This is a genomic window from Aeromonas salmonicida subsp. salmonicida (assembly GCF_001643305.1).
Classification (GTDB): Bacteria; Pseudomonadota; Gammaproteobacteria; order Enterobacterales; family Aeromonadaceae; genus Aeromonas; species Aeromonas salmonicida.
This window is the reverse complement of sequence record NZ_LSGW01000011.1, coordinates 1-42,788: the sequence shown is the minus strand read 5'-3', so window position 1 is coordinate 42,788 and position 42,788 is coordinate 1. Positions and strand designations below refer to the sequence as shown.

Below are 42,788 nucleotides of genomic sequence, written 5' to 3'. Positions count from 1 at the left end.
ACGAAATCAACGCCTTGCTCACAACCGAAGATGAGGTCGCGCTTGTCTTTCTCGGCCAGGGCCGGCAGCTTGATGGAGACACCCGGCAGGTTGATGCCTTTGTTCTCGCCCAGATCACCGCTGTTCAGCACTTTACAGATGACTTCACGCTCGGTGATTTCGATCACATCCATGCCGATCAGGCCGTCATCCACCAGGATGCGATTGCCGACGCGCAGGTCGTTGGCGAAACCGGCATAGGTCACGGCCACTTTGTCTTTGTTGCCAATGACGGTCTGGTCGGTGGTGAAGGTGAAGGTCTGGCCAGCGACCAGGGCAACGTCGTTGCCGCCTTCCAGCTTGATGGTACGGATTTCCGGACCCTTGGTGTCGAGCAGTATGGCTGCGTGCTTGCCGGTTTCGGCCATGACAGCGCGCAGGTTGTTGATACGACCACCGTGCTCGGCGTAATCGCCGTGGGAGAAGTTCAGGCGCATGACGTTCATGCCGGCATCCAGCATTTTAGCCAGCATTTCTTTGGATTCGGTCTTGGGACCTATGGTGCAGACGATTTTGGTCTTTTTCATGTCAGTCTTCATGGTTAAGGAGTTTCCGCCGTGCAATATACACCAGTTTTTGGATACTTTTTATGATCCAGAAACAACGTTTTGACCAGATAACGTTTTCTTTTCAGGGATAACGTTTTCCTCCCGGTTACTTTTTAGGGCATAAATTAACTGGTTTTCGCAGATCTGGCATAAATGTTGCCATATGTGTCTCGGCGCCGGTTAGCCTCGTCAGATGTTGTAAAATGACGATCCTTCCCTGTCATCAAGCCGTCATCAGTCTCGACAAGAATAGACCCGGTTACTGAACATGAGAGCCGCAATATGGCGCCCTATCTGCTGATACTCTCCCTCGCCCTGCTCGGGATGCAGGCACTGCCCGCCAGCTGCTGGCCGGATGATCCTGCGCCTCTGGAGGGGGCCGTCAGCGCCCTTGAGCTTGCCGAATTGCACCAGATGCTGGCGGCCAGTGAACCCCTTCTCTCCCGCCCAGCCTGGCAAGAGCTGCGTCAGGCCAGTCTGCTTGGCTGGCATCCACAATCCCGCTGAAAACCGTGTGATGAGCAAGAAAGGGAGGCCGAGCCTCCCTTTCTTGTCTGATTGCTGCTTGTTCAACCGGGTGTCACTCAGTTGATCTTGCCCATCTCGATGGCGAAGCTGGTGGCCAGCTGGGCAAACTTGAGGGCATGGCCGGCCGAGGTATCGGAGTTTTGCAGGGTATCCTGCGCCGTGTGGATCTTGGGGTTGTAGTCGTTGAAGCGTGACTCGAACGGAATGGCGGCGGGATAGCCCTGATTGTGCCAGGAGGCATGATCCGAGCAACCGTAGCCGCAGCTGTCATAGCCATAGCTTATTTGCGGCAGGTAGGCGTCAAGCAACTGGGTGAGATAGCCGGTCAGTCCCTGGTCCGTGTAGTCGGTCATGAAGACGATATCCTCAACCGAGCCCTGATAGTTGGTCATGTCCAGCTGCAGTGCGGCCAGTACCCTGGTGTTGGCCGCCTTGTAGCGGGTCGCTATGTCCTTGGATCCGCGCAAGCCCACCTCTTCTGCCGCATAACCGATAAATTGCAGGGTGCGCTCCGGCTGGCGGCCCTGCTCGGCGATGACCCTCAGTACTTCAGTCAGGGTGGCGATGCCGGAGGCATCATCGTCGGCGCCCGGGGCCAGGGTGCGGCTGTTGGGAGCCGAGCCTGCGGTGGAGTCGAGGTGGCCGCCGAGCACCACGACTTCGTCAGGATAGCGGCTGCCCTTGAGGGTCAGCACCACGGATTGCTGCGGATAGCCGCTGTGTTTGACCCGGCTGACGCTGGCCCAGGGCAGGGCACTGCCGAGGCTCTGCCACTGGCTGGCGACCCAGTCGGCGGATTGCACCCCGGTTGTGGTGGTGTAGTAGCGGTTGCGCCAGCTGGAGAGCTTGCTGATGGTGCCCACTATGTTGCCCTGATCCAGATAGGGCAGCAGCCGGTTGACACTGGCACCCTGAGTCAGCGGCGGCGGGCTGAACAGGTTCTGGCTGAGGGGTTGGGCCATGCTCTGCAGCGCATCTGCCAGCGTGCTGTGAACCACATAGCCGCCACAGCGTTGGTGGCCTTCATGCATCAGGTGGGAGAGGGTACCCAGCTCGCTCGCCTCTATCTGGGCTAGCTGGATGGGGGCGCCGCTGGCGCTGAACAGGGGGGCCAGCTTGGCCTTGACCTGCTTGAGTTCGACGCCGCTATCGGCACCGACCGTGATCCAGACGGGTTCAGCGGCCTGCACGGCGAGGGGCAAGAGGGGAAGCAAGAGGGCGGTCATAAAGGGTTTCATGTCGGATCCTTCCGGGTATTGTCACAGGTGACTAGCATGGGGTGGGTGTCATAAGACGACCCCCCCAGTCTAGCCAAGGGGGCATTCACCGGATCTGCCCATCTGGTATGCGGACTCCCCCGTCCGGTGGGGGCCGCTGCACAATCTGCTGTTTACCACCGGGCTTGTCCCGAGCTGGCCGGAGCTTTGTGCTGACAAGGAGGCAGCAGGGAGTGTGGTTGCAAGGTGGTACCCAATGTGCCCCGGCTGGGGGGCTGACGAAGGGAGCCAAACTGTGCCATGGCGCTGAGGTGCGTTCGGGATTGCCGATATGACTCATCAGCCATCGTCAGCACGATTCAGTCACGGGTGGACTGGGGGATAAACGAAAGGGGCCATGGGCCCCTCTCTTGTCTGGTGGTGACGGGCTTATGCAGGGGTGCCAGTGGTTTCCGCCAGCATACCGAGCGCTATCTCCCGCTCCCCCATGATCACCTTGTCTGCCCCCTGCCGGGTGAGGAAGTGAACCTCGTCATCGCTGTGGGCACGGGCTATGACCCGGATGGCCGGATTGATCAGTCTGGCCTGGGCGATGGCCTCGCCGGCCTCAAAGCTGTTGGGGATGGCCACCAGCAGCCAGCTGGCATCGGCGATGGCGGCGCGACACAGCACCTCATCGTTTGCCACGTTGCCATTGATATGGGGGATCCCGGCCTGGTGCAGGCTCTCCAGCCGGTGCGGATCCTGCTCTATCACCACCAGCGGCCGCTCGGCGGCTTGCAGCCCTTCCACCAGCAGGCGACCGACCCGGCCAAAGCCTACCAGTACAGTGTGCTCCTTCATCTCGACGGCCGGGCACTTGCACTCGGCCAGTGCCTGGGTGTTGTCGGCATCCGGGTGCTTCTCCAGGTAGCGCTCGACGGCGTTGAACACCAGCGGATTGAGCATGATGGAGAGGCTGGCGCCTACCAGGATCAGATCCCGGGCCGCTTCCGGCACCAGCTTGAGCACGATGGCGAGCCCTATCAGGATGAAGGAGAACTCGCCGATCTGGGCCAGGCTGGCGGAGATGGTGAGCGCGGTGCGCTGGCTGTAGCGAAACAGCCGCACTATGGCGTAGGCTGCCACCGACTTGCCGAACATGATGATGAACAGGGTGGCCAGCACCGCCAGCGGATCCGTCAGCAGCACAGCCGGGTTGAACAGCATGCCCACCGAGACGAAGAAGAGCACGGCGAAGGCATCCTGCAGCGGCAAGGTGTTGTTGGCGGCGCGATGGCTCAGCTCGGAGCTGTTCATGACGATGCCGGCGAAGAAGGCGCCGAGGGCAAAGGAGACGCCGAACAGCTTGACCGCACCGAAGGCGATGCCGAGGGAGCCGGTCAGTACCGCCAGGGTGAACAGCTCGCGGGAGCCAGTGCTGGCGGTGTGGGCCAGCAGCCAGGGAATGAAGCGACTGCCCACCACCATCATCAGCGCCACGAACAGGGCAACCTTGCCGAGGGTCCAGCCCAGATCCAGCGCTATGCTCTGCCAGCTCATGCTCTGATCGCCGTGCTGGATATTGGCGAGTATGGGCAGCATCACCAGCGCCAGCACCATCACCAGATCCTCGACGATGAGCCAGCCGATGGCGATGCGCCCCTGCAGGGTCTCCAGGTTCTGGCGGCTCTCCAGCGCCCGCAGCAGTACCACTGTACTGGCGGTGGAGAGGGCGAGGCCGAACATCAGGCCGGCGGTGAGATCCCATCCCAGCAGGGAGGAGAGCCCCATGCCAAGCAAGGTGGCGACCGCTATCTGGACTATGGCCCCGGGATGGCGATCTTCTTCACCGACATCAGGTCGCTGAAGGAGAAGTGCAGGCCGACCCCGAACATCAGCAATATGACCCCCAGCTCCGCCAGCTCCGCCAGCTCGGGCACCAGCGCCATGTCGGCCACATAACCCGGTGTGAAGGGGCCCGAGATCACCCCGGCCGCCAGATATCCCACCATGGGGGAGATCTTGAGACGATGGGCAAGCATGCCGAGTACGTAGGCGAGCACGAAGCCGCCCACCAGAGTCGTGATAAGGGGAAGGGAGTGGTCCATGTCGTCACCTCGCTAATGGCAGTCAGGGGGCTACCAGATCACCGCTGGGGATGAAGAGGGCAGCTGTCAATGAGCAGGGGGCGAAAGAGACAGATGTTGGCCGCAGCGAACACTGGATATTGGTGACAACAGTTGTCTTTTCTGTTGAAAAATAATACAAATTTTGCTTAAAAGTAATATTTATCCACATTTTGACGCTTGTTTGCGATTAAAAGTGCATAAGTGCCGACATGTAGGGGGAGAAGAGACAGCTTTATCCATTTCGTTGGCAGGAATAATTCATCGTTGATGATTTTCCCTGTATAGGTGGGTGCCAGGACGCCACAAGCACCAAGGCGACCCTGAGGTCGCCTTGGTGAAGATACGCTGGCACTCATTCGCCCTTGGCAATGCCTTCTCGCCTCGGATCGGCGGCGCCGAACCAGCCGCCGGCATTGCGCTCGACCCCTTGCAGACCCGATGTCTGCTCGCTCAGTACCACTTCGTGGCCTCTCGCTTTCAATCCCTCGACCACGCTCTCCGGTGTGCGCCCAAGCTCCAGCTCGGTGGGGCCGTTGCGGCTGCCGAAGTTGGGCAGATTGATGGCCTGCTGCAGGTTCAGCCCCCAATCCTGGGTGCCGAGCAGCGTCTTGCCCACGTAGTTGATGATGGCGGAGCCCCCCGGCGAGCCCAGCGTGATGGTCAGCTCGCCGCTTGGCTTGTCAAACACCAGCAGGGGGGACATGGAGGAGCGTGGCCGTTTGCCAGGCTCGACCCGGTTCGCCACCGGCAGACCGGCGGCATCCACAGAGGTGAAGGAAAAATCGGTGAGCTGGTTGTTGAGCAGGTAGCCGTTGACCATCAGCCGCGAACCGAAACCATCCTCGATGGAACTGGTCATGGAGACCGCCATGCCCGCCTTGTCGACGATGGAGACATGGCTGGTGGAGGGGAGCTCGGGGGTCGCATCCTTGCCGCGAGCCAGTGCCAGCGGCGGCATACCGGGCTGGGCGATCCCCATGGAGCGCTCGCCGACAAGCTTGCTCCGCTCGGCCAGATAGCCCTTGTCCAGCAGCCCCTTGACCGGCACGCTGACAAAATCGCTGTCTGCCACATACTGGTTGCGATCGGCGAAGGCGAGCCGCGCCGCCTCGCTGTAGAGATGGATGGCATCGCTTGACGCGGCAAGCTGACCTTCTGGCGTCGTCACAGGTTTGAGGGCCGCCATGTCGCGGCTCTCCAGCATGCCGAATATCTGTCCCAGGGCTATGGTGCCGGAGGAGGGGGTCGGGAAGCCGCAGATCTGGCTCTGGCGGTAGTCAAAGCAGAGGCCGTCGCGCAGTTTGGCGCGATAGCTGGCCAGATCGGCCGCCGCCAGCACACCGGGATTGGTGGGATGCTGGCGCACCTTGGCTACCATGGCCTGGGCCAGCGGCCCCTGATAGAAGGCATCCGCCCCCTGTGTGGCCAGGGTGCGCAACACCTTGGCCAGTGCCGGGTTGGTGAGCGTGCTGCCGGCAGGCCTTGGTGTGCCGTCGGGCAGATAGAAGTAGGCGCGGGCATCCGGGTCTTTGGCGAGATAGGGGTCTTTTGCCAGCAGGGTGGCGAGGCGCGGGCTGATGACAAACCCCTGCTCCGCGAGGGTGATGGCGGGCTCGAACAGCGCAGCCCAGGGCAGCTTGCCATAGCGCTGATGGGCCAGCGCCAGCGCCCGCACTGTGCCAGGCGCGCCGACCGAGCGACCGCCCACCACGCCGTCATAGAAGGCCATGGGCTTGCCATCCTTCATGAACAGCTGATCCGTGGCGGCGGCAGGGGCCGTCTCGCGACCATCTACAGCCGCAACCTTGCTGCCATCCCATACCAGCAGCAGGGAGCCGCCACCGATACCGGAGGATTGCGGCTCCACCAGGGTCAGTACCAGTTGCACGGCGATGGCGGCATCCACGGCGCTGCCGCCCGCCCGGATGATCTGGTAGCCCGCATCCACTGCCAGCGGATTGGCCGCAGCCACCATGAAGCCATGGCCCTGCCAGCCCTGTTTATCTGTCCAGCCGCTGGCGGCTTCCGGGGCGATCAGGGTCTGGGGGGGCGGGGCATAGTGAAAGCCCTTGTCACTGGCGCAACCGGCCAGGAGGGCGAAGGCAACGGCCAGCCCTGCGGGTTTGAGCAACATGACACTCTCCTTGTCTGTTTTATGAGCGCGAAGGACGACTATGTCACGATTGGAACTGGTTGCTCAAGTTGTTGAACCAGATCAATACCTTACTCATTTATCAATAAAGGTCATGCGCCGCAGACACAAAAAAACCGCCACTCGGGCGGTTTGTGCAATGCAAGCAGGCGTTGATCAGATGGACTGCTCTTCGCCACCCAGGGCGGCAAACAGTGCCGGGATGAACTGGGCCAGCTCGGCGGTCACCAGGGCGAAGTCCGCATCCAGACGGGCGGCGGGATCTTCGCTGGTCACGTCGTCGTTCTGCTCGCGCAGCTCTTCGCTGAACTTGAGACGCTTGATGGAGAGGTCGTCCCCCAGCACGAAGCTCAGGGTCTCGCCCCAGTTCAGAGCCAGCTTGGTCACCAGCTTGTCGTTGGCCAGGTGGTTCTTTATCTCGTCGGTCATCAGATCCTGCTGCTTGCAGCGGATGATGCCGCCGTGCTCCATGGCACTGCGCAGCTCGGCTTCATCTTCCAGTGCGAAGGTGGCGGGCAGGTTACCCTCGCTCAGCCACTCTGTCATGGTGATTTCGGGCGGGTTCTTGAGGGCCACCGGCACCACCGGCAGGGTGCCTATGCTTTTGCGCAGCAGTGCCAGCAGATCGTCCGCCTTCTTGGCGGAGCCTGCATCCACCACCATCAGATTGTCGGCCGGGTTGATCCAGGCGAAGGTCTGGCTGGTGCGGCTGAAGGCGCGGGGCAGCAGGGTGTGTAGTATCTCCTCCTTCAGCGCTTCCTTCTCTTTCTTCTTGAGGGCGCGGCCCTGCTCGAATTCGATCGCTTCTACCTTCTCCGCCAGCATCTCCTTGATGACGGTACCCGGCAGCATCTTCTCTTCCTTGCGGGCACAGATGAGGATGTGGCCTGAGGCGGAGTGGGTCAGGGTCGAACCGAATTTGCCAAGGGGCTTGACCCAACCGAACCGGGACATGTCCTGACTGCCGCAAGGGGTGAAGGCACAGGCCTCGAGCTGGGTTTCCAGCTGATCCACTGTCAGGTCAAAGGGGCGGGTAAAGCGATAAATCTGCAGGTTTTTAAACCACATGGCGTCCTCGGTCTCATAGATTGTCCGGCGGGCATTGTACTAGAGAGGCGCTTTGTGATCAGCCAATCATTCTCGTAAAAAAAGGACGATCGAGTTCACAGGGAGTCATGTTCGTCCCCAACCCTGTCATCAAAGTCCCCTAGACTGCGGGTGTTCAGATTGTTAACAAGGATGCAAATATGTTGAGGCCGAGTCGGTCCGAGGACATGGAAGAGATCGTCGAAATCTGGTTGCTGGCCTCCCTGCAGGCCCACGATTTCGTCGATGCCTCCTGCTGGTGGCAGGCCCAGGAGGATCTGCGCACCCGCTATCTCGACCACGCCCGCATCTGGGTGTTCGAGGAGCGCGGCGAGCTGCTCGGCTTCATGGCGCTGGTGGAGGATTACCTGGCTGCCCTGTTCGTGCGCCCAGACCGGCAGGGGCGCGGCGTCGGCCATGCCCTGCTGCAGGAGGCCAAGGCGCAGGGGGCCAGATTGCATGCGCGGGTGTTCGTGGAAAATGCGCAGGCGGTGCGTTTCTACCGCCGCCACGGTTTCGTGATCCAGGGGGAGGAGTCGGATCCCCTCACCGGTCATCCCCAGTACAAGATGTGTTGCGAGCCCGCCTGAATCTGACGCCACCGACCTGTTTTGCTTGAAAAGAGAGGTTGGCATCCTCATCTTGTCTCCATCGGGTGCCGTTGGCACCTCTCCTGGATCCGAGTCGATTTCTCATGAAAATCCTGCATACCGCCGACTGGCACCTTGGTCATCAACTCCATGGCCATGAACGCCGCTTCGAACACGACAGCTTCCTCGACTGGTTGACCGATACCATCAAGCAGCGGCAGATCGATGCTCTGCTGGTGGCGGGCGATCTGTTTGATACCGCCAATCCCCCCGCCAGCGCCTGGCAGCAGATCTACCGTTTTCTGGCCAGGCTGCGGGCCGAGATGCCCCACCTCAACATGGTGCTGATCGGCGGCAACCACGACTCTCCCTCCAAGCTGGATGCCCCTCACGAACTGCTGCGGGCCTTTGATCTGCATCTGGTGGGCAGCATCAGCCGTGACAGTGAGGGCAAGCTTGAGACCGACCGCCTGCTGGTGCCGCTGCAAGACAGGGAGGGCAAGATAGCCGCCTGGTGCGCCGCCGTTCCCTTCCTGCGCAGCAGCGACCTGAGGGTTGAACAGCTTGAAGAGGGTCAGGATCGGCTGATTGAAGGGGTACGGCGGGTCTATGAAGAGGTATTGACGCAAGGTCGTGCACGCTGCGAACCCGATCAGGCACTGATCGCCATGGGCCACGCCTATCTGGCGGCAGGCCAGCTCTCCGAGCTCTCAGAGCGGCGGGTACTCGGCGGCAACCAGCATGCCCTGCCTGCCAATATTTTTGCCAGCGCCGACTACACGGCGCTCGGTCACCTCCATCTGGCCCAGAGCCCGGCCGAGGGTGTTCACTACAGCGGCTCGCCACTGCCGCTCTCGCTGGCCGAGGCCAACTACAACCATCAGGTGCTGGAAGTGACGTTTGAGGGGGGCAAATTGATGGGGCTGGAGCGGATCCCTGTGCCCCGCGCGGTGGAGATGATCCGCCTGCCCGAGAGCGAACTGGAAGGGGCGCTCAAGGCCATAGAGGCCTTGTCCCTGCCGGCGCTGCCCAGCGAGGCACAGCCCTTCCTCGAAGTACGACTGCTGCTGCCCAGACCCGAGGCCCGCATCCGCGAGCGCATCTTGGCGGCGCTAGCGGGCAAGCCGGTACGCCTGGCCCGTATCAGTACCCGCTATCTGGGCTCTGGCCAGGGGCTGGCCGATGGCCAGAACCAGCGCAGGCTGGATGAGCTTTCCCCCACTGAGGTGTTTCGCCTCTGCTATCAGCGCCAGTTTGACGGTGAACCCGAGGCCGAACTGGTCGCCTCGTTTGAAGAGATATTGCAACAGGTGAAGGAGTCCGGCGCATGAAGATCCTGTCCCTCAGCGGTGAGAACCTGGCCAGCCTGACCGGGGCCTTCACCATCGACTTTACCAAGGGGGCGCTCGGCGCCGCAGGGCTGTTTGCCATCACGGGCAACACGGGTGCCGGCAAGAGCACCTTGCTCGATGCCATCTGTCTGGCGCTGTACGACGAGATGCCGCGCTTTATCGCCAACCGCAAGCACGTGGCCGAGGTGGGCCGAGCGGATGACGAGGAGAAGCTCAAGGCCAACGACGTGCGGGGCATCCTCAGTCGCGGCCACGCCAGCGGCTGTGCCGAGGTACGGTTTCGCGGCTGCGATGGCCGCATCTGGCTGGCCCGCTGGGCGGTGCGCCGGGCGCGCAACCGTTCCGAGGGGCGTTTTCAGGCCCAGGAGCGCAGCCTGACCGACGTGGCGTCGGGTCAGGTCTTCTCCGGCAGCAAGCGGGAGCTGCAGGATCGCATCGATGAACTGGTGGGGCTCTCCTGGGAGCAGTTTCGCCGCGCCGTGATCCTGCCCCAGGGGGAGTTCGCCGCGTTTCTCAAATCGAGCGCCGACGAGCGCTCCGCCCTGCTCGAACGGATGACGGGCACCGAGCTCTATTCCGCCATCTCCATCCAGACCCATGAACGGGCGCGGGAGGAGCAGCAAAAATTGGCCGCCATCGGGCAACGCCTCGGCGACGTTGCGCTGATGGACGAGGCCACTCGCGAGCAGTGGGTAGCCCAGCAGCTGGGCCTTTCCACCGGCCTCAAGCACGAGCAGCAGCAGCGCCAGCTGTTGCAGGACTTGCGGGACCTCAACAGCCGCATCGCCGCCCAGTTGCTGGCTTGCGAGGAGGGGCAGACGGCACTGGCCGCCGCCGAGGCGGCTCACGCCCAGGCGGCTCCCGAGCGGGAGGAGTTTGGCCGCGCCGAGCAGGCCCAGGTGGCCCGCGCCGATCACGATGAACTTGCTCGTCTCACCCTGGAAGTGCAGCAGCAGGAGCAGCTCATTGGCCAGCTGGGTCCCGAGCTCGAACAGGTCGAGCAGACCCAGCAGCAGGCCGCGCTGCGAGAGCAGCAACTGCTGGCCGACAAGATAGCCGCCGAGCGCGAATGGGGGGCGCTGCAACCCGAACTCAAGCGGGCGCAGGAGCTCGATACCCGCATCAGGGAGAAGAGCAGCCAGTTGCAGGAAGTTCAGCAGCAGGGGGCGCAGGCCCGCGCGCTGCAAGTCGCCCTGCAACAGGAGTGGCAACAGCAGGCGAGCCGGGTGCAGGCGCTCGAGGTGCGGCGTCAGCAATGGGCGCTCTGGCTCGAGGAGCGCAAGGCGCTGGCACCCCTGGCACGCCAGTGGCAACCCCTGCTGGCAGCCATGCAGGATTGGGCCGAGGGACGGGATCAGCTGCAACATCTGCTGCAAAGCCGTGAGCACAAGAGCCATGCCCTGCGGGATCTCAACAGCCGGCTGGAGCAGGGACAGCAGGAGCGGGACTACTGGCAGCAGGAGCGCGCCCGGCTGCAACAGCAGCACGACCAGTTGCAGGCGCAGGAGTGGGATGGTCAGGTCGCCAAGGCGCAGGAGCAGCGTCAGACCCAGACCGAGCAGTTGGCACGGGTGCGCCAATTGCTGGAGCTGGCGGAGGCAGGCCGTAATCACAGCGAGCAACAGGAGCGCTTGTTGCAAGAGATGGCACTGCTGGAGCAGCACCTCACCCGATTGGCCATCCAGCACGAGGAGCTGGTGCCTGCGCTGGAGCGACTCGGGCTTCAGCGTGACGAGGCGCGTCATGCGCTGGATCAGGCCCGTGCCGTCGCCAGCTTCGAGCAGTATCGTCACGTGCTCAGCGACGGCACTCCCTGCCCGCTGTGTGGCGCAGAGGAGCATCCCTATCGCCAGAGCCAGCCGCAGGTGGCCGGCATACTGGCGCAACTGGCCGAGCGAGTCCGTCAGCTGGAGCTGGAGTGGGAGCGACTCAATCATCAACATATTCAGGGAGAGAGCGAGCGTGTCGATCTGACTCGTCAGCTGGTTGCCCGCCAGCAACACCAACCCGAGCTGGAGGCGAGAGCCGAACAGCTGACCCAGCGCTGGTTGCAGTGGGGTGGTGAGACCTTGTTGGGCCACGGGCTGCCCTTGCGGCAAAGCCCCGCAGAGTGGGCGGATCTGCTGGCGCATCTCTTGGCACAGGGGGAGGCGCTGGAGCTGGGTCTGGTGGCCGGACAGCGACAGCTGCAACAGGCCCAGCAAGGCCAGCAGATGCTGATGGGGCTGCGCAATCAGCTGACTCAGCTCACAACCCGTCATCAGCAGTTTGAACAGCAGTGGCAGGAGGCCGAGCGGAAGAAGATAGAGTGGGAGGCCGAGCTCAAAGCGCTGGCCGAGCAGGAAGTCACACTGCGCCAGCGCCTGGTTCAGGGTGAAACCCGGCTCGATGAACAGATGGGGGCCGAACCCTGGCGTCAATGGCTCGGCAGCCGGCAGTGGCTCGAATGGCAGCAGACCTGCGAGGCCTATCTGCACGGACAGCGCGAGTGGGAGCAGCTGGGCAGCGAACTTGCCAGCCTGACCCCGGCGCTCAGTGCGCAGGAGGCAAGGGTTCAGAGCCAGAATGAACAGCTGTACAAGCTGGAGCGCGACTACAAGGAGGCCGAGCAACAGCGCCAGGGACTGCTGGCCAGCCGCGAGGCGTGTCTTGGGGGACGTGCCATCGCCGAGGTCGAGGGCGAATGGCAGCAGCGACTTTCACGGGGAGCCAATCAACTCGAAGAGGCGGTGGGCGCACTGCGGGCCGCAAGGGAGCGACAGACAGAGCTCAAGACACGGTTGACCCATCTTGAGCAGGACAAACAGGTGAGCAGTCGCCGCCGCCGCGAGGTACTGGGGCGCTGGGCTGCCCATGCCACCAGGCTCGGGATTGCCGAATATGATCTGCGCCGATTGCTGGCCATCCATCCGGAGGAGCTCAAGGCCCGCCGCACAGCCCTGCAGGGGCTGGATGATGCCCTGGCCGAGGCGCGTACCAGGCTGGCCGAACGCCAACGGGCGCTGGCGCTGGAGGAGGTGAAACGGGAGCGTTATCGCGAGCATCACGGCGAACTGACGGCGCTCTCCACCGAGGCCCTTGCCGAGCGCCTTGGCGCTTGCGAGGCCCATTGCCGCGAGCTGGAGGAGCAGCTGTTCCAGTGCAAGAGTACGCTGGCCCAGGCCGAGGCGGCGGCCCTCAAGGCTGGCTCCTTGCAAGAGGCGCTGAGTTGCCAGCAGGCGGTGACGGATCACTGGCAGCAGTTGTCCGAGCTTATCGGTTCCGCCAGCGGCGCCAAGCTGCGCACCTTCGCCCAGAGCCTCACCCTGGAGCGTCTGCTGCTAGAGGCCAATGCCCAGCTCGGCGAGTTGTCGCCGCGCTACCGGTTGGAGCGGGTACCCGGCACGGATCTGGCGCTGCAGGTGGTGGATCTGGACATGGGGGACGAGGTGCGCTCTGTGGACTCCCTCTCCGGCGGCGAGAGCTTCCTGGTGTCGCTGGCGCTGGCGCTGGCCCTCTCCAGCCTATCGTCGCGCCAGACCCAGGTCGAGTCGCTGTTTATCGACGAGGGCTTCGGCACCCTGGATCCGGACAGCCTGGATCTCGCGCTCTCCAGCCTGGACTCGCTGCAGGCGGCCGGCCGCCAGATAGGCGTCATCTCCCATGTGCAGACCCTGGTGGAGCGGATCGGTGTGCAAATTCGGGTCGAGGCCCTCGGTGGTGGTGAGAGTCGGGTGGTGTTGCCCTGAATCCTGATTTACTTCATTGAGGGTCGGCAGCCCCGCCAGATGGTGGGGCTTTTTTGTTTCAGAGTTTTCGCAATATGGTCGCTTGAGCTAGGTCCATACCCGCATATTGCGGGAAAGACATAACCAGGGGTCGTGACCCCGGTCTTGAATCCATGCACCCGCAAGAGGGAATGGTCAATGACGGTTGTACCTGAAAGGATCCTGCGTCGCATCGCGATGCGAAAACGAAGTGACGCGCTTTATTTCATCTGGTTCTGTTGGGGCCTGGCGTTGCTGCTCTATGTGCTGGGATCTGCATATTACAAGTTACCCATAGTGCCGCTGTTAGTGATGGCGCTGATGTTGATGGTGGAGAAAGTCAGAATGTTTGGACGAAAGCGCAATGAGTCGGTGTCTGTGGTATCCGATGTGGCAATGACAGTGATTGCACAGGGAGCCAGATTCGCAGGTGAGCTGCAGGTAGAAGGTAATCTGGACGTACACGGACAATTCATAGGGACGCTGCTGGTTAGCGGGGGGACTGTTCGTATCATGGAGGGTGGCAAGGTTGAGGGAGAGGTGACCGCTGCCCATGTCACCATCAATGGCACTTTGGAGGGCACCTGCACATCGACAGAGGTCGAGATCCTCGAAAATGGCAAGATGAAGGGAATTTTCAAAGGTGGCAACCTGTCCATTCGAAAGGGAGGCCAGTTCATTGGGCAATCCCAATCTCAGGAAGAGAGCAAAGCTGTCTCTGGTGAGAACAAGGGGAACGTGAAAAAGCTGCAACCTGAAAGCAAATCCAAGGCCATAAACGTACCAGAGATGGTGGCAAAAGAGGCGTGAACAAAGGGGGCCAGTATGCCCCCACTGTTTAGCTGCGGCGCTCGGGCCACATATTGGTCAAGGTGTTGTCCTTGAGCACATGATGGTGATAGATGGCTGCCGCCGCATGCAGGGCGATCAGGGCATAGCCTATGTTGGCCAGTGTTTCGTGCAGATCCTTGATCGTCCCCTTCAGACCATCATCCGGTGCAAGCAGGGCGGGCAGCTCACATCCGAAGAAGGGGATGGGCTTGCCGCCTGCGCTGAGGAGCAACCAACCCAGCAGCGGAGCAAGGATGAGAAAGCCGTACAGTGCCAGATGGGCGAGGTGACCCAGTGTTCGCATCAGGGGTGACAGGGTGGGCACTATGCGGGGTAACGGGCTGCTAAAGCGCACCAGCAGCCGTACAACGACCTGCGCCAGGATCAACAAGCCCACCATGAAGTGCCACTCCTTCATCAGGTCACGGCCGGCCGAGCCCTTGGGGAAAATATCCCTGAACTCCATCAATGCGTAGACGGCCATCATCAATAGCAGGGTCAACCAGTGCAGCCCGATACTCAGGCTGCCATAACGCTGTTCGGTATTTTTCAACATGCTCGTGTCCTTCTCGGGGCGCTCATTGCATTACTTTTTATCTCGTTGGGTGGGCTTGGGATGGCCGGACCTTGGTGTATCCCTTTCCATGTTACGAGACTTGTCAGGGCAAACATTGATCCAGATAACTTTTTAACACTGAATGCTTATCCCGCTGGCTGTGGATGTACCTTTCATCACGGAGCTATGCTTCTGATAACCCTGCCCGCTATGGCAGTGATGACGAGGGTTTGATCCATGAAACATGTCGGCTTGGGTAAGGGTCTCCTGTTCATGTTGTGCGCCCTGGTGGCAGGGGGGATGGGGAGCAGCAATGGCCGCCTCTCTGCGGCCGAGTCTGAACATCCAACGCGCTTTTCTGCCTATCTGGGCCTGTTGCCGGGGCTCATCGATTCCGATGGTAGCGGCCCCTTTGTCAATCTGGTCAAGGCTATCGCCGATCTGGACGACGGGGTCGAGGTGAGCGTGATGGTCTATCCCATGTCGCGGGCAACCCGCAGCGTGGTGGTGGGGGAAGCGGACTTCAATCTGCCCGCGTTGCGCAATCCCTATATCGATGAATCCATGCTCCCCTATCGTTTCAGTTCTGTGACCTTTGGCAAAGTGACCCATGTGCTTTACAGCAACAGCACAGCTCCGATTACGCCTGCCATGGTACTCGGTTATGAGTACACCAAGCGGGATCTGCTCATCGAGGGGGTGAGCGACTTCTGGCCCTTCTCGGTCAAGCGTTCCCTCTCAATCGAGCAGTCCCTTGGCAAACTGAGCAGGGGCCGTATCGACGCCTTTCTCTGGGCGCAGGAGGAGGCCGATTTTGCATTGAGGAAGATGGGGCTGACCAATATCCACCGCGTCTATTTCGGCGAGTTCGACGATGTGTTTATTATCCCGAAAGGAGAGAAGGGGGATAGGGTGGACCGTTTCCTGACACAGTCCATCGGCAAGCTCAAGGCCTCCGGTCAGCTGGACAAGATCTACTCTGCCATCCATGGCCCCTATCAGGAGTGGCAACCGGGAGAGAACACTGCGACCAAGGTGGTCCGAGAGGCTCAATAAGCGGATTTACCCAGCCTGCGGACTCACTTACTGTTGAGCGAAATATTGGTAAGGGAAATACCTTGAACATATCCGAGTCAGCGATATTGAGCGAACTGCAGCAGATACTGTTTCGATCCTTTGATGTGATCCCGATACCGATCCTCATTTCAGAGGCGGTCTGTGGTGATACTCTTGGCACAATACCAACAACCCTGTCGAACATTCCCATCCGGCATCACAGGTTCGTGAATCAGGCCTTCTCTGCGCAGCTGGGTTACACCCTGGCCGAGTTGCCGGATATGACAGCCTGGTTTGCGACTGTCTATCACGATGAGCAGACCAGAACTCAAGCCATCCAGGACTGGAATCAGGTTGTCATGACCTGTCTGGCCAACGGCTCTGCCGTGGCGGAGATGTCTACCCGGATTTACTGTAAGAATGGCCAGCATCGCTGGTTTACCATCACAGCCCAATTGACGGCCGATGCCATGCCCGGCTGGCACATAGTGACGTTTCGCGACATTCACGATCTGCACTGCATGATAGAGGAGGTCAGTCGCCTCTCCTGTACCGACCCACTGACAGAACTCAGCAACCGGCGCGGAGCCGAGCAGCAACTGCAGGCGCACTGGCTGCAGGGGCGACCCTTGTCAGTGATCCTGTGCGATGTTGATCACTTCAAGCAGGTCAACGATCGATATGGTCATCCCGCCGGGGACGCGGCCTTGTGTGGGGTTGCCCGCATCATGGAGGAGCAGTTGCAGGAAAAGGAGTGTCTGGCGCGCTGGGGAGGGGAGGAGTTCCTGCTGATCCTGCCGGGAGCTGATGCCGCGCGAGTAGTCTCTCGGGCCGAGCAACTGCGACAGCTGTTGTCTGCCAGTCAGATAAATTGGCACCATCACCATTTCTCACTGACGATGAGTTTTGGCTGCGCCACGCTGACGACGGGACAAAGCCTCGACAACCTGTTGCTGGTGGCGGACAGGGCGCTGTATCAGGCGAAGGCGCAGGGGCGAAACCGGGTATTGTTTGGCAAGGAGTAGTCGGTATTCACTGCCATTTTTTCATAAAAAAACCGAAGCACATGGCTTCGGTTTTTCGTTGCAGCAACTGGCTTGAACCAGCCGTGCATTATTTTTTGATGCGGATCACCGGGGTCTCGCCCACAGTCACGGCACCCGTCATCTTGATCAGCTCTTTGATCTCATCCATGTTGGAGATGACAACCGGCGTCAGGGTAGACTTGGCTTTCGCTTCCAGAATGGCCAGATCGAACTCGATGATGGTGTCGCCGCGCTTGACCTTTTGACCTTCCTGAGCGATGCGGGTGAAGCCTTCGCCTTTCAGTTCAACGGTATCGATACCGAAGTGAACGAACAGCTCGATACCAGAGTCGGATTCCAGCGAGAACGCGTGGTTGGTCTCGAAGATCTTGCCGATGGTACCATCGCACGGTGCAACCATCTTGTTGCCAGCCGGCTTGATGGCGATACCGTCGCCGACGATCTTCTCGGCGAAGACAACGTCAGGCACATCTTCGATCGGTACGATTTCACCTGACAGCGGGGCAAAAATTTCGATGCCGCCTGTATCAGAGCTATCGTCGGAAACCAGTTTCTTCAGTTTATCAAACAGACCCATAGTAAAAGCTCCTAGAGATGATTGTCGCTGTTTGCAGCCGATCTTAGCAGACTGCCTTCTGCTTAATAAAGTTATCTACACAGGCTTCGATTTCGGCGGCGGTTGCATAGCTCAGAGCCTGGTCAGCCATTGCCTTCACATCTTCGAAGTTGGTGTTGCGGATAAGCTTCTTGATACGCGGTACAGAGATGGAGCTCATGGAGAACTCATCCAGACCCATACCCAGCAGCAGCAGTGTGGCGCGTTCGTCACCAGCCAGCTCACCACACATACCGGTCCACTTGCCATTGTCATGGGAAGCGTCGATAACCATCTTGATCAGGGTCAGGACGGAGGGTGACAGCGGGTTGTACATGGCGGAGATCATCTCGTTACCACGGTCGACTGCCAGAGTGTACTGGGTCAGGTCGTTGGTACCGATACTGAAGAAATCCACTTCTTTAGCCAGATGATGAGCCATCACGGCAGCAGCTGGAGTCTCGATCATGATACCCACTTCGATGGATTCATCAAAGGCTTTGCCTTCGGTGCGCAGTTCGGCTTTCAGCTTCTCTACGGTGGCCTTGAGGCTGCGGAACTCTTCGACGGAGATGATCATCGGGAACATGATGCGCAGTTTGCCGAAGGCTGACGCACGCAGTATGGCTCGCAGCTGGGCGTGCATGATGTCTTCGCGATCGAAGAAAATACGCACGGCACGCCAGCCCAGGAAGGGGTTCATCTCTTTCGGGAAATTCATGTAAGGCAGTTCTTTGTCGCCGCCAATGTCCATGGTACGGACGATGATCGGCTGATCCGGCATGGCCTCTGCCACTTCTTTGTAGGCCTTGAACTGCTCGTCTTCGGTCGGCAGCGCATCGCGATCCATGAACAGGAACTCGGTACGGTACAGACCCACGCCTTCGGCGCCATTGCGGATGGCACCTTCGGTATCCTTGACGGTACCTATGTTGGCGCAGACTTCGACCTGGTGACCATCCAGGGTGATGGCAGGCAGATCTTTCAGCTTGGCCAGCTCATCTTTTTCAGCCTGGAACTGGGCCTGGAATTGCTTGGCTTCGTTCAGCTGTTCAGCGGTCGGGTTGATGATGATCTGGTTGTTGATCGCATCCAGTATCAGCATCTCGCCATTGTTGACGCGCTCGGTGATGTCGTTGGTGCCCACTATGGCCGGCAGCTCAAGGGAGCGCGCCATGATGGAGGTGTGAGAGGTACGGCCACCGATATCGGTAACGAAACCCAACACATATTTCAGGTTGATCTGGGCAGTTTCGGACGGAGTCAGGTCTTTGGCGACCAGGATGACCTCTTCGTCTATGGTGCTCAGATTGACAACGGCGATGCCCAGCACGTTCTTCACCAGACGGGTTCCGATGTCACGGAAGTCGGTGGCGCGCTCGCGCAGGTAGGGATCGTCCAGATCGGCCATCATCTTGGCGTATTGCTCGATGACCTCGTAGACGGCCTTATCAGCGGTGGCCTTGTTGTCTTTGATGAAGGATCTGATATCCCCTTCCAGCTCCTCATCTTCGAGCAGCATGATGTGGCCTTCGAAGATGGCCTCTTTTTCCTCACCGAAGGTGCGACCAGCCATGGCTTTGATGGCTTCCAGCTGTGCAGCTGACTTGGTGCGGGCTTCGAGGAAGCGGTTGATCTCGGCGTCAATCTGGTCAGCAGAAATCTTGCCCTGATTGATAACGATTTCATCTTCTTTAAGAAGAAGCGCCTTACCGAATGCGATACCGGGGGATGCAAGAATGCCAGATATCATAATCCTTCCTATTAAAACGACTGTGGGGGAGGAATAAAGCTGGATTACTCCAGCTCGTCCATCAGGGCAACCAGCTTCTCAACGGCTTTCTGAGCGTCCGGGCCGTCGGCCTGGATGGTCACGTTGGTGCCTTTGGTCAGGCCCAGGGTCTGCAGCTTGAACAGGCTCTTGGCGCTGGCGGATTTGCCACCGGAGACCACAGTGATCTCGCTTTGGAATTCTTTGGCTTCTTTCACGAACTGAGCTGCCGGACGGGTGTGCAGGCCGTTTTCAGCAGTGATAACAACAGACTTCTCGTACATGGTTTCACCCCATATTATTGATATTTTTTGGAGAGATGGATGCTTTTGACGCTTCCTTGTCTCACCGTGTCAGTATGGATATGTTGTAAAGTAACGAAATCAGACCTGCAATGGTTTAATCCAGGTCAATTTTCTGTGCAGTATTCGGTGTTTGCCGCTACTCTTTTCCGTTATCGCGCTACAAGCCGCAGAAATACTGGCTTGAAATTATTTTATAACGAAAAATAACACTTTGTTACTTTGTGATACCTAGTCGGCAAACACCTCGTGACGCCGCACAGGATATGAAATTTATCACAGGATGTCTGCTTTTTTTGTCACTCGTTTGTTTGTTATTTTACCCCAAAAAATAAGGGGCCGAGTGGCGCTGCCAAGTGCTCAGTCTAGCTCATAAAGAAACGGCGCTCCTGGGAGCGCCGTTGTTTTGAAATTATCCGATCACTTACTGTTGCAACTCCTGCTCGCTGAACACGCCGGCAAACAGCGCGCTGGAGAGATAACGCTCGGCAGCGCTCGGCAGTATGACGACGATTGTCTTGTCGGCAAACTCGGGCAGCTCGGCCAGACGGGCGGCGGCCACGACGGCGGCTCCAGAGCTGATACCGGCCAGAATGCCTTCCTCTTCCATCAGACGGCGCGCCATCTCGATGGCATCATCGCTGCTCACCTGTTCGACGCGGTCCAGCAGGGTCAGGTCCAGGTTGCCCGGGATGAAGCCGGCACCAATGCCTTGGATCTTGTGGGGACCCGGTTTGATTTCGAGACCGGCCAGACGCTGGCTGATCACCGGTGATTCGCTTGGCTCGACGGCCACCGAGATCACGGCCTTGCCTTTGGTCTGCTTCAGGTAGCGGGAGACGCCGGTAATGGTGCCACCTGTACCTACACCTGCCACGAATACATCCACCTGACCGTCGGTGGCATCCCAGATCTCGGGGCCAGTGGTCTTCTCGTGAATTTCCGGGTTGGCGGGGTTTTCAAACTGTTGCAGCAAAACGTATCTGCCCGGCTCGGATTCGAGGATCTCGTTGGCCTTGGCGATAGCGCCTTTCATGCCAAGAGGGCCTTCGGTCAGCACCAGATTGGCACCGAGCGCCTTGAGCAGCTTGCGGCGCTCCAGGCTCATGGTGGCCGGCATGGTCAGGGTGATGGGATAGCCACGGGCGGCGGCCACAAATGCCAGAGCAATACCTGTGTTACCACTGGTGGGCTCGATGATCTCCTTGCCCTGGGTCAGTACGCCGCGCTTCTCGGCATCCCAGATCAGGTTGGCACCGATACGGCACTTGACGCTGAAGCTCGGGTTGCGGCTTTCAATCTTGGCCAGTACGCGGCCCTTGGTAACACGGTTGAGTCGAACCAGCGGGGTGTGACCTATGGTCTGGCTGTTGTCCTCAAAAATTTTGCTCATGGTGCTATCCCTGTTTGTTACGGCGATGAAACAAGATTACCCTGTGGTTTCTGAATGAGAAGTGACGATTTGTTATAACAATATGTTATTACAAGATATAGAGCTTATTCTTTCTTACTGAGGCCTCGATCTCAAAAAGGTCTCTTATCGTCAAAGGAATGGACGTTATGGGATTTGCAGGAAGCGATCGCTATCTCGCCTCAGAGGCGCTGAAGATGGCGGTCAATGCGGCCATAGTGCTGGAAAAACCGTTACTTATCAAAGGTGAACCTGGCACTGGCAAAACAGAGCTGGCCGAGGCCGTGGCCAGTTCGCTCGGCACTCACCTCATTGCCTGGCACATTAAATCCACCACCAAAGCCCAGCAGGGGCTCTACGAATATGATGCAGTGGCCCGGCTGCGTGATTCCCAGCTGGGGGATCCGCGAGTGGGGGATATCAGTCATTACATTCGCCAGGGCAAGCTGTGGCAGGCGTTTACCGCTGATGAGCGGCCCGTGCTGCTTATCGACGAGATAGACAAGGCGGACATCGAATTCCCCAACGACCTGCTGCTGGAGCTGGATCGGATGGAGTTTGACGTCTACGAGACCGGCGAGCGAGTCAAGGCCCGCCGGCGCCCCGTTGTCATCATTACCTCCAACAACGAAAAAGAGCTGCCGGATGCCTTCTTGCGTCGCTGCTTTTTTCACTACATTCGCTTTCCCGACAAGGCCGAGATGCAGGCCATCGTCAACCTGCACTATCCGAACCTGAAAGCGGCGTTGCTGGATGAGGCCATGACGCTCTTCTTCGAACTGCGGGAAGTGGAAGGGCTGCGCAAGAAGCCCTCTACCTCCGAGCTGCTGGACTGGATCCGGTTGCTGCTGGCCGATGATATCTCTCCCGAGGCGATGCGCACCCGCGAACCGGGCAAGCTGGTCCCGGCGCTATACGGCGCCCTGCTGAAGACGGAGCAGGACTTGCACCTGTTCGAGAAGCTGGCCTTCCTGGCCCGTCGCGGCAACTGACACCATGCTGATCGACTTTTTCAGCCAGCTGCGTCGCCACAAGATCCCCTGCAGTTTGCGCGAATTGCTGGACTTGCACGCCGCGCTGGCAGCCCGGCTGGTCAGTGTCGACATGGACGACTTCTATCAGCTCTCCCGCTGCCTGCTGGTCAAGGACGAGGCTCATTTTGATCGCTTCGATCGCGCCTTTGCCGAGTATTACGACGGTCTGCAGGCCAGCCACTTGCTGCCCGACGCCTTACCTGATGAGTGGCTACGCAAGGAGTTCGAACGCTTGTTAAGTGCCGAAGAAAAAGCGCTGCTGCACTCTCTGGGTGGGCTCGACAAGCTGCTTGAAACCCTCAACCAGCGATTGGCGGAACAAAAAGAGCGCCATGCCGGCGGCAACAAGTGGGTGGGGACCGGCGGCAGCAGTCCGTTCGGTCACGGCGGATTTCACCCGGAAGGGATCCGCATGGGGGGAGAGGGCCAGCATGGCAAGGCGGTCAAGGTGTGGGAAGCCCGCCACTATCGCAACTTCAGCGACGACTCACCCCTGCGCAAGCTCAGACGCTGGGTGCGCAAGGGCAATCCTGACGAGCTGGATCTCGACGACACCATCAAGAGCACAGCTCGTCAGGGCTGGCTGGATGTGAAGCTGAGGCCCGAGCGCCACAACGGCGTCAAACTGCTGGTCTTCTTCGATGTGGGTGGCTCCATGGATGCCCACGTGGCCGAGGTGCAGCGGCTCTTCTCGGCGCTACGCCACGAGTTCAAGCATCTGGAGTATTTCTACTTTCACAACTGTCTCTACGACTTCGTCTGGCAAGACAACGCCCGTCGCTTCGAGGAGCGGTTCGACACCCTGAGATTGTTGCGCACCTACGGCAGCGACTACAGGGTGATTTTTGTGGGGGACGCCAAGATGGGCCCCTACGAGATCAGCTGGCCCGGTGGTGCCGTTGAGTACTGGAACGAGGAGGCGGGTCAGGTATGGCTCGCTCGCCTGCAGCAACACTTTCCCAGGCTGGTGTGGATCAATCCCATCCCCAGGCGCGAGTGGTTTTGGCATCCCTCCATCAAGTTGATGAATGACGTGGTTGGCGGGCGTATGCATCCGCTGACGCTGGCTGGTCTCGCCGCGGCGATCGATCAGTTGTAATGACCTCTCTACCCAAATAAACCAACAAGCCGGGATTGCACCCGGCCAGGAGCAAAGATGACTTCTATCGTGATCAGTGGATCAGGCCTCTATACCCCGCCTTTTGCCGTCAGCAATGAAGCGTTGGTGACCGCCTTCAACCAGTATGTGGACCTCTACAACGAGGAAAATGCCTCCGCCATCGATGCGGGTCAGCTATCCGCCAAGCAGCACTCGAGCTGCGAATTCATCGAGAAGGCGTCCGGCATCAAGAGTCGCTATCTGGTGAGCAAGGAGGGGGTGCTGGACCCTGACATCATGCAGCCCTTGCTTCCCGAGCGGGCCGACGATCAGCCCTCCATCATGGTGGAGATGGCGGTTGCTGCCGCCGAGCAGGCGCTGATTGCCGCCGGCCGGGAGCCGGGTGAGATTGATCTGGTGATAGTGGCGGCTTCCAACATGCCAAGGCCCTATCCGGCGCTCTCCATCGAGTTGCAACACTATCTGGGGGCGAGCGGCATGGCCTTTGACATGAACGTGGCCTGCTCATCCGCTACCTTTGGCATCAAGACGGCGGTGGACATGCTGGCGGCAGGCACCGCCAAACTGGCGCTGGTAGTGAACCCGGAGATCTGCTCTGGGCACCTCAACTTTCGTGACAGGGACAGCCACTTCATCTTCGGCGATGCCTGTACCGCCGTGCTGCTGGAGCGGGAGGCCGATTGCAAGGTGGCCAACCCCTGGCAACTGGTGGCCAGCAAGCTTGTGACCCAGTACTCCAACAATATCCGCAACAACTTCGGATTTTTGAACCGGCTCAGTCCGCGTACCCGTCATGGGGATGACAAACTGTTCCGCCAGCAGGGGCGCAAGGTGTTCAAGGAGGTGCTGCCGCTGGTGTGCGATCAGATTGTCAGTCAGCTGGATGAGCAGGGCTGGACGGCGGACTCCTTGAGCCGACTCTGGCTGCATCAGGCCAACCTCACCATGAACCAGTTCATCGGCCGCAAGCTGCTGGGCCACGATGCCAGTCAGCAGGAGGCGCCCGTGATCCTCGACAGCTATGGCAATACCAGCTCGGCGGGCTCGGTCATCGCCTTCCACCTGTTTAACCAAGACCTGCCGAGCGGAGCCCGCGGCGTGCTCTGCTCCTTCGGCGCCGGCTATTCGATAGGGAGCCTGTTGTTGCAGCGCCTGTGAGCGTCACCATCCGGCTGCGGTAGCAAAAAACCACCTGAACGGGTGGTTTTTTTCATTGGTTGAGGCAGGTGGAGATCAGGCGGGCTCAATGGCCGACACCAGACAGTCGGGCTCTGTGATGCGAAAACGTACGTTGAGATCAAACAGCCTGACGCCGTACTCCTTTTCGTCCGGCTTGCCTTTCTTGTAGGCGGGGCGAGGGTCCTGAGCCAACACTTCGCTCACCAGCAGACGAAGCTCGGGGTGAGCCTTGAGCCAGGGTTGCAGCTGCAGCTCCGCTTCGGGGGTGAAGTTGACCACGAGAGGCGGGGTGGGGGCATCGGGGGCAAAGCCGCCACGGGCGTCCGGCAGACTGTCGGCATAGGGAATATAGGGCTTGATATCGACGACAGGAGTGCCATCCAGCAGATCCACGGCGCCGAGTTCCAGCCACAGTTTGCCACGCTCGCGACCAACACCGTGCAGCTCGACCACCGACAGGCCCAGCGGGTTGGGGCGGAAGGTGGAGCGGGTGGCAAAGACTCCGACCCGTTCGTTGCCGCCCAGGCGCGGCGGACGTACCGTCGGGTGCCAGCCCTGATCCATGGTCTGGTGAAACACAAAGCTTAGCCACAGATGGGAGAACTGCTCTATGCCGCGCAGCACGTCCGGTTGATCGTAAGGGGGCAGCAGCTCGAGGCGGGCGCGGGCCGATTTGACCAGACCGGGTTGGCGGGGGATGGCGAACTTCTCCTTGTAGGGAGAGCGGATGATCCCGAGGGTGTCGATTTCGAACTTCATGGCGGATCCTGACTGAAAACCCCGGCAATTTAGCACAGGCAGCCTCAAAACGCAGGCTCTGCCTCGCTACGCTCATTTCCCGCGTCCTGTCGTGATCCCCGTCCCATACCGGCACTCGGGGAGCTGTACCCCGGCACCAACTTGCGTAGGGTGAGGGCAGATGGAGCAGGGGATGGTATTCGCGCTCTGCTCTGTGGCGAAGGCGTTCAGATGGCGCCGGATTGGAGATACATGGATGAAATTGCTGATTATCGGTGGCACCGGCTTTCTGGGCCGCCACCTCACCACGCTGGCGTTGGACTGGGGGCACGAGGTGACGCTATTCAACCGGGGCCGGTATCAGCACCCGGACTGGCGTGACCTGGTTCAGCTCAACGGTGACAGGGACAAGGATCTGAGCCCCCTGCAAAGCCAAGGGTTGCGCTGGGATCTGGTCATAGACACCTGTTGCTACCGTCCCGAGCAGGCGGTGAGCCTCTCGGCAGCCCTGCTCGGGCGCTGCGAGCGGCTGATCTTTATCTCCACCATCAGCGTCTATCGCGACTTCGCACAGCGGGGGATGGATGAATCGGCACCGTTGCACGAGATTGTCGAGGGGGAATTGCCCACCGATTACGGTCCGCTGAAGGTACTGTGCGAAGCTGCGTATCGGGATCATTGGGGCGAGCGGCTCTGCATCCTGCGCCCCGGTGTCCTGTGCGGTCCCCATGATCACACGGGTCGCTTGGCCTGGTGGGTGAAACGGATACAGCAAGGGGGGCTCTGGTTGCTGCCGGGGGAGGGGCAGGATCGACTGCAATATCTGGATGTGCGCGACTGCGCCGAATTCGTGCTGCGCGCTGCCGAGCAGCAGCTGGGTGGCTGTTTCAATCTGCTCAAACCAGGCATTGCGCTGGTGGACTGGCTGGATCGCATCACCGCCAGGCTGGCGCCCGCCACACAATGGCAAGCACAGTGGCGCCCCTGGCCCGAGTTGCTGGCCGCCGGCGTCGAGCCCTGGCAGAGCTATCCCACGCTATTGCCAAACGAGCTGGCTGAGTATGCCGGCTATGGCCGCATCAGCGCCGAGGCTGCCATAGTGCAGGGGCTCAACTTTCGACCGCTGGAGGAGACGGTCGCCGATCTGATGCAATGGTTGATGGACAACGAGGGAGCCGTGGTGGCTGGTATGACTGCGGAGCAGGAGGCTGCGCTGCGTCGGCGCCTGCTGTAGGGCTTATTCTGTCTGAATGGTGATTGAAGTGAAAGAGGGCGTCTGTCGGGACGCCCTCTAGCGTAACTTGGCGCCGCAATTGACCAGCAGCTCTTGCAATATGCTGCGATGACAGCGAGACGCCTGCTCGCAGTAACAGCCCACCGACAGATTGGTGGTATGGGAGAGGGCAGCCAGCAGCGCCAGATCGTGGCGGGCACAGGGGGTGGCCATCTCGGCCTTGTACTGCTTGCAGAAAACGGCCCAGAGGGCAGGCGTATCGGCGGCCTGGCCCAGCTTCATGGTGTCGCTGCTGGGCGCCAGATTGGGAAACCAGACGTCATACCAATCCTGACTGGCAAATGCGTGCTTGGGCACACCACGGGGCGGGCGCCGCACTGTGCCGATACGCAACCCTTCACCTTCAAGACGAGGACTGCCGAGCCGGACTATGGCCAGGGCCATGGGGTATCCTTACTTCTCTTGTGCCACTTTGAGCGCCTGCCCGTAGCAGATCACCTGTTTCAGGCAGCCCGGAGTGTCACTGAACTCGGCGCATTTGTCGAAGGTGACGCCATTGCCACCCATGTCGGCCACGCGGCGACGCGCCAGGGTACGCGCTTCACCTGCGTTGGGCACCGGCTGCTTGGCATCGCTCTGGCAAGATTCCCCCTCGACGGTGCCGAGGTAGAGGTAGTTGAGGTCAGCCAGCTGGTTCTGTTCATAGATCTGAACGCCGCCCGGCTTGAAGTACTCGTCGAAGTTTTCCTTGTCCAGATTGCGGTTGAAGGAGAAGTCGGCGCAACCGGAGGCAATCAGGGGCATCATCAGGATCAGGCGTTTCATATCAGCATCTTTTTGAACTGTGAGGGCGGACATTATAGGGGCCAGTCGCTGCCTGCGACCAGCCCCAATTTTAGCTGTGAAGATGAGGTGTGACGGGGATCAGACAGGCTCCGCCGGCCTGTCTTAAAGGAGGGAGGTGTCCGCAGACGTATCCTCCCTCTTTCATTCTCAAGCCGGTGTCAGTCGCTCATAGAGGCTGCGATAGTGGTCGTCAGCCAGCAGATCATGATGAGGCGCACACAGACGGATCTGCCCCTCTTCCATCAGGGCAATACGGTCCATCTGCTCCAGCCCCAGCAAGCGGTGGGAGATGAGCAGCAGGGTGCGATCCGCCCCCAGCTTGAACAGCAGATCCATGATCTCCCGCTCGGTCTGGCTGTCGAGGCCCTCGGTCGGTTCATCCAGCAGCCAGAGCGGTGCATCGTGCAACAGGGCGCGGGCGATACCGATACGGCGTCGTTCGCCACCCGAGAGGGGGCGACCGCCATCTCCGAGCCAGGCATTCAACCCGGTGTCGCTGTGGCCCGCCTCATCCTCCAGCAGATGTGCCAGACCGACCTGGCTCAGCACCTCGGTCAGCTGCTCATCGCCGGCCCCGGGGGCGGCCAGTTTCAGGTTGTCGCGCAAGGTGGCGGCAAACAGATGAACCCGCTGGCTCACCACAGAGAGAGACGCGCGCAGCGCCCCTTCGCTGTAGTCCGTCAACGGCTTGCCATCGAGCAGGATCTTGCCCGCCTGCGGGCTCCATTCACGGGTCAGCAATCCCATCAGGGTGGACTTGCCGCAGCCGGTCTGGCCCAGCAGAGTCAGTTTTTCACCCGCCTGCAGTTGCAGGGTACAGCCACGCAGCACGGGATGCGGGTTGCCGGGATAGCCGAAATAGAGATCGCTTATCTGCAAGACGCCCTCTTTGGCATGCTGCTGCTCGTTCCCCCACTCGGGGGCCTTGGCCTCCTGCAGGATCTCGTTGAGGCGGCGAGCCGAAGTGAGGCTGGTGGAGAGGTGCTGGAAAGCACCCGCCAGCGGCAGCAGGGCCTCGAAGCTTGCCAGGGTGGCGAACACCATCAGCGCTGTGATGGGGTCAGGCGCCGCACCCGCCACGCCGTGACCGGCCAGCCAGAGCATCAGGGTGAGTGTCCAGCCGCTCAAGAGCTGCACGCTGGCATTGGCCAGTCCGCTCACCCTTGCCATACGGGCCTGGGCCGTCAGCAGGGCCTGTTCCGCCTGTTGCAGCTCGCTGAGCGCCTTGGGGGCTGCGGCAAACATCTGCAGTTCGGCCTGACCGTCCAGATAGTCCACCATGCGGGTGCGCATGGCCGATTTCTCCGCGATCAGCGCCTGACCGGGCTGGCGACCGAGGTAATAGAAGACCAGCGGCAGGGCAATCATGCCAAACAGCAGTATGGCGCCCAGAGTCAGAGCGAGGCCGCCATCGAAGAAGGAGAGGAATATGACCAGTCCGGTGCAACTGAGCAGGGCTGCGCCTATGGGAGTGACCAGCCGCAGATAGACGTGATCCATCGCATCGATGTCGGCCACCAGCCGGTTGAGCAGATCCGCCTGACGAAAACCGGCCAGGGTGCCGGTGGAGAGTGGCGAGAGCTTTTGCCAGAACCAGACTCGCAGCCGGGTCAGTACCCGGAAGGTAGCGTCATGGCTCACCACCCGCTCCCCCCAACGACCTGCGGTGCGGATGATGGAGAAGAAACGTACCCCGCCAGCCGGTGTCATGTAGTTGAAGGTATCGCGGCTGGCGACCGCCATTCCCGCCACTGCCGCGGCGGAAAGGAACCAGCCGGAGAGGGACAAGAGCCCCATCCCGGCCACCAGAGTGACCAGTGCCAGCAGCAGGCCCAGCGAGAGACTCAGCCAGTGCTGACGATAGAGGCGCAGAAACGGCAATAGATCAGTCATCGAGAGAACTCCCGGAACGATGGGACAACAGATTGGCGAAAGCCCCCTGGGCTTGGCTCAGTTGCTGGAAGCCGCCTTGCTCCACCAGTTGGCCACGGGCCAGCACCAAGATGTTATCCATCTTGGTGAGTTCATCCAGGCGGTGAGTGATCATCAGCAGAGTTTGACCTGCCGTCGCCTGTTCCAACGTGGTCATGATGGCACGCTCCGAGTGGCGATCCAGGCTGGCGGTGGGTTCATCCAGTACCATCAGTTGGGTCGATTTGAGCAGGGTGCGTGCCAGGGCGAGACGCTGTGCCTGACCGACCGAGAGACCGCCAGCCTGATCACCGACCGGATAGTCGAGTCCCTTCTCCATGGCAAACTCCCAGGCCTGAGCCCGCTTGAGGGCATCTTCCAGCTCGGCGTCGCTGGCAGATGGCTTGGCCAGCAGCAGGTTGTCGCGCAAGGAGGCGTGAAACAGCTGGGGATTCTGGGAGAGCCAGCCCAGTTGCAGTCGCCACTGACTCATGTCGAGACTGGCAAGCTCCTGCCCGTTGACCTTGAGCTCACCACGATAGGGAGCAAAGCCGAGCAGGGCATTGACCAGCGAGCTCTTGCCCGCGCCGCTGATCCCGATCAGTGCCGTGCGTGAACCGGCTGCCAGCGTGAAGTCGATAGGGCCGACCAGCACCTTGCCTTCGGCGCTCAGCACCTCCAGGGCACGGGCTTCTACCTTGACGGGGCTGTCGGCATGAAAGGAGGCATTGCCGGAGGCGGGCTCGCTGACCTCGGCTTCGAGGAATTCCAGCAACTGTTCGGCCGCGCCTATGGCTTGCGCTTTGGCATGGTAGTTAGCGCCCAGCTCGCGCAGCGGGGCATAGAATTCGGGGGCGAGGAACAGCACGAACAGGCCGGTAAACAGGGTGACCTTGGTGCCATAGTGGCCAAAATTCAGATGATCTATGTAGGAAAAGCCAAAATATACCGCGACCAGCGCCACCGAGAGGGCGGCGAAGAACTCCAGTACGGCGGTACTCAGAAACGCTAGACGGAGCACCTCCATGGTTCGCTCGCGAAAATCTTCCGACGCGTCGCGAATGGCGTCACCCTCCGCTCGGGTGCGCATGAAAAGTTGCAGGGTACGCAAGCCCTTGAGGCGATCGAGAAAGTGGCCGGAGAGACGGGCCAGTGCCTGGAAATTGCGGCGGTTGGCATCGGCGGCGCCCACACCCACCAGGATCATGAAGAAGGGAATGAGGGGGGCTGTGCCCAGCAGGATCAGGCCAGCCGCCCAGTTGACCGGGAACACGGCCACCAGGATCACCAGCGGAATAAAGACGGCAATGGCCATCTGCGGCAGATAGCGAGAGAAGAAATCCTGCATATTTTCAATCTGTTCCAGCAAGAGGCTGGCCCAGCTACCGGCAGGGCGGCGCTGTATATAGGCAGGACCGAGACGGCTGAGGCGAGTGAGCACCAGCTCGCGAATGGCCTGGCGCACAGCGCTGCCCGCCTTGAAACTGGCAACCTCGCGGCCATAGGCCAAAGTGGCCTTGATCAGGGTGACCAGCAGCAGGGTAATAAAGAGAGGAATGGATTGCTCCGGGGTTGCCCCCTCGATGATGAAGCCATGCAACAGGGTCGCCAGCAGCCAGGCCTGGGCGACCATCAAGATGCCCTGACCAAGGCCAAAGCCGATGGAGAGACCGATCCAGCGTCGGCCGTGGCTCGATTGGTTGCGCAACCAGCCATAAAGACGTTTTTGAGTTTTTTTATCCATTACCACCATCCTCGCGTCGAGTGGCGCAAGACTATCCTCGCCCCTCAGGCTTGGCAACCTTGTAAATTTCTGGTGTTGAAAATGTTTGATTGAAAAAACACCTTGCTGCTCATTAGTTGGTCGAACAGCTTGATTTATGGTAAAAAACACCATTGCGGTGATTGCGCTCAGCGGCAAAATGCATATAGTAGAGGCCCTGACGCGGGTGTAGTTCAATGGTAGAACGGTAGCTTCCCAAGCTGCATACGTGGGTTCGATTCCCATCACCCGCTCCAAATTTAGATGCAAAGCCTGCATCAATGCGGTAACTGCACAAGCCCACAGGCTGATTGCAAGGGGGTTGAACTCCCATCTCGCACTTGATTTTGATGTCCTGCGGGCATCGTATAATGGCTATTACCTCAGCCTTCCAAGCTGATGATGCGGGTTCGATTCCCGCTGCCCGCTCCAGCTTTCATGCAAAAAGCCCACTCCTGCGAGTGGGCTTTTTGTTTTGTGTTTGCGCTGGGCGATGGCAAACATCAGGCAGAGAAAAGGCGCCATGGGCGCCTCGTAAACTCACTCTGCAATGACGAAACGGGCTTATTCCTGCTCCAGCTCGCCACAGAAACGGTAGCCTTCGCCATGGATGGTGGCGATGATTTCAGGTGTGTCGTTGACGCTCTCGAAGTGCTTGCGAATGCGGCGGATGGTGACATCCACAGTGCGGTCATGGGGCTTGAGCTCACGACCTGTCATCTTCTTGAGCAGTTCTGCACGGGTCTGGATCTGGCCCGGGTTTTCGCAGAAGTGCAGCATGGCACGGAATTCTGAACGGGGCAGCTTGAACATGTCGCCAGCCGGGCTGACCAGTGCGCGGCTGTTGATGTCCAGTGCCCAGCCGTTGAACAGGTAGCGCTCAACCAGCTTCTTCTCTTCGCCGCCAGCGGCTACATTCATGGTGCGGCTCAGCAGATTGCGGGCACGAATGGTCAATTCACGGGGATTGAACGGCTTGGTGATGTAATCATCGGCGCCGATTTCCAGACCCAGGATCTTGTCCACTTCATTGTCACGACCGGTCAGGAACATCAGGGCGATGTTGTCATCTTCACGCAGCTCGCGCGCCAGCAGCAGGCCATTTTTGCCCGGCAGGTTGATGTCCATGATCACCAGATTGATGGTGTGGGCAGTGAGGGCTTGATGCATTTCGTCGCCATTATTGGCCTCGAGTACAACGTAGCCTTCGGCCTCGAAGATGCTTTTCAGGGTATTGCGGGTGACCAGTTCGTCTTCGACGATCAGAATGTGTGGTGTTTGCATGAGTATTCCCAGATTCTTATCAGTTAGTTATCTAAATTTTAACACTCTTTGGCGTTACCCGACCGGTCCTGAAAATTTATTACGTCATCCTGGGTATGAATGTCAGGTCGGATTATCGCGAATTTGGCATCAGCGTCGGCAAACATCCCTGTGCCACACGTGGGCTCTCAACAAGTCTGATCGAGAGAAGCCTGGAAAGGTAGTCCATTACAAAAGTGGCTGCATTTTATCAGTTAACAGGCGCATAACAACACTCTTTGCCGTCAGATAGCAACTTTTTAACTCTGGATTGATATAGGTCAAACCCTGAGTTCACAGCATGATACTTGGGGTTACCCCCATTTTCGCCCTTATAAAATGTAATGGAATGTAACATGTGGTTGACATGATTTTGTGGGAAAACTACAAAAAAATTTGTTTTATTGCACCATTTTTGGCACCTCAATGGCCTGTTTACGCCATTGTGACGGCCTGGAATCCAGCCAGCCGCGAGGTGGGAATACGTCGCAATACCCGCCGTCAGCGCGCCCTGTGGCGGGCTATCGCCGCGTCTCCCACCATGATGGCGCTGGGGCCATTGTGGGGCAGTGCTCCTGATGCAAGTTGGCGAGAATCATCGCTGGCGCTGGCTTCTTCTCGTGGTGAGGCCATCGATTTGGCAGCGCGTTTCGGCCAGAACGCCATCTATTGGGTGGAGCAGGGCGAGCTCTGGTTGCAGCCCGTGCTGATGAAAGGCGAACCACTCCATTTGGGCAAAATTGAATCCCACTGGATTGTCAGATCAACGGCTTGATGAAAGAATGAGCGAATTCATGTCCATGGAAGGAAGCTTATGATGCTGGATCTACTGCCCGACCTCTGTGATCAACACGGTGATGCCCTGCAAGTCGCCGATCCACTGTTTCACGATTTTGGTGGCAAGCCGCTGTTTTATGGCCAGGCGGTCACGCTTTCCTGTTATGAAGACAACAGCCTGGTGCGAGAGCTGGTCAACCGTCCCGGTCAGGGGAGGGTGATGGTGATTGATGGCGGCGGTTCGTTGCGCCGTGCTTTGCTCGGCGATCAGCTGGCCATCAAGGCGGCGGAGCAGGGTTGGGAGGGAATAGTGATCTTTGGCGCTGTGCGCGATGTGGGGACACTGGCAACCCTGGCGCTGGGGGTCAAGGCGTTGGCAGCTTGCCCGGTCAAAACAGAGAAGTTGGGTCAGGGAGAGCTGGATGCCGTGGTGTCGTTTGCCGGTGTGACCATACATCCGGGTGACTATGTTTACGCCGACCTCAACGGCGTACTGGTCAGTGCCACCCGGCTTATCTGATCGGTCAGAAGTTGAAGCCTACGCCCAGGCTGAGGGAGTGCTCAGTACTGAATGTACTCACGCCGTAGTTGGCCGTGATGGCGAGCTGCGGTGTAAGCAGCAGGCTGGTGTTGAGCTCCAGCAGTGTGCTGGCCTTGTGCACTTCCAGCTGTTTGAGCTGGCTGCCGATGTTCAATGTGGGGGAGAACTGGTAGCGCACCCCCGAGCTCAGGTTGTAGCCGGACTGTTCGCTGTGCGGGCCTATGGCCGGGCCCGCTTCCATGTAGAGGCTGACGTCATCCATGATCGGATATTGATAGCCGGTGTTGATGAGCCAGAGGTCGAAACTGTCGCTGTGATGAGTCTGGCTGTCGAGCAGCACGCCTGAGTAGCTTTTGACGTAGAGCTGGCTGTCAGCCTCGCTCTTGAGAAAATCCCAGTCGGCGGCCTGAGCGTTGAGGCTTAAGCATGAAACCAGTGTGACGATGAGTGATTTAACCATTCTTTTCCCCTCCCTGGGTCCGGAACAGGAATACAAGCATGGCACATGCCAGTTGGTAGTAAAGGGAACGGAGATCACAATAAAAGAGTTTTAATCTGCCTCGGTCTCGTGATAAACAGGCCACCATCATCACGTTCCTTCCCCTATTCCGCTTATATCAAGAGGTGAACCCATGAACAAGAAACTGACCCTGCTGGCCGCATTGGCTCTGGGAGGCTGCGCCATGACCACTGGTTCCAATCTGGCTGCGCTGCAAGCGTCTACCTGGCAACTGCAAGGTGCGAGCGATGATACCTTCACCCTGCAAGTAGCGGGTGACAAGGTGGCGGGCAAGGGCGGCTGCAACCGCTATTTTGGCGGTATCACCCAGCAGGGTGACGGCGTATTGACGCTGGGTGCCATGGGCTCGACCCGCATGATGTGCCCGGGTGATCTGGCTGGCAAAGAGATGATCTATCTGCAGCAACTGGAGAAGGTGGCGACCTTCAAGGTCAGCGGCAAGCAGTTGGTGCTGAGCGATGCCAACAAGGTTGCACTGCTCACTTTCGACGCCATGCCTGCGGCCAAATAACTGATATTTCTGTCAGAGGTTGTCGTAGCGTGAGCCGGCAGCTGCTATCAAAAAGGGACGCCGCGGCGTCCCTTTTTCAATACTGCGCCATAGCGTTGTGGCAAGACTCCCGGTTCTGCCGTCGCAATATGCATTGCATCTCAAGTTGGCAGCAAGGCGAGGCTCGCCTCTTCATCCCCCTCGCTGGAACTTGAAGCGCTTCTTGCGTCGATAGGGATAGACATCCTCGAACACCCCCACCTTGATGTTGCTCTGCAGCATCTTCCAGTAGTTGGCGTCGAACATCTCCTTGTGCAGCTGCATCATGATCTCCCGCACCTGGGGCTTTTGCAGCAGGAAGGTGGCGAACTCCTCGGGGAAGATGTCGTTGGGGGCCACCGAATACCAGGGCTCGGCGCTCCATTCATCTTCCGGGTAGCGGGGTGGCGGGATCTGGCGGAAGTTGCACTCCGTCATGTAGCAGATCTCGTCGTAGTCGTAGAAGACCACCCGGCCGTGGCGGGTGACGCCGAAGTTCTTGAACAGCATGTCTCCCGGGAAGATGTTGGCCGCCGCCAGCTGCTTGATGGCGTTGCCGTACTCCTCCAGCGCGAGCCGGGTCTGCTGCTCGTCCGCCTTGTCCAGATAGAGGTTGAGCGGGATCATCTTGCGCTCTGTGTAGAGGTGCTTGATCACCAGCTTGTCACTGGTGATGGTGAGCGCAGAGGGGGCCACCGTCTTGAGCTCTGCCAGGAGCTCGGGCGAGATGCGATCCAGGGGGAACTCGAAGTTGGTGAACTCCTGGGTATCGGCCATGCGGCCCACCCGATCGTGCTGTTTTACCAGCCGGTATTTCGCCCGCACCTGCTCGTGACTCACATCCTTGGGCGGGGTGAACTCGTCCTTTATCACCTTGAACACAACGTCGTAGGAGGGAAGGGTGAACACGCTCATCACCATTCCCTTGATGCCGGGGGCGATGACAAATTGTTCCCGGCTCTGGGCCAGGTGTTGCTGGTAGTGACGATAGAGCTCAGTCTTGCCGTGCTTCTGGCAGCCGATGGCGTTGTAGATCTCATAATCGGGCTTGTGGGGCATGATCTGGCGCAAAAACACCACAAACAGCGCCGGCACAGGGGCGTAGACCATGAAGTAGGCGCGGGCGAAGCCGAACACGATGGAGGCCAGCTCCGGCTCGAAGATGACGGTATCCACATAGATGCTCTGGCCTGTGCTGAGCAGCGGCAGAATGAAGGGGAACACCTGCCCCTTCACCCGAATAAGTCCCACCAGATAGGCGCCCTTGTTGCGGTAGAACACCTCTTTGAGCAGCTCGATGGCGAAGGGCTCTTCATGCAGGATCTGCGGGCCGTTCTCGGCAAGATGGCGGTGGATGTCGACAATGTCGCGCTGCTTGTCTTCATAGGGGAGGGTGAAGCTGTAATCCCCCAGCATCTGGCTCAGGGTCTGGGGCAGATGGGTGAGGTCAGTGCGATAGACCCGCAGCAGGGCGCTCAAGTCGGGATGCTCTCCCCGGCTGCGAAAGGGATGGATGTAGAGGTTCTCGTCGCGAATGTTGCGATGGCGGAAGATGCGGCGATAGACGGAGTTGAAGAAGGACTCCGCCACCTCGAAGTTGTCACAACGGGGCAGCAGATCACTGAAGGCGCCTTTCACCCGTTTGAGCAGCTCCTGAGTGGCGTGATGCTCCCCCATCATCTGCTTGATCAGGGCCGTGGTGGCGCCGACGTGGTGATCATAGAGGCGAATGCGCTCGCGTCCGGCCAGCTGTACTCCCAGCCAGTCACTGTTTTCGAAGCGGCTCTTGCTGCCCTGGGTTATTTCGAGAAACCGGCTGTAAAACGACTCGAAGCGTTGCAAGATCGTCTCGGCGACGGCCTGTTCCAATGGCTGCTGCATCTCTCTCTTCCTTGTGATGTGTCGGCTGGTATGGCGGCTGAGTCCGGGGCTGGTCTGTCGTCCTGTCCTTGCCCTGCAAGCGCTCAATCACTCACGGCATTCATGCCGGGAATGGCTGGCATTTTGTTCACACGTCTGGCCACTATGGCAACATTCAAACATCTGTTCAAGTGGCAATTTTTGGGGATAAACGGTAGATTGCGCCCCTGTTTTGCCGACGGTTTGCAGCCTGTTTCAGATGTCGGCCCAGCCCAAGAGGAAACCCAATGAAGCTCTATTTTGTACTGGTGGCACCTGCCCGGGCACCCAATGTCGGGGCCGCTGCCCGCGCCATGAAAACCATGGGCTTCGATGCCATGCGACTGGTGGCGAGCCGGGTACACGAAGAGGAGGAGGCGAGCTGGGTGGCCCATGGGGCGCAGGAGATTTTGACCCAGGCCGAGGCGTTCGACACCTTGCCGGAGGCGCTGGCCGATATGGATCTGGTGATCGCCACCACGGCCCGTCAGCGTGGCCGTTATCAGCACTACCTCACGCCGGGGGAAATTCGCGATCAAATCCGTGCCAAGCCGTCTCTAAACAAAGTCGCCATCGTGTTTGGCTGTGAAGAGTCAGGCCTTTCCAATGAGCAGCTGGCCCATGCGGATTTGCTGAGCTATCTGCCGCTCAAGGTGAGCTACCCGTCCCTGAACCTGGGGCAGGCGATCATGCTGTATGCCTACGAGATGAGCCAGTTGCTGGATGAGCCGCAAGCCGTAGCAGAAAATTTTGATAGTGTTGGACAGGTTCGCGTACTGAAACACAAAACAGCAGAAATACTTGGTGAACTCGGAGTTTCGCAGGATGAAAAACTGCATCAATGGGTGATGGACCGGGTGCCCATGCTGCCACAGCGGGATTTGAACATGCTGCACCTGCTCTGCAAAGACCTTGCTCGCCGATTTGGCAAAGAGGTTTAAGTTGACAGCCCAAGGCCAGCCGCGGTATTGCTAAAAGCCAGCTTCGTTCAAGAGTGTTCGTCATGCAGTTATTCACTAACGTCATCACTACCACCATTATTACCGGTACCACCACAGGTGGCACTGGGGCCGGTTGATGCGCTGACGAACAAGCACAGAAATCAGAAAAGGCCCGTACCCACCCAGTACGGGCCTTTTTGTTGGATTGGTTTTTAGATTGAATTTCATAGATTTACAGGGAGAGAAAGCGATGAGAGTGTTGAAGTTTGGCGGGTCGTCACTGGCCGATGCAGAGCGTTTTTTACGGGTAGCGGATATCGCGGTCAATACCCACGGCCAATCCCAGGTTGCCCTGGTGCTGTCGGCACCGGCCAAGGTGACCAATCACCTGGTCGCCCTGGTGGAGCAGACCAGTCGCGGCATGGATGCCAGTTCCACCCTGTTTGAAATCAACGGCATCTTCTCCCGCCTGCTGGCCGGGTTGAAGGCCGCCTATCCTGCGCTGGATGACAAGGCGCTGCAGGCCCGTCTCACCGCCGAGCTGGATCAGGTCGAGCGACTGATGCAGGGCATTCGTCTGCTGGGGCTCTGCCCGGACAACGTGCAGGCCCGCATTCTGAGCCGTGGCGAGAACCTTTCCATCGCCTTCATGCACGAGTTGCTGCGAGTGCGTGGCCTCGAGCTGGGTATCATAGTGCCGGAACAACTGCTGGTCACCGACGGCGGCTATCTGGAAGCCCATGTCGACATCGAAGCCTCCCGCCTGCGCTTTGCCGCCAAGGGGCTGCGTCCAGCTGTAGAGGGGCAGAGCCCCGCTGGAAAAGCGTCATGCCTCTACCTGATGCCGGGCTTCACCGGCGGCAGCGACAAGGGTGAAACCGTGTTGCTGGGTCGCAATGGCTCGGATTACTCAGCCGCCGTGCTGGCCGCCTGTGTCGATGCCGAATGCTGCGAGATCTGGACAGACGTGGAAGGTTGCTACAACTGTGACCCGCGCCTGGTGCCGGATGCCTATCTGCTGAAGACCCTCTCCTATAAAGAGGCGATGGAGCTCTCCTACTTCGGTGCCAAGGTGCTGCATCCGAAAACCATCGCCCCCGTGGCCCAGTTCCACATTCCCTGCCTCATCAAGAACAGCTTCAACCCGCAGGGGCCGGGCACCTTGATCGGCGTCGAGCAGGGGGATGATGACCTGAAAGTGAAGGCCATCTCGGATCTCTCCGGCATGTGCATGTTCAACGTCTCCGGTCCCGGCATGAAGGGCATGGTGGGCATGGCCGGCCGCATCTTCTCCGCCGTCTCCCGCGCCGGGGTCAGTATCGTCCTCATCACCCAGTCATCCTCCGAGTACAGCGTCAGCTTCTGTATCCACAGCTATGACCAGGAGAAGACCCGCAAGGTGCTGGAGCGCGAGTTCGAGCTCGAATTCAAGAACCAGCTGCTGGAGCCACTGGATATCATCAGCGATCTGGCGATCATCTCCCTGATCGGTGATGGCATGCGCACCAGCAAGGGGATGGCGGCGCGCTTCTTCACCTCCCTAGCGCAAGCCTCCATCAATATCGTCGCTATCGCCCAAGGGTCGAGCGAGCGTTCCATCTCCGCCGTGGTGCGGGATCGCAAGGTGGCGGAAGCCATCAAGGCCTGCCACCAGAACTTCTTCGGCAGCCAGCAGTTCATCGATCTGTTCGTGGTCGGTGTCGGCGGCGTTGGCGCAGCCCTGGTGGATCAGATTGCCCGCCAGCAGCCGGTATTGGCCGAGCAGGGCACAGGCCTGCGGGTGGTCGGCATCGCCAACAGCCGCCAGATGGCGGTCAACAAGGATGGACTGGCACTGGCCAACTGGCGTGAACAGCTGGTGGAAGCCCGTGACAGCTTCAGCCTGGAAGCGGTGCAAAAGCTGGTGGAAGAGAGCCACCTCATCAACCCGGTGATCGTCGATTGCACCTCGAGCGAGGCCGTCGCCGTTCAGTACGCCGACTTCCTGGCCGCCGGTTTCCATGTGGTCACCCCGAACAAGAAGGCCAACACAGGGTCGCTCGATTACTACAAGGCGCTGCGCCGCACCGCCCGCCAGACTCGCCGCAAGTTCCTGTACGAAACCAACGTGGGTGCTGGCCTGCCGGTCATCGAGAACCTGCAGAACCTGATCAAGGCCGGTGACAAGCTGCGCGCCTTCGACGGCGTGCTGTCCGGGTCGCTCTCCTTTATCTTTGGCAAGCTGGATGAGGGCATGGCCTTCTCCGAGGCGACCAAGATTGCCCGCGGCAACGGCTTCACCGAGCCGGATCCCCGCGATGATCTCAACGGCATGGATGTGGCGCGCAAGCTGCTCATTCTGGCCCGTGAAGCGGGCATGGCGCTGGAGCTCTCCGACGTGGAAGTGGAGCAGGCGCTGCCGCCGGGCTTTGACGTCAGCGGCGATGTGGAAGCCTTTATGGCCCGCCTGCCCGAAGCTGACGGCTGGTTCCGTGACCAGTTCGCGGCCGCCCAGCGTGAAGGCAAGGTGCTGCGCTATGTGGGCTCCATCGAAGGAGGCAAGTGCAAGGTCGCCATCAAGGCGGTCGGTGCCGACGAGCCCCTGTTCAAGGTAAAAGACGGGGAGAACGCGCTCGCCTTCTTCTCCACCTATTACCAGCCCATCCCGCTGGTGCTGCGCGGCTATGGCGCAGGGACCGAAGTGACCGCCGCCGGTGTCTTCGCCGACGTGCTGCGCACCCAGAACTGGAAGCAGGAGCTGTAACATGAGTTCAGCGATGAACCCCGATTTTGAACAAGATGCCATGGCGCAGGGCGGCAGCGTAGTTGCCTACGCTCCCGCTTCCAGCGCCAACCTGAGCGTGGGATTCGATGTACTGGGGGCGGCGCTCGCCCCTGTGGATGGCTCCCTGCTGGGCGATCGGGTGCAGGTGAAAGCGGCTGACGTAGCGTTTGCCCTCTCTTCCGTGGGCCGCTACGCCCACAAGTTGCCCGACGATCCGAAAAAGAACATCCTCTACGACTGCTGGGTTGCCTATGGCGAGGCGCTGGAGAAGCGTGGCCTGACCATGCAGCCGCTCGAAATGGTGCTGGAGAAGAACCTGCCGGTGGGCTCGGGTCTGGGTTCCAGCGCCTGCAGCGTGGTGGCCGCGCTGGAGGGGCTCAACGCCTTCCACGGCGCGCCCCTTAATGAGCACGACATGCTGCTGCTGATGGGGGAGATGGAAGGGCGCATCTCCGGCTCCGTCCACTACGACAACGTGGCTCCCTGCTATCTGGGCGGCATGCAGCTGGTGCTGGAAGAGCACGGCGTCATCAGTCAGGGCATTCCGGTGTTCGAGCAGTGGTACTGGGTGGTCTGCTACCCGGGCACAGTGGTCTCCACCGCCGCCGCCCGCGCAATCTTGCCTGCCCAATATCGCCGTCAGGATTGCCTCACCTACGGTCGTCGGCTGGCTGCCTTTGTCCACGCCAGCTACACCGGGCAAGAAGGGTTGGCCGCGAGCGTACTAAAAGACGTGATTGCCGAACCCTACCGCGCGGCGCTCATTGAAGGCTTTAACGAGGTGCGGGCTCAGGCGGCCCAGAACGGGGCGCTGGCCACCGGCATCTCCGGCTCAGGCCCCAGCGTCTTCGTGGTGATGAAGGATCTGGCCCAGGCCGAGCGCATGAAGGATTGGATGGACGCACATTTTGTGCAGAACGAAGATGGATTTGCCCGGGTCTGCAAACTGGACATGGCTGGGGCACGGGTAACAGGAAGCGAGCTATGAATCTTTACAATATCAAGGACAAGAGTGAACAGGTGAGCTTCGCGCAGGCGGTGCGTCAGGGGCTGGGTCGCGATCAGGGGCTCTTCTTCCCCGAGGTGATTGCGCCACTGGCCGATGTGGATGCCCTGCTGGATCTGCCGCTGGCCGAACGCTCTGCCCGCATCATCAACCACCTGCTGGGGGATGAAGTGCCCGCCGCCAAGGTAAGCGGGCTGATTAACGCCGCCTTCACCTTCCCGTCACCGCTGGTGAAGCTCAAGGATGGCACCTATGCCCTCGAGCTGTTCCACGGCCCGACCCTGGCATTCAAGGATTTTGGCGGCCGCTTTATGGCCCAGTGCCTCGCGACCTTCCGCACCAACGACAAGATCACCATACTCACCGCCACCTCCGGCGACACCGGCGCCGCCGTGGCTCACGCCTTCTACGGGCTGGAGGGGATCGAGGTGGTCATTCTCTACCCCAAGGGCAAGATAAGCCCCCTGCAGGAGAAGCTCTTCTGCACCCTGGGCGGCAATATCCGCACCATCGCCATCGATGGCGACTTCGATGCCTGTCAGGCGCTGGTGAAAGATGCCTTTGACGACGAAGCGCTGAAAAAGGCGATTGGCCTGAACTCCGCCAACTCCATCAACATCAGCCGCTTGCTGGCCCAGGTTTGCTACTACTTCGAAGCAGTGGCCCAGTTGCCCAAAGCCGACCGCGCCAAGGCGGTTATCAGCGTGCCGTCCGGCAACTTCGGCAACTTGACCGCAGGCCTGATTGCCAAGGCGCTGGGGTTGCCGGTGAAGCGCTTTATCGCCGCCACCAACGCCAACGACACAGTGCCGCGCTACCTGAAATCCGGTCAGTGGGAGCCACACCAGACAGTGGCGACCCTGTCGAATGCCATGGACGTGAGCCGCCCCAACAACTGGCCTAGGGTGGAAGAGCTGTGCCGCCGCGAAGGCTGGGCGCTGGAAACCTTGGGCTCCGGCATGCGTGACGACGCTCAGACCCGCGATGCCCTCAAACGCCTGCATCAGCTGGATTACCTGTGCGAGCCCCACGGCGCCATTGCCTGGGATCTGCTGGGCGAACAGCTGGCCGAGGACGAAGTAGGGGTGTTCCTGTGCACCGCCCATCCCGCCAAGTTCAAGGAGTCGGTGGACGAGATCCTGAGTCTCGATGTGCCGCTGCCCGGCCCGCTTGCCAAGCATGCTGAGCTGCCGCTGCTCTCCGTTAATTTGCCAGCGGAGTTTGCCCGGTTAAGGGCGTTTTTGGTGGGTTAAGCCGCTGAGCTGAGATAACCGATAGAAATAAAAATCCCCCGGTAACGGGGGATTTTTATTTCTGTAGAAGGAAAGGTGACTTAAGTTCGAGCGGCGGCTCGATAAGTCGTACAACAATCTGATCATGTTTCATACCGCCAGATCACTTAGGTGTCGGCGTTTTTTGAGTCTGCCTTTGTTGCTGGGGATTGAAATGTAGTATCGGTTGGAGGTGGATTAACTATTGGGGCATTTGAGCGTCAGCTTCATCCAATGCATCACGGCAGATATGAACATGCTGTAGTTGATCCTGACAGGACAATCGTCACTATCTTGTAGAGGCCGGTGTCAGCTGATAACTAAATAACTGAACCTAATAGGGCTACAACTTCGCTGTGCCATAGCCATTCCAGGGGAAAGGAGACACGGTATCCATGAAGTATTTCACTCGAGCCAGAAGGTTGGCCATCCCTCTGACATGATGATAGCGAGTGATGGTTTCATGTAACTTGTGCA

Annotated in this window: 37 protein-coding genes, 2 tRNA genes and 1 pseudogene; 20 read left to right on the top strand and 20 right to left on the bottom strand. The window is 59.7% G+C overall.

The features are described from left to right. The coding region (locus AXW79_RS00990) for a pyruvate kinase (protein WP_231109931.1) at positions 1–566 on the bottom strand (566 nt) is incomplete at its 3' end. Between the two features lie 303 nt (positions 567–869). On the opposite strand from AXW79_RS00990, the gene AXW79_RS00985 reads away from it, so the two are divergent. Beyond that, the gene (locus AXW79_RS00985; protein WP_005312324.1) at positions 870–1,094 is read left to right on the top strand and encodes a hypothetical protein; all 225 of its coding nucleotides are present in this window, start codon (positions 870–872) and stop codon (positions 1,092–1,094) included. A gap of 77 nt (positions 1,095–1,171) precedes the next feature. On the opposite strand, the gene AXW79_RS00980 is transcribed toward AXW79_RS00985, so the two are convergent. From AXW79_RS00980 to rdgC, 5 genes are all read right to left on the bottom strand, one after another. Beyond that, positions 1,172–2,353, bottom strand: coding sequence for a M28 family metallopeptidase (locus tag AXW79_RS00980; protein WP_005312327.1), 1,182 nt, complete (start codon positions 2,351–2,353; stop codon positions 1,172–1,174). Between the two features lie 408 nt (positions 2,354–2,761). Then, the gene (locus AXW79_RS00975; RefSeq protein WP_005312329.1) at positions 2,762–4,105 is read right to left on the bottom strand and encodes a cation:proton antiporter domain-containing protein; all 1,344 of its coding nucleotides are present in this window, start codon (positions 4,103–4,105) and stop codon (positions 2,762–2,764) included. Between the two features lie 29 nt (positions 4,106–4,134). Continuing rightward, entirely contained in the window at positions 4,135–4,422 is a 288-nt protein-coding gene (locus AXW79_RS24090; protein WP_005312332.1) for a cation:proton antiporter domain-containing protein, read from the bottom strand. Positions 4,423–4,795: 373 nt separating this feature from the next. Beyond that, complete coding sequence (ggt, locus tag AXW79_RS00965) at positions 4,796–6,577, bottom strand: gamma-glutamyltransferase (protein ID WP_011898976.1); 1,782 nt, start codon at positions 6,575–6,577, stop codon at positions 4,796–4,798. Positions 6,578–6,751: 174 nt separating this feature from the next. After that, on the bottom strand, positions 6,752–7,663 hold the full coding sequence (gene rdgC, locus AXW79_RS00960; protein WP_005312334.1) for a recombination-associated protein RdgC: 912 nt from the start codon (positions 7,661–7,663) through the stop codon (positions 6,752–6,754). 179 nt (positions 7,664–7,842) lie between these two features. Here rdgC and AXW79_RS00955 point away from each other — a divergent pair, with 179 nt between their 5' ends. From AXW79_RS00955 to AXW79_RS00940, 4 genes are all read left to right on the top strand, one after another. After that, positions 7,843–8,271, top strand: a complete 429-nt coding sequence (locus AXW79_RS00955; RefSeq protein WP_005312341.1) for a GNAT family N-acetyltransferase — start codon at positions 7,843–7,845, stop codon at positions 8,269–8,271. Between the two features lie 104 nt (positions 8,272–8,375). Beyond that, complete coding sequence (locus AXW79_RS00950; RefSeq protein WP_005312344.1) at positions 8,376–9,602, top strand: exonuclease SbcCD subunit D C-terminal domain-containing protein; 1,227 nt, start codon at positions 8,376–8,378, stop codon at positions 9,600–9,602. Continuing rightward, positions 9,599–13,351, top strand: a complete 3,753-nt coding sequence (locus AXW79_RS00945) for an AAA family ATPase (RefSeq protein ID WP_005312346.1) — start codon at positions 9,599–9,601, stop codon at positions 13,349–13,351. The genes AXW79_RS00950 and AXW79_RS00945 overlap by 4 nt, the downstream gene beginning before the upstream one ends. Positions 13,352–13,528: 177 nt before the next feature. Next, positions 13,529–14,179, top strand: coding sequence for a bactofilin family protein (locus AXW79_RS00940; RefSeq protein WP_005312349.1), 651 nt, complete (start codon positions 13,529–13,531; stop codon positions 14,177–14,179). A 28-nt stretch (positions 14,180–14,207) separates the two neighbouring features. Here AXW79_RS00940 and AXW79_RS00935 read toward each other — a convergent pair whose 3' ends face one another. After that, positions 14,208–14,756 carry a cytochrome b gene (locus AXW79_RS00935; RefSeq protein ID WP_005312353.1) on the bottom strand — a complete coding sequence of 183 codons (549 nt, stop codon included), beginning with the start codon at positions 14,754–14,756 and terminating at the stop codon, positions 14,208–14,210. A 237-nt stretch (positions 14,757–14,993) separates the two neighbouring features. Here AXW79_RS00935 and AXW79_RS00930 point away from each other — a divergent pair, with 237 nt between their 5' ends. Both AXW79_RS00930 and AXW79_RS00925 read left to right on the top strand, forming a co-directional pair. Further along, the gene (locus tag AXW79_RS00930; protein ID WP_005312357.1) at positions 14,994–15,812 is read left to right on the top strand and encodes a type 2 periplasmic-binding domain-containing protein; all 819 of its coding nucleotides are present in this window, start codon (positions 14,994–14,996) and stop codon (positions 15,810–15,812) included. 62 nt (positions 15,813–15,874) lie between these two features. After that, positions 15,875–16,837, top strand: coding sequence for a sensor domain-containing diguanylate cyclase (locus tag AXW79_RS00925; RefSeq protein WP_005312360.1), 963 nt, complete (start codon positions 15,875–15,877; stop codon positions 16,835–16,837). An 88-nt stretch (positions 16,838–16,925) separates the two neighbouring features. Here AXW79_RS00925 and crr read toward each other — a convergent pair whose 3' ends face one another. The 4 genes from crr to cysK all read right to left on the bottom strand — a co-directional run bounded on the left by crr (position 16,926) and on the right by cysK (position 20,919). Next, the gene (gene crr / locus AXW79_RS00920) at positions 16,926–17,435 is read right to left on the bottom strand and encodes a PTS glucose transporter subunit IIA (RefSeq protein WP_005312365.1); all 510 of its coding nucleotides are present in this window, start codon (positions 17,433–17,435) and stop codon (positions 16,926–16,928) included. Between the two features lie 43 nt (positions 17,436–17,478). Next, a complete protein-coding gene (ptsI, locus tag AXW79_RS00915; protein WP_005312368.1) occupies positions 17,479–19,206 on the bottom strand; it encodes a phosphoenolpyruvate-protein phosphotransferase PtsI in 1,728 nt (575 codons plus the stop codon). 44 nt (positions 19,207–19,250) lie between these two features. Next, complete coding sequence (locus AXW79_RS00910) at positions 19,251–19,508, bottom strand: HPr family phosphocarrier protein (protein WP_005303128.1); 258 nt, start codon at positions 19,506–19,508, stop codon at positions 19,251–19,253. A 442-nt stretch (positions 19,509–19,950) separates the two neighbouring features. After that, positions 19,951–20,919: a cysteine synthase A gene (gene cysK / locus AXW79_RS00905; protein ID WP_005312371.1), complete on the bottom strand. Its 969-nt coding sequence runs from the start codon at positions 20,917–20,919 to the stop codon at positions 19,951–19,953. 167 nt (positions 20,920–21,086) lie between these two features. Between cysK and AXW79_RS00900 the strand changes: the two genes are divergently transcribed. The 3 genes from AXW79_RS00900 to AXW79_RS00890 are packed head-to-tail and all read left to right on the top strand — an operon-like array spanning position 21,087 to position 24,249. Continuing rightward, positions 21,087–21,929 carry an AAA family ATPase gene (locus AXW79_RS00900; RefSeq protein WP_005312374.1) on the top strand — a complete coding sequence of 281 codons (843 nt, stop codon included), beginning with the start codon at positions 21,087–21,089 and terminating at the stop codon, positions 21,927–21,929. Between the two features lie 4 nt (positions 21,930–21,933). Then, complete coding sequence (locus AXW79_RS00895) at positions 21,934–23,070, top strand: vWA domain-containing protein (RefSeq protein ID WP_005312377.1); 1,137 nt, start codon at positions 21,934–21,936, stop codon at positions 23,068–23,070. Between the two features lie 57 nt (positions 23,071–23,127). After that, on the top strand, positions 23,128–24,249 hold the full coding sequence (locus tag AXW79_RS00890) for a beta-ketoacyl-ACP synthase III (protein WP_005312379.1): 1,122 nt from the start codon (positions 23,128–23,130) through the stop codon (positions 24,247–24,249). A gap of 75 nt (positions 24,250–24,324) precedes the next feature. Here the strand turns inward: AXW79_RS00890 and tsaA are convergent, their stop codons facing one another. After that, positions 24,325–25,029: a tRNA (N6-threonylcarbamoyladenosine(37)-N6)-methyltransferase TrmO gene (tsaA, locus tag AXW79_RS00885; protein ID WP_005312386.1), complete on the bottom strand. Its 705-nt coding sequence runs from the start codon at positions 25,027–25,029 to the stop codon at positions 24,325–24,327. 235 nt (positions 25,030–25,264) lie between these two features. Here tsaA and AXW79_RS00880 point away from each other — a divergent pair, with 235 nt between their 5' ends. Then, positions 25,265–26,242 (top strand): NAD-dependent epimerase/dehydratase family protein, encoded by a 978-nt coding sequence (locus AXW79_RS00880; RefSeq protein WP_005312388.1) that lies wholly within the window; start codon positions 25,265–25,267, stop codon positions 26,240–26,242. 57 nt (positions 26,243–26,299) lie between these two features. On the opposite strand, the gene AXW79_RS00875 is transcribed toward AXW79_RS00880, so the two are convergent. From AXW79_RS00875 to cydD, 4 genes are all read right to left on the bottom strand, one after another. After that, the gene (locus tag AXW79_RS00875) at positions 26,300–26,686 is read right to left on the bottom strand and encodes a DUF488 domain-containing protein (RefSeq protein WP_005312389.1); all 387 of its coding nucleotides are present in this window, start codon (positions 26,684–26,686) and stop codon (positions 26,300–26,302) included. Positions 26,687–26,695: 9 nt separating this feature from the next. Continuing rightward, positions 26,696–27,067: an Rcs stress response system protein RcsF gene (gene rcsF, locus AXW79_RS00870; RefSeq protein WP_005312392.1), complete on the bottom strand. Its 372-nt coding sequence runs from the start codon at positions 27,065–27,067 to the stop codon at positions 26,696–26,698. A gap of 168 nt (positions 27,068–27,235) precedes the next feature. Beyond that, positions 27,236–28,981: a heme ABC transporter ATP-binding protein/permease CydC gene (gene cydC, locus AXW79_RS00865; protein ID WP_005312394.1), complete on the bottom strand. Its 1,746-nt coding sequence runs from the start codon at positions 28,979–28,981 to the stop codon at positions 27,236–27,238. Continuing rightward, positions 28,974–30,743 carry a heme ABC transporter permease/ATP-binding protein CydD gene (cydD, locus tag AXW79_RS00860; protein WP_005312396.1) on the bottom strand — a complete coding sequence of 590 codons (1,770 nt, stop codon included), beginning with the start codon at positions 30,741–30,743 and terminating at the stop codon, positions 28,974–28,976. Before cydD ends, cydC begins: the two co-directional genes overlap by 8 nt. 201 nt (positions 30,744–30,944) lie before the next feature. Between cydD and AXW79_RS00855 the strand changes: the two genes are divergently transcribed. Next, positions 30,945–31,018: transfer RNA gene (locus AXW79_RS00855), tRNA-Gly, on the top strand. Between the two features lie 100 nt (positions 31,019–31,118). Then, a tRNA-Gly gene (locus AXW79_RS00850) sits at positions 31,119–31,193 on the top strand. A 132-nt stretch (positions 31,194–31,325) separates the two neighbouring features. Here the strand turns inward: AXW79_RS00850 and arcA are convergent. Beyond that, positions 31,326–32,045: a two-component system response regulator ArcA gene (arcA, locus tag AXW79_RS00845; protein WP_005312398.1), complete on the bottom strand. Its 720-nt coding sequence runs from the start codon at positions 32,043–32,045 to the stop codon at positions 31,326–31,328. A 376-nt stretch (positions 32,046–32,421) separates the two neighbouring features. Between arcA and AXW79_RS00840 the strand changes: the two genes are divergently transcribed. Together AXW79_RS00840 and AXW79_RS00835 are read left to right on the top strand one after the other, a co-directional pair. Further along, positions 32,422–32,838, top strand: a complete 417-nt coding sequence (locus AXW79_RS00840) for a DUF3293 domain-containing protein (RefSeq protein WP_005312400.1) — start codon at positions 32,422–32,424, stop codon at positions 32,836–32,838. A 42-nt stretch (positions 32,839–32,880) separates the two neighbouring features. Next, entirely contained in the window at positions 32,881–33,360 is a 480-nt protein-coding gene (locus tag AXW79_RS00835; RefSeq protein ID WP_005312402.1) for a putative 4-hydroxy-4-methyl-2-oxoglutarate aldolase, read from the top strand. 4 nt (positions 33,361–33,364) lie between these two features. Here the strand turns inward: AXW79_RS00835 and AXW79_RS00830 are convergent, their stop codons facing one another. Next, complete coding sequence (locus AXW79_RS00830) at positions 33,365–33,841, bottom strand: hypothetical protein (RefSeq protein ID WP_005312407.1); 477 nt, start codon at positions 33,839–33,841, stop codon at positions 33,365–33,367. A gap of 172 nt (positions 33,842–34,013) precedes the next feature. Between AXW79_RS00830 and AXW79_RS00825 the strand changes: the two genes are divergently transcribed. After that, positions 34,014–34,412 (top strand): META domain-containing protein, encoded by a 399-nt coding sequence (locus tag AXW79_RS00825; RefSeq protein ID WP_005312410.1) that lies wholly within the window; start codon positions 34,014–34,016, stop codon positions 34,410–34,412. Between the two features lie 171 nt (positions 34,413–34,583). On the opposite strand, the gene aceK is transcribed toward AXW79_RS00825, so the two are convergent. Next, on the bottom strand, positions 34,584–36,311 hold the full coding sequence (gene aceK / locus AXW79_RS00820; RefSeq protein ID WP_005312414.1) for a bifunctional isocitrate dehydrogenase kinase/phosphatase: 1,728 nt from the start codon (positions 36,309–36,311) through the stop codon (positions 34,584–34,586). Positions 36,312–36,577: 266 nt separating this feature from the next. Here aceK and AXW79_RS00815 point away from each other — a divergent pair, with 266 nt between their 5' ends. The 4 genes from AXW79_RS00815 (at position 36,578) to thrC (ending at position 42,293) form a co-directional block, all read left to right on the top strand. Then, positions 36,578–37,270: a tRNA/rRNA methyltransferase gene (locus tag AXW79_RS00815; protein ID WP_005312418.1), complete on the top strand. Its 693-nt coding sequence runs from the start codon at positions 36,578–36,580 to the stop codon at positions 37,268–37,270. Positions 37,271–37,520: 250 nt separating this feature from the next. Continuing rightward, a complete protein-coding gene (gene thrA, locus AXW79_RS00810; protein WP_005312421.1) occupies positions 37,521–40,013 on the top strand; it encodes a bifunctional aspartate kinase/homoserine dehydrogenase I in 2,493 nt (830 codons plus the stop codon). A 40-nt stretch (positions 40,014–40,053) separates the two neighbouring features. Further along, positions 40,054–41,022 carry a homoserine kinase gene (thrB, locus tag AXW79_RS00805; RefSeq protein WP_011898971.1) on the top strand — a complete coding sequence of 323 codons (969 nt, stop codon included), beginning with the start codon at positions 40,054–40,056 and terminating at the stop codon, positions 41,020–41,022. Beyond that, the gene (gene thrC / locus AXW79_RS00800) at positions 41,019–42,293 is read left to right on the top strand and encodes a threonine synthase (RefSeq protein WP_005312426.1); all 1,275 of its coding nucleotides are present in this window, start codon (positions 41,019–41,021) and stop codon (positions 42,291–42,293) included. The genes thrB and thrC overlap by 4 nt, the downstream gene beginning before the upstream one ends. 361 nt (positions 42,294–42,654) lie before the next feature. On the opposite strand, the pseudogene AXW79_RS22635 reads toward thrC, so the two are convergent. Further along, positions 42,655–42,788, bottom strand: a pseudogene (locus tag AXW79_RS22635) (IS630 family transposase); the annotation flags it as partial.

Coding starts and splice junctions, on each gene's coding strand:
- AXW79_RS00835 (WP_005312402.1), top strand. CDS start 32,881: ATGCTGGATCTACTGCCCGACCTCTGTGATCAACACGGTGATGCCCTG.
- rdgC (WP_005312334.1), bottom strand. CDS start 7,663: ATGTGGTTTAAAAACCTGCAGATTTATCGCTTTACCCGCCCCTTTGAC.
- AXW79_RS24090 (WP_005312332.1), bottom strand. CDS start 4,422: ATGGACCACTCCCTTCCCCTTATCACGACTCTGGTGGGCGGCTTCGTG.
- AXW79_RS00930 (WP_005312357.1), top strand. CDS start 14,994: ATGAAACATGTCGGCTTGGGTAAGGGTCTCCTGTTCATGTTGTGCGCC.
- cysK (WP_005312371.1), bottom strand. CDS start 20,919: ATGAGCAAAATTTTTGAGGACAACAGCCAGACCATAGGTCACACCCCG.
- ggt (WP_011898976.1), bottom strand. CDS start 6,577: ATGTTGCTCAAACCCGCAGGGCTGGCCGTTGCCTTCGCCCTCCTGGCC.
- AXW79_RS00950 (WP_005312344.1), top strand. CDS start 8,376: ATGAAAATCCTGCATACCGCCGACTGGCACCTTGGTCATCAACTCCAT.
- AXW79_RS00875 (WP_005312389.1), bottom strand. CDS start 26,686: ATGGCCCTGGCCATAGTCCGGCTCGGCAGTCCTCGTCTTGAAGGTGAA.
- cydC (WP_005312394.1), bottom strand. CDS start 28,981: ATGACTGATCTATTGCCGTTTCTGCGCCTCTATCGTCAGCACTGGCTG.
- AXW79_RS00815 (WP_005312418.1), top strand. CDS start 36,578: ATGAAGCTCTATTTTGTACTGGTGGCACCTGCCCGGGCACCCAATGTC.
- AXW79_RS00830 (WP_005312407.1), bottom strand. CDS start 33,841: ATGGTTAAATCACTCATCGTCACACTGGTTTCATGCTTAAGCCTCAAC.
- AXW79_RS00910 (WP_005303128.1), bottom strand. CDS start 19,508: ATGTACGAGAAGTCTGTTGTTATCACTGCTGAAAACGGCCTGCACACC.
- ptsI (WP_005312368.1), bottom strand. CDS start 19,206: ATGATATCTGGCATTCTTGCATCCCCCGGTATCGCATTCGGTAAGGCG.
- AXW79_RS00975 (WP_005312329.1), bottom strand. CDS start 4,105: ATGGGGCTCTCCTCCCTGCTGGGATGGGATCTCACCGCCGGCCTGATG.
- AXW79_RS00980 (WP_005312327.1), bottom strand. CDS start 2,353: ATGAAACCCTTTATGACCGCCCTCTTGCTTCCCCTCTTGCCCCTCGCC.
- thrC (WP_005312426.1), top strand. CDS start 41,019: ATGAATCTTTACAATATCAAGGACAAGAGTGAACAGGTGAGCTTCGCG.
- AXW79_RS00900 (WP_005312374.1), top strand. CDS start 21,087: ATGGGATTTGCAGGAAGCGATCGCTATCTCGCCTCAGAGGCGCTGAAG.
- AXW79_RS00955 (WP_005312341.1), top strand. CDS start 7,843: ATGTTGAGGCCGAGTCGGTCCGAGGACATGGAAGAGATCGTCGAAATC.
- thrA (WP_005312421.1), top strand. CDS start 37,521: ATGAGAGTGTTGAAGTTTGGCGGGTCGTCACTGGCCGATGCAGAGCGT.
- crr (WP_005312365.1), bottom strand. CDS start 17,435: ATGGGTCTGTTTGATAAACTGAAGAAACTGGTTTCCGACGATAGCTCT.
- AXW79_RS00945 (WP_005312346.1), top strand. CDS start 9,599: ATGAAGATCCTGTCCCTCAGCGGTGAGAACCTGGCCAGCCTGACCGGG.
- AXW79_RS00825 (WP_005312410.1), top strand. CDS start 34,014: ATGAACAAGAAACTGACCCTGCTGGCCGCATTGGCTCTGGGAGGCTGC.
- AXW79_RS00935 (WP_005312353.1), bottom strand. CDS start 14,756: ATGTTGAAAAATACCGAACAGCGTTATGGCAGCCTGAGTATCGGGCTG.
- AXW79_RS00890 (WP_005312379.1), top strand. CDS start 23,128: ATGACTTCTATCGTGATCAGTGGATCAGGCCTCTATACCCCGCCTTTT.
- thrB (WP_011898971.1), top strand. CDS start 40,054: ATGGCGCAGGGCGGCAGCGTAGTTGCCTACGCTCCCGCTTCCAGCGCC.
- cydD (WP_005312396.1), bottom strand. CDS start 30,743: ATGGATAAAAAAACTCAAAAACGTCTTTATGGCTGGTTGCGCAACCAA.
- AXW79_RS00985 (WP_005312324.1), top strand. CDS start 870: ATGGCGCCCTATCTGCTGATACTCTCCCTCGCCCTGCTCGGGATGCAG.
- tsaA (WP_005312386.1), bottom strand. CDS start 25,029: ATGAAGTTCGAAATCGACACCCTCGGGATCATCCGCTCTCCCTACAAG.
- rcsF (WP_005312392.1), bottom strand. CDS start 27,067: ATGAAACGCCTGATCCTGATGATGCCCCTGATTGCCTCCGGTTGCGCC.
- arcA (WP_005312398.1), bottom strand. CDS start 32,045: ATGCAAACACCACACATTCTGATCGTCGAAGACGAACTGGTCACCCGC.
- AXW79_RS00880 (WP_005312388.1), top strand. CDS start 25,265: ATGAAATTGCTGATTATCGGTGGCACCGGCTTTCTGGGCCGCCACCTC.
- AXW79_RS00940 (WP_005312349.1), top strand. CDS start 13,529: ATGACGGTTGTACCTGAAAGGATCCTGCGTCGCATCGCGATGCGAAAA.
- AXW79_RS00895 (WP_005312377.1), top strand. CDS start 21,934: ATGCTGATCGACTTTTTCAGCCAGCTGCGTCGCCACAAGATCCCCTGC.
- aceK (WP_005312414.1), bottom strand. CDS start 36,311: ATGCAGCAGCCATTGGAACAGGCCGTCGCCGAGACGATCTTGCAACGC.